The organism is Streptomyces sp. NPDC088766, from assembly GCF_044750845.1.
GTDB lineage: Bacteria > Actinomycetota > Actinomycetes > Streptomycetales > Streptomycetaceae > Streptomyces.
Genome location: NZ_JBIVKQ010000011.1, coordinates 1 through 56,225, shown reverse-complemented (window position 1 = coordinate 56,225; position 56,225 = coordinate 1). Strand labels below are relative to the sequence as shown.

Genomic DNA, 56,225 nt, shown 5'->3' with positions numbered 1-56,225 from the left:
GCTCCAGGCTCTCGTTCCTGCTGGAGGCGAGCCAGGACACGAGGGACAGGCCGATCGAGGCGGTGGCCGCCAGGTAGGCGTGCTCGCTCGTGACGCCGGCCTCGTGCAGCTTCTTGACGATCATGAATTCTCCTCGGGCGGTCGGAAGAGTCGTATCCCGTCCGGCTGGAACAAAAGCCGCATAAAGGGATGTAGTTCACGACCATTTCTATCCGAGGACGCCACTCGGATGCGTCTGCTCACCGGCCCTCGGGGTGCGCGGAACCCCCGGACGCCAAGAGTGCCGGGCCCGGCCCGTCCGACGCCGCCGTACCGCCGAACGGGTGAATTCGGCCGGGGCGCATCCGTTCCCGGAACTCCCGGCGAAGTGTTCTGTGCAGGGGACAAGGGCTCTCGTTCCGAACCCCGAGCCGGAACGAGAGCCCGCCTTCCCCCGCCCCGCCCCTGTCCCGGGTGTCCTCGTGCCCGGAGCCTCTCCCCGCCCCCGTTTGCCGGATCCCCTGGCGGGGACCCGGACGCCGGCAGCCGTACGGCGACCGCCTGATGTCCGCGTTCTCGGGCCCGGCCCCTCGGGCGACCCGGAACCGGAACGGCGAGCGCACACGGACACGGACACGGGTGACGGAACCGACCCGCGAACACGGCGGGACAGGAACGGGCGCGAACCATGGGCACAGCAGCCGGCAGCCGCCTCACCGGACGCCTGGAGGGACTTCTCCGGGGCGTGCAGCGCGACTACTCGGCCGGGCACGACCGGCCGCTGGGCGGCTATCTCGCGGCCATGGCGGGATTCGGGGCGTACACGGCGGCCTGGGCGACGGCGGTACGGCTGCGGCGGAGCCCCCCGCCCGACCGGCCGGAGCCCTGGGACGTGATCCTGACCGCGCTGGCCGCCTTCCGGCTCGGCCGGCTGCTGAGCAAGGCGTCGGTGACCAGTCCGCTCAGGGCTCCCTTCACGCGGTACGTCGGTCCGCAGGGCCCGGCCGAACTGCACGAGGAAGCGCGCGCCGACGACGGCAAGGACGCCGTCGGCGAGCTGATGACCTGCCCGTTCTGCACGAGCGTCTGGGGGGCCTCGACCCTGACCGCAGGCCGGCTGCTCTGGCCGCGTGCCACGCGGACGGCCATGGGGGCGCTCACCGCACTGGCCGGGGCGGACGCGCTGCAACCGGCCTACGGCGCCCTGACGGACAAGGTCACCGGCGGCGAGTAGCCCCCGCCGCGCCTTTCGGCACCCTCGCTTCCGGTCACACCGGCGTCCCGGTCACGGGTTCCACGGGGGTGCGCGTCGTGACCGACGCGGTGTCCCGCCCCGTCAGTCGGACAGGTGCCGTACCAGTTCCCGGACGAACGTCCCGGCCGCCGGTGACGTCCACCGTCTGCGGTGACGGGCCAGCCGCACAGGACCGCCCGCGTGCGGTACCGCGCGGTCCGGCGAGCCGGCCAGGACCGGCCCGGGCACCGCGGGGAGACCCCGGCAGCACGTCCTCCGCCTGCCGGATCGCGGCACGAGTGCACTGGTGAAGACTAAGCGGCCCATGTGCCGGGAACTCGGCGTGGGCACTGATCGCCGCGGGTCTCCGACCGGGCGGCCGATCGTCCGGTGGAAATCCGGTGGAAAAGGGAGAGCCGTGGCCGTTCGCATAGGGGTAGAGGAAGAATTCCATGTCCTGGACATCGAGAGCGGGCTGCTCGTGCCGCGTGCGGGCGAGGTCCTTGGCCGGCTGCGCCGCAGACCTGATTTCACCGCGGAGCTGCAGCAGTCGGCCGTCGAATGGAACAGCCGGGTGCACTCCTCGCTGGACTCCCTGCACGCCGACATCGTCAAGGCGCGGCTGCGGCTCGACGCGGCGGCCTCCCCCCTCGGACTGGCCGTCGTGGCGGCCGGGACCGTGCCGCTCGCGCGGGTGAGCACCGGCGACACGACCGCCGACCCCCGCTACCGGCACATGGCCGACGAGTACCGGCAGGTCGCCGACGAGCACCTGGTCTGCAGCGCACAGGTCCACGTCGACGTGCCCGATCGCGACACGGCCGTACGGATCATGTGTGCCGTCTCGCCCTGGCTGCCCCCGCTGCTCGCCCTGTCCGCCAGCTCGCCCTTCTGGCTGGGGGCGGACACCGGATACGCCGGCTGGCGCACGATGCTGTGGCAGCGGTGGCCCACCGCGGGACCGGCCGGCTGCTTCACCCGGGCCGAGGACTACGACGCCGCCGTCTCGGACCTCGTCCGCTCCGGGGTGATCAGCGATCCGGGGATGGTGTACTACGACGTACGGCCGTCCGACCACCAGCGGACGCTGGAGCTGCGCATCTGCGACGCCTGCCCGCGTGCCGAGACGGTCGTCCTCGTGGCCGGGCTGTTCCGCGCCCTGGTCGAGGACGCGCGTGCCCGGCTGGAGCAGCCGGGCGCCCAGGACTGCGACGGCCGGCACGAAGGGCTGCGGGCCGCGAACTGGCGGGCGGCCCGGACTGCTCTGGAGGGCCCCCTGGTCGACCCCGTCACCGGCCTCGCCGCGCCCGCTCCCGCCGTGCTCCGCGCCATGCTCCGGCGACTGCGCCCGGCCCTGGAGGCCGCCGGCGACTGGGACACCGTATGCGTCCTCATGGAAGAAGCCCTGGCCCGCGGAAGCGCCGCGCACCGTCTGCGCGGGGTCGTCGAGGAGGAAGGTCTCCTCGCCGGCGTCGAGACCCTGGTCGAGGAGACCCGCGGCGGGCGCAGGCAGCGGCCCGCAGCGGCGGCCGCAGGCCGGCCCGTCGCGACGACCGGTGCCGCTCGGGCAGAGGGCCCGGTGCCGGACCGGCAGGCGACCCTGCGCGGCTGACACCCCGCGGCCGCGCCGACGGAACGAACAGAGGAGACCAGTTCACCATGCCCAGCAGCAGTACCACCCCGCACCGAACCGGCTCGTCCACGTACTCGTGCTCGCCCGGGGACCCGCCTGCGACCACGTCGCGCCGGGCCGACGGCGCCCGGCGAGGGGGTGGGATCTGATGTGCGGCCTCAGCGGAGAGGTCCGCTTCGACGGCGGACGACCCGACCTGGCGGCGGTCGAGCGCATGACCGACCGGCTCGCCGCCAGGGGACCGGACGGCAGAGGGCTGTGGTCGCAGGGCGCCGTCGCGCTGGGCCACCGCCGGTTGAAGATCATCGACCTGTCGGAGTGCGGGGCGCAGCCGATGACCGACCCCGCGGCGCGGATCGCCGGTGTCTTCAACGGCTGCATCTACAACTACCGGGAACTGCGTGACGAACTGCGCGGTCTGGGCCACAGCTTCTTCTCCGGCTCCGACACCGAGGTGGTGCTCAAGGCGTACCAGCAGTGGGGGACCGCCTGCGTCGACCGCCTGTACGGCATGTTCGCCTTCGTCATCGTCGAACAGGCCACCGGACGAATCGTCCTGGTACGTGACCGGCTGGGCATCAAGCCGCTCTACCTCACCCAGGACCCGGGACGGCTGCGCTTCGCGTCCTCGCTGCCGGCGCTCCTCGCCGGGGGCGGCGTCGACACCTCGCTCGACCCCGTCGCGCTGCACCAGTACATGAGCTGGCACGCCACGGTGGCCGCACCCCGCACCGTCCTCGCGGGCGTGCGCAAGCTGCCCCCGGCCACCGTGCGCGTCGTGGAGCCCGACGGCCGCCACCGCGACATCCGCTACTGGCAGCCGTCGTACACCCGCCGGGACGAGTACGCGCACCTGGGCCCGGACGACTGGCGGGACGCGGTGCTCGACGCGCTGCGCACCGCGGTACGGCGTCGGATGGTCGCCGACGTGCCCGTGGGCGTTCTCCTGTCGGGCGGCCTCGACTCCAGCCTGATCGTGGCGCTGCTGGCCGACGAAGGACAGCGCGACCTCGCGACGTTCAGCGTGGGCTTCGAGTCGGAGGGCGGCGAGGAGGGCGACGAGTTCCCGTACTCGGACCTGGTCGCCCGGCACTTCGGGACGGACCACCACCAGCTGATGGTGCCCTCGGACCGCGTGTCGACCGCCCTGGACGCGGCGATCGAGGCGATGAGCGAGCCGATGACCAGCCACGACGTGGTGGCCTTCCACCTGCTGTCGGAGCAGGTGGCGAAGGAGGTGAAGGTCGTCCAGAGCGGTCAGGGCGCGGACGAGGTCTTCGCCGGCTACCACTGGTACCCGGACCTGGCCGCGGTCCCGAGGCAGAGTGAACCCCAGAGGTACGCCGACACGTACTTCGACCGCTCGCACGCCGACCTCGCCGGCGTCCTTCAGCCGCATCTGCTGCCCGATCACGACGTGTCCCACCGCTTCGTGACCGAGCACATGGCGGAGCCGGGCGCCGAGACCGCCCTCGACGCGGCGCTGCGGCTCGACACCCATGTGATGCTGGTCGACGACCCCGTCAAGCGGGTCGACAACATGACCATGGACTGGGGGCTGGAGGCCAGGGTCCCCTTCCTCGACCACGAGCTGGTGGAGCTCGCCGCCGCCTGCCCGCCGGAGCTGAAACTCGCCGACGGCGGCAAGGGAGTCCTCAAGGCCGCCGGCCGCGAGGTCCTGCCCGCGCAGGTCGTCGACCGGCCCAAGGGCTACTTCCCGGTCCCGGCCGTCAAGCACATGGCGGGCCCCGTCCTGGAGCGGGTCCGCGAGGCGCTGGCCGCCCCCGCGGCCAGGTCACGGGGTGTCTTCCAGGACGCCTACCTGAACAGGCTTCTGTCGGCTCCCGACGATCACCGGACCAGGCGTGGGGCGAACGCGCTGTGGCAGGTGGCTTTGCTGGAGACATGGCTGCAGACGCACGGAATCACATGACCGGGGCGCCGGGGCCGCATCATCCCCCGTCCCCGACGACGGGAACCCCGCCGCACCCGCACGGGAGCCCGCCCTGCGGCACCTTTGAGGGCACCGACCCCGCCGGGGGGACGCCGCGGCTGTCCCGCAACGATGGCCCGCCGCCCCGGGCGGGCACCGCGACGACCGGTGGCCACACCGATCCGGCCGCCGCCGGGCCGGCACCGGCCGCCACGAGTCCGGTGCTCGTGCCCCTGCCCGACACCGCCGGGCCGCGGGACACCCCGCAACGGCTGACGTCCCACGGCTGCTGGTACCCCTCGGTCGACCCGAGCGGCAGGTTCGTCGCGTTCATCTGCGACCGGGGCGGCGTGCCGCAGCTGTGGACGGGACCCGTCGACGGACACGAGGTGCACCTGCTCGACTCCGACCCCCACCCGGTCAAGGAGGTGGCCTGGTCGCCGGACGGCCGCTGGATCGCCTACACCACGGCCCCCGGAGGCGGCGAACACACCCGTGTGCTGTGCGTGCGCCCCGACGGAACCGGGCGGCGCCTCCTCGCCGGTGCCGAACCGGGCAGCTCGGCGCACCTCGGCTGCTGGCAGCACGACGGCTCGGCGCTGGCCGTCACCGTCGCCGAGCCGGTCGCCGCGCGGGGCGCGGGCGGCCCGGAGGAGCGGCCCGCCCGCGAAGACCTCGCCGATCCCGGCACGTACACCGCCCCGCGGGCCGCCGGCTGGGCCTCCCGGGACGGCCGGGCCGTCCTGCTGGGCAGCCCGCACCACACGGCCGCCGGTCCCGCCCCCCGCCCCGGGGAAAGGGACGAGGGCGACAGCGCCCCGGGGCCGCCGCGGCAGGACGTGCCCTCCGGGCCGCCGCGGCACGGGACTCCCCGGACCGTTCCCTCCCGCGCCCCGGACGCCGTACCCGCCGCGTGGGTGCGTACGGACGCCGAGCCCGGCGGCGTCGCGACGGGCCGTGGCGCGGGAGCCCCCGGCCCGCACGGCGCGGGCGGTCCGGACGGCGGGGGACTGGCCGCCTACCTCGTCGACCCCGAGGGGGTGGCGGCCCCCGCCCTGCTGGCGGTCGAGCGCGCCGCCGCCACGCTGCGCGTCTGCGACATCAGCCAGGACGGACGGCTCGCACTGGTGCGGCGCGGCCCTCGCGGCCGACGCGAAGCCCTCGTCGTCCGCACCGCCGACCTGCAGACCACCTACGCGCTGCCGGTCGCCGACGGTGATCCGTGGGTCGGCCGTTTCTCGCCGGACGGCAGGACCCTGTGGCTGCGCAGCGACGCGGCACGCGAGTTCGCCGCGCTGTTCGCCGTCCGCCTCTCCTCCGAGGGGGAGGGGCGGGCACTGGTCGTCGCCGCCGAGCGCGCGGACTGCGGACTGGAACTGCTGGCCCTCGGCCGTGACGGTTACACCGCGACCCTGGCCTGGAACGTCCGCGGCGCGAGCGAGCTGGAGGTCCTCGCCCTCACACCGGCCGCGGGCACCGGGGACGCCCTGGTGGGCCCGCCGCGGGCGGTGCCGCTGCCGCACGAAGTGGTGACACGCATCGTGCCGGCCGACAGCCGGGCGGGACCGGTGCTGGCGCTGTCCGGGTCACAGCGCCGCCCCGGCGTGTGGTGGCTCTCCGACGGCGCCGCGCTGCGCACCCCGTGGTCGTCCCGGGACGAGGACGCCGTCCCGCCCGGTCGTCCCCCCGTACGTCCCGTGCCGGTGCGGCTGACGGCACGCGACGGACTGCCGCTGAGCGGCTGGTACTACCGCGCTCCGGGCCGGGGGCCCGGAGAACCGGCGCCCTGCGTGATCCATCTCCACGGCGGGCCGGAGGAGCAGGAGAGGCCGGTGTTCAACCCGCTGTACCACGAGCTGCTGGGCCGGGGCCTGGACGTCTTCGCCCCCGACGTGCGCGGCTCCTCGGGCCACGGCCGGTCGTTCGTCGACGCCGACCTCGGCACGGGACGCTTCGCCGCGATCCAGGACGTGGCCGACTGCGCCGCCCACGCCGTGGTGGCCCGTCTCGCCGACCCCCGGCGGCTGGCCGTGATGGGACGCTCGTACGGCGGCTACCTGGTCATGGCCTCCCTGGTCCGGCACCCGGACCTCTTCCGCACCGGCGTCGCGGCCTGCGGGATGTCCGACTTCGCGACCTTCTACGCCGGTACCGAGCCGTGGATCGCGGAATCGGCGGCGCACAAGTACGGCCACCCGGAACACGACCGCGAACTGCTCCGCGCGCTGTCCCCGATGACCGCGGTCGACGCGCTCCGGGTGCCGCTTCTGGCCGTGCACGGCGAACACGACACCAACGTGCCGCCCGGCGAATCCGAACAGTTCGTGCGCGCGGCCCGCGAGCGCGGAGTGGCGGCCGAACTGCTGACACTGCGCAACGAGGGCCACGACTTCCTGCGCGCGGACAGCCGGCGTATCTACCGCCGGGCCGCGGCCGACTGGATCGAGCGCCACCTCGCGAGGTGACCCCGCCGACAGGTGTCCCGGGGCGCGTCGGCCGTGCACCGCCGGCCCGCCTGCGCACCGGCCGGGACCGTCTCCGGCCCCGGCCGCGCCGGTGACGCCCGTGCCGGGGCCGTCGGACGCCTCCGGCGGGTCGACGCCCCCGCGGTCACCGGGCGGGCCCGGTCCCGGAACGTTCCGGACGGCGGCCCGCCCCTGGGACGGCGCCCGGCCCGCGAGGCCCGCCGCCGGAACGATGTGCTCACCCCGCTCAAGCTCTCGTCGGCACATGCGCCGGGTTAGTGTGGAAGCGATCGCGGCACTCGGAGGCGGCCCGGATCCCTGTCTCGTTCCCAGGCGGTCGACGCCGCCGGACGGGCGTGGGCGCGTCGCGAGCCCGGCCACGACAGTGCCCCAGGGGAACAGAGGGCGGTCGATGACGACGATCGGCGTGGAAGAGGAATACCTGCTGGTTGACCCCGCCGTGGGCCTTCCGGTGCCGTACTCGGAGAAGGTGCGTCTGGCGGCGGACCTGGCCGACCTCGCGCGCGGCAAGGAGGTGCAGTCCGAACTGCTCCAGGTCCAGGTCGAGGTGGGCACCCCGGTGTGCGACACGCTGGAGGAGGTCGGCGGACATCTGCTGCGTCTGCGGCACGCGGTCGGCGCGGCCGCCGAGGAGCACGGCTGCCGGATGGTGGCCGCGGGGACGCCGCCGCTGCGGGACGGCCGGCCCGTGGGCGTCACCGACGAGGCGCGTTACCGCGCCATGGTGGTGCAGGCACCTCAGCTGGTGGCGGAGCAGCTGGTCAACGGCATGCACGTACACGTCGCCGTGCCCGGCCGGGAGGCGGGCGTGCAGGTGCTGAACCGGATCCGGGTCTGGCTGCCGGTGCTGACGGCGATGTCGGCCAACTCCCCGCTGTGGGACGGCCACGACACCGGGTTCGCCAGCTGGCGCACGGTGATCTTCAGCCGCTGGCCGGTCACCGGCGTCACCCCCTCGTTCCGCGACGCGGCGGACTACGACCGCCGGTTGCAGCGCCTGGTGGAGAGCGGTCTGATCTCGGACACCGGGCAGGTGTACTGGCAGGCCCGTCTCTCGGAGCGCTACCCCACGGTCGAGGTGCGCTGTCCGGACGTCCAGCTCCACGCGGACGACGCCGTCATGCTCGCCGGGATCGTCCGGGCTCTGGTGGAGACGGCCCTGGCCGAGGCGACCGCCGGCCAGGCACCGCCGCCGGACCGGGCGCCGGAACTGCTGCAGGCCGCCATGTGGCACGCTGCCCGGCACGGCCTCGACGACACCCTGATCGGCCCGGACGGCGACCTGCGCCGCGCCGGCGACGTGCTGTGCGGGCTGCTGCGGCACATCGCCCCCGCTCTCGACGCCGCCGGCGACACCCGGCAGGTCACGGCCCTCGTCCACCGCCTCCTGCAGTACGGGACCGGTGCCGACCGGCAACGGGCCGCCCTCGCGCAGGGCGGTATGCGCGCGGTCGTCGACCTGCTCACCGGTGAGAGCACCGCGTCGTGAGCGCTGGGGCGGGTCGGTGACCTCGCCGTCGACAGGGGTGACTCCCGCCGGCTCGGCCCGCCGCCGGAACCCCCGAGTCGGCCTCGCACCCAGGCTGCCGCATACCGGCGCCGGAGCATTCCGTCCAGTTGGTTCACCGTCTTTCACTCCATCGAGCAGCTGCGGGTGAAACCTTCCCAGCCGCATCACGGCGGCAGTACTTTTGCCGTCGCAACCCTCGCGACACGGGAGTGACCGGCGGCCGTCCTTGTCACCCCGTGAGGCGTCGTCCGCGGGGGGTTCGGCCGCCTGCCGGGGCGGCCGGAGCGACCGGTGGGGCCGATGCGGGCCGACATGCCCCGAGTTGCCCGACGGCATGCTGCGACAGGTAGTTGACGGACCATCAGGGGGAGCGACGTGTCTGGCGTGAGCCTTCCGGAACACCGCTACAGCCGTACGGAGGCCACCCGCCTGCTGTGCGCCGGCGTCTATCAGGACGCGGGCTTCCGACGACGCGTCATCGAGGAACTGCTCGACCACCGCGAGCGGCCGGTCGCCGCACCCAACGGGGTCGACGTCCTGCCCGTGCTGTCCCACGCCCTGCGGGTGACCCGGCAGGAGGCGCGCGCCGCACTGCTGATGCTCGGGGCCTGGGCGGGCTTCTTCCTCTCCGACGTGATCATGTTCTGGGACAGCCTCTCCGACCGCCGGGGAGACGGCGCCGACGTCGGCTTCAGTGACGTGATCGCCGCGTTCTTCGAAGGCGACGACCGGCTCACCGGCGGGATGCCGCTGCCCTGGTCCGTGCTGTACGCGATGGTCTGCCTGGCGCTGTGGTTCGCCCGGACCGCCCGCGGCAGTGGCAGCGCCGCCCGTTCCGCGGGATTACCGGACCCGGTCGCCAAGGCCGCCGACGGCGCCGGTTCCCTGCTCTCCCTGGGAGCCGGGGCGCTCACCCTCTTCTACTGGTTCTGGTACGTCCGCGGCGTACTCGGCGGCGACGTCCAGACGCCGTACCCGCTCCTGTTCCCCCTCGCGATGGCGCTCATCGTCTGGTGGTACCAGACCTGGCAGCGCAAGGCCCTGTGCCTGCGACTGGCCCGCTGGACCTTCCCCACCGCCGCTCAGCCGGAGCTGCCCGCCGGGCACCTGTACGAGACGGTGCGCGACGACGTCCGGCGAGAGCAGGAGGCCGCGCTCACGCTGTACGGGGACAGCAGCCCGTTCGTCGGCCTCGGTGTGCAGGGAACTCCCTGGTCGTTCGCGATGGAACTGCGCAAGCGGGACCCGGGGGCCGGCGGCGCCGGCACCGCGGACGCCGCTCCCGACAGGACCGACGGCACTGTGGTGCCCCACCAGATCAGCGGCCCCCTGACCGCCGATTCCGCGCTCTCCATGATCGAACCGCAGCTGACCCGGCTGCGCGAGTCCGCCGCCCTGAGCGGCCGTGACCGGCTTCGCGACCTGGAGGTCGAGCGGTTCGTCTACCTGCCGGGAGGCGTGGCGCGCGACGAGGAACTGGCGGTCGGCGGAGTCCCCGACCCGGCCGCCCTCCCGCACGGAGCCGGCCGGGACCGGGGCCTGTCCGTCTACGACCCCGCCCAGGTCGCCGCCCACCTCCGCGAAGCCGTCGACGAGGGAGGCGAAGGGCGGCGCGTGTTCCTGCGCGTCCGTGTCGGCGCCTGGCACGAACAGGTCGTCGTCACCGTCCTCGTCCGCGTGCACACCCAGGGCCGCATGCTCATGCTCGAAGTGCTCCCCTTCGTCCTCGGCCCCGTCCGCAAGGACTTCCGCTCCGTCGACACCTTCGTGGACAAGCTTCCCGAGACCTGGATCCGCGCCGCCCTGCGCGCCCTGCGACGGGCGCCGGAGATCGCTGTCGACACCGGCATCGGAGGGCTCGCCACCCTGCGCAACGCCCTCACGGCCGGCTGGAAGGACGGCGAGGTGCTCCCGGACGTGCCGCGCGTCTCCCTCCGCGAACTGGTGAGCACCGACGGGCTGTCGGCCTTCCAGCGGATGGACAGCACCCGCTACGTGAAGACGATCCAGGAACGCATCGTCAACGGGGTCCGCGAGGCCCTCAAGGCGCACGGCTACCGCACCGAGGAGTTCGAGCAGCACGTCTACCAGCTCAGCGGCGGCAGCGTCTTCATCAAGGACATGTCCGGCGGCGCGGTGGCCACCGGCAGCCACGGCAGCGCCGCCCACCACGCCACCACACCGCCCGCGTCGGCGACCCGCGCCGGTCACACCCCCTGAGACGCGAACACGGCCCCGCCGGGCCGATCACCCGCCCCGAGAAGCGCACCACCCGCCCCGAGAAGCGCACCACACGCCCTGAGAAAGGGGACGCCCCCATGTCGAGCAGCGGACACAGCGGTCCGGAGCAGCCGTCGAGCAGCGGCGGCAGCGTGAACATCGGCTCGATGACCGGAGGATCGGTCGCCACCGGCAGCCACGGCACGGCGACGTCGTACAACACCACCGGCGCGGGACCGGATCCCCGTCACGCCGAACTCCTGGCAGCCATCCGCGACTTGCGCGGCGCACTGCCGCCGGTGGCGGACCGCAGCGCCGAGGACGCGACGCTCGACGGCGAACTCGCCGAGGCCGAGGCCGAGATCGCCGGGGCCGGCACCGCCGGTACCGGCCGGCTCACCCGGCTGCTGGGCGGAGTGCGGAGCTGGCTCGGGTCCCAGGGCGCCGCCGTCGGCGCGGTCGCCTCGGCCACCGCCGTCGTCCAGGGTGTCGCCCAACTGCTCGGCTGACGAGCCGGCCCCACCCGATGACGGACCCGCCACCGTGGCACGGAGGACAGCAGCGATGAGAGTGTTCGACACCGAGCGGCAGGAGTGGGGCGGATCACGACGTGAACGCCTCTTCCACGTCGAGCAGTATCTCGACCTGCCGCGCCAGCGAAACGCCCTCCAGCGCACCGCGGTCGTCCTCGCCGTGTGCGGGGTCGCCTTCGGCACGTGGGCCCTGGCCTGGAAGGACGAGCCGGAACCCTACCGTCCGCCGTCCCAGGAAGCGCCCGTCGATCCGGGCGCGACCGACGACGGTGCCGCGGGGGAGGGGACGACGGCCGACCCGAGCGTCACGGCATCGCCGTCGCCGCCGTCGGGCTACGAGGCCCTGGACGACTCCGAGGGGTTCCGTATCGCCCTGCCCGAGGGATGGTCCCGCGACAGCGGCCCGTCGCAGTACGGCATCGACATCGTCGAGTACCGCGCGCCCGACGGCGTCCGCAGGATCCAGGTCTTCCAGCTCATGGAGGACTCCCCGTACGCCTCGGTGGTCGAGGCCCGGGCGACGGCGAGCAAACTCGACGGGTACCAGGAGATCCACGTGCAGTACGTGCCGGACCCGTCCGGGAACGAGGCGGCCGAGCACGAGTACACCGCGGACGAACTGAGCGGTGAACCCGCCGCCGGCTCCGCGTACCACGTCATCGACCACCGCTTCGAGGCCGTCGACGGAGAGCGCTACGCCCTCATCGCCTACGGCGCACAGGACGACGGAGCCGAGGACGAACGCGAACTGCTCGACACGGCGCGCGCGTGGTTCTGCCCGCCGTCCACGCAGTGCCCGGCGCCGGAGCCGTCCTGAACACGCCATGATGCAGCCATGATCACGATTCATCTGAAGTACTAGATCGACCCCGACAAGCTCGGGGCCTCCAGCCTCCTCCCGGTCCGAACAGGGGTTCCGCGCGACCGGCCACCAGGGCCGTGGCGAACCGCGGCAGGATGCGGCGCAGCACGGCCGCGTGATCGGTCCAGTCGGCTGGGCGTCCGCAAGGCCCCGGCCGGCGGCGTTGTCTCAGACTCGAGGGGACGCCAAAGCCGTGGGCGGCGTCGGCGGTGCCGGTGCCGGTGCGATGAGGAAGTCGTACTCGGGGCGCTCCCACCCCACCGCGGGCGGGTTCGCGGGCGCGGTTCCGGTGCGCACCGCGCCCATGCTCCGGTAGAAGCCCTCGGCCGGGGGATGCGACACCACCCGGACGCGGTCGATCCCTGCGGCGCGAGCCTCGGTCCGCAGGTGGGCGACGAGCAGCCGTCCGATGCCGCGGCCCTGCGCCTCGTCCGCGACGAACAGCAGGTCGAGTTCCTGCGGGCCGAGGAGCAGCGAGTAGAAACCGAGGACGCGGCCCGCGTGCCCGTCATCGGCGACGGCCGCGAAAACGCGGTGGGCCTCGATGTAGCCGGGCCCGACCCGGTAGTCCGCGACCATGGCCGCGTACTGCCCCTCGTAGGCCCGCGAGCCACGCACCAGCCGCGTGAGCCGCTTGGCGTCCTTCGCGACGGCCCGCCGTACGGTGACCGGTCCGCTCCGCGGTGTAACACCTGACGTCATACGGAGAGTATTACGCATCGGGAGGGTCCCTCGCGCGGGTGTTACGGCCGCCTCCTCGACCTCGTCGACGCAAGGGCATGATCCGGAAAACGGGGTGGTGCAGTCGTATCCGGCGGGACCACGGGTACTCGTCGCCACGGGCCCGACCACCTGTCGGGCCGATCTGTCCGGTGGGTGACCGTCCGGTGGCCGACGGCCCCGGGATCGCCGGTGAGAAAGGAGCGCGCAGATGAGCAGGGTCAAGGAAACGGTCGAGGTGGACGTCCCCGTCCGCACCGCCTACAACCAGTGGACACAGTTCGAGCAGTTCCCCCGGTTCATGGAGGGCGTGGAGGAGGTCAGGCAGCTGGACGACCGCCACAACCACTGGACGACCAAGATCGGCGGAACCCGGCGCGAGTTCGACACCGAGATCGTCGACCAGCTCGCGGACGAACGCATCACCTGGCGCACCACCAGCGGCGACACCCAGCAGAAGGGCACGGTCCGGTTCGAGCGCCTGGACGACACGCACACCCGGGTGGAGCTCGTGATGGACATCGAACCGAGCGGAATGGCGGAGAAGGCCGCCGATGCGCTCGGCACGATCGACCGGCGCGTCAAGGGCGACATGAAGCGCTTCAAGCAGTACGTCGAGGAGCACGGGAGCGAGTCCGGAGCCTGGCGCGGCCGTGTCAGGCCGGGCGACGCCGGCCCCGCGCTCTGACACGGCCACCCCGCTCCCGGTCCGCGGCAGCCGCCGCACAGGCCGCACCAGGCCGCCCGACCGACCGCGGCGATCGACAAGGGGCGGGATGCGGGAAGACGCCTCGACCCGTACCCGTGGATCCGGGGGAGGGCGGGACCCCCCGCCCTCGGATCCGGGGGCGGGGGGACGACGGAGCCGAGGCGCGGTGATCTCCTTCCCGAGATGGGCGACACGCGGCAGCAGGTTCAGGTCGGTGGTCACCCGTGCAGATCGACCAAGCCCGCCGATCGCCCGCGCCGGCGCCGGTTCTCCGGAGCCGGGATGGGTAGGGGTCTCTCCGTAAGAGAGCGTGAAGCAGTCGCCCGGGCAGCAGCGAGGTGTGTGAGCACTCCTCGCGCGTGTCTGTCCGGGTGACGCGCAGGCCGTACCGTGACCACGGACGGTGTGTCCCCTTTCACGCGCTCGCGTCCTCGGAAGGGGGCCCTGTGGAGCCGTGGCTGATCTGGGTGATCGTCGCGGGGGTCTTCGCCCTGGCGGAGATCTTCACGCTCACCGCAGCACTGGGCATGCTCGGTGGGGCCGCGTTGATCACGGCCGGAACCGCTGCCCTGGGGCTGCCCGAGCCCTTCCAATTCCTGGTGTTCACCGTCGTCGCCACACTCAGCCTGGTGTTCCTGCGTCCGGTCGCGCTGCGACACGTGCTGCAGCCCCAGACGGAGCGGTTCGGCGTCGACGCACTGGTCGGGAAGTCCGCCTACGTCGTCTCCGAAGTGACCGGAGTCGGTGGCAGAGTCCGGATCGAGGGCGAGGAGTGGACGGCGCGCGCCTATGACGAGACGTTGGTGATTCCCCCTGGAACGGCCGTGGACGTCATGGAGATCAGCGGCTCCACCGCACTCGTCTACCCCCGGGAGTGAACCATGCAAGCTTCGGCGTTCCTCATCGCCGGCCTGATCGTCGCACTGCTGGCGGTCCTCGTCGTGGTACGGGCGGTGCGCATCGTGCCCCAGGCGCGTGCCCGCAACGTCGAACGACTCGGCCGTTACCACCGGACGCTGAAACCCGGTCTCAACCTCGTGATCCCCTTCATCGACCGCGTGTATCCGGTGATCGACCTGCGGGAACAGGTCGTCTCCTTCAAACCGCAGCCGGTGATCACCGAGGACAACCTGGTCGTCGAGATCGACACCGTGCTGTACTTCCAGGTCACCGATCCGCGCGCGGCCTTCTACGAGATCGCCAACTTCCTCCAGGCGGTGGAGCAGCTCACCGTCACCACCCTGCGCAACGTGGTGGGGTCCATGGACCTGGAGAAGACCCTCACCTCCCGCGACACCATCAACAGCCAGCTCCGCGGTGTGCTGGACGAGGCCACCGGCAAATGGGGTCTCAGGGTCAACCGGGTGGAGATCAAGGCCATCGACCCTCCTCAGTCCATCAAGGACGCCATGCAGAAGCAGATGCGGGCCGAGCGGGACAAGCGGGCCGCGATCCTCGGTGCCGAAGGGCAACGCCAGTCGCAGATCCTCACCGCCGAAGGTGACAAGCAGGCCGCCGTCCTGCGCGCGGAGGGCAACCGCACGGCCGCGATCCTCCAGGCCGAAGGGCAGTCCCGGGCCATCGACGAGGTGTTCCAGGCGGTGCACCGCAACGATCCCGACCCCAAGCTGCTCGCCTACCAGTACCTCCAGACGCTGCCCCACCTCGCGCAGGGGCCGGGCAACAACTTCTGGGTGATCCCCAGCGAGATCACCTCCGCGCTCAGCGACGTGTCACGGGCGTTCAGCGAGGTCCTGCCCCAGTCGCCGGCCACCCGGGAGAAGCGCTCGGACGGCGGGGCGGCCCAGGCGGCCAGCGACGCCGCGCAGGCCGCGGAGGCGGCCGCCGAGGCCCTCGCCGACGCTGCCAGGGCCGACAGCGTCGCTCCCCGCGCCCTCCCCGACGACCGGAGCCCCGGAAACGGGTGACCGGCGTCAGGTTGCCGTCGCCCGGGCGGGTGCACGGGTAGGCCGTTGCCGTTGCTGCGCCGACTCCCCGGCGACGGGAGCCATCGCCGCGGAGCCGGGGCGGTCGTGCGGCGAGGCGGCAGCTGTTGCCGGGCCGGCTGTGCGGTGGTGGGATGGAGGTGCTCTCGCGCCGGATCGCGCGAGGGGACGACCGTCGGGCCGGGAGCGCCGGCCCGGCACCCCACCGGTGACTCGAGGTCGGCGGCCGGCGCGGAAGGCCCCGCCGTCTCCCTCCCGCGTGCGGCCGGCCGTCGCCGTCCCGTGCGCCGAGCGCCGTCTTCCGATCCCGGAGACTCACATGGACACTTATCGAGCCGCGCAGGTCGACACCGCTAACGGGCCGTTCTCGATCGTCGAGCGGGAGGTCCCCGGCCCCGGCCCGGGGCACGTACGGCTGGCCGTCGAGGCCTGCGGAATCTGCCACAGCGACGACTTCTTCGTGAGCGGGGGCATGCCCGGCGTGCGGTTCCCGCTGGTTCCGGGACACGAGGTCGCCGGGCGTGTCGAGGAACTCGGCGAAGGGGCCGGGAGCCACGGCTGGAACGTCGGGGACCGCGTGACGGTGGGCTGGTTCGGAGGCAGCTGCGGTCACTGCACCCCCTGCCGGCAGGGTGACTTCGTCGTCTGCGACACCCTCAAGGTTCCCGGTTGGGCCTACGACGGGGGCTTCGCCGAGACGATGATCGCTCCGGTCGACGCGCTGGCCCGGATCCCGGACGCCCTGACGGCCGTCGACGCAGGACCCATGGCCTGCGCCGGTGTGACGACCTACAACGGGCTGCGGCGCAGTTCGGCCCGGCCGGGCGACCTGGTGGCCGTCCTGGGCCTCGGCGGTCTCGGTCACCTGGGGGTGCAGTACGCGGCGGCCATGGGCTTCGAGACCGTGGCCATCGCGCGGGGTGCCGAAAAGGCCGAGTTCGCCGAGCGGCTCGGCGCCCACCACTACGTCGACAGCACGGGAGCCGTCCCGGTCGCGGAAGCCCTGCAGTCACTGGGCGGCGCCAAGGTCGTCCTGGCCACCGTCGGCAACTCCGACGCCATCGCGGCGACGGTCGACGGCATGACGCACCGAGGTGAGCTGGTGGTCATCGGCGCAACACCCGAGCCCCTGGGGATCAGCCCGTTCCAGCTGATCCTGCGCGGCAGGACGGTGCGCGGCCATCCGTCGGGCACGGCACAGGACGTACAGGACACCATGGCGTTCAGCGTCCTGCACGGGATCCGGCCCGTGGCCGAGACCGTGCCGTTGAGCGAGGCGGACGCCGCCTACCGGAAGATGCTGGCCGGCACCGCCCGCTTCCGCATGGTGCTCACCACGGCATGACGGGCCGGGCTCACCGAGACCTGCGGAACTCCCGCTCGTTAGGTGGGGCATGGGCCTGCTCCGGTGCACGGGGCGGGGGCGGCACGGAGTGAGGAGTGGGCGTGGGGGACGTGGCGGGCGAGGCCACCAGGACTGCGGGGTCCGAGGACCAGGGGCGGGGTGAGACGGCCCCGGGGCCGAAGAAGCGGCGATCCCTGTGGACGGAGCTGCCCGTCCTGGTCGGTATCGCGCTCGTGCTGGCCCTGCTGATCAAGACCTTCCTGGTGCAGGCGTTCCTCATCCCGTCGGGATCGATGCAGAACACGCTCCAGGTGGGCGACCGTGTCATGGTCGACAAGCTCACCCCGTGGTTCGGCTCCGAGCCGGAGCGCGGCGAGGTCGTCGTCTTCCACGACCCGGACGGGTGGCTCAGGGGCAGGGCGACACCCGAACCGAACGCCGTGCAGACCTTCCTCAGCTGGATCGGCCTGATGCCGTCGGCGGGGGAGAAGGACCTGATCAAGCGGGTGATCGGGGTCGGCGGAGACACGGTCGAGTGCAGCGGGACCGGTCCGCTGAAGGTCAACGGCAAGGCGCTGGACGAGCCGTACGTGTACGCGGGCAACACGCCGTGCACCGACGACGACGGAGGCGGTCGGTTCAGGGTCGTGGTTCCCCGCGGCCATCTCTGGGTCATGGGCGACCACCGTCAGGCGTCGAGCGACTCGCGCTACAACCAGGACGACAAGTACCACGGCATGGTTCCGGTCGGTGACGTCGTGGGGCGGGCCGTGGTGAAGGCCTGGCCGCTCGGCCGCTGGGGCACGCTGCCGGTTCCCGATGCCTTCGACCAGGACGGCTGAACCGCTGGGCCCTGTCGTCACCTTCCCGCCTGCCCCGCGACGCCGTGCACGCACTCTCGCCGCACCGGGCCCTGACCCGGGTACGGTCCGGTACGAGGATCAGGGCCCGGCACGCCGGAGCACGCATCCGACGCCGCAGGGCCCGTCCTCCGGGCGGACGGCGGGAAGGTGACGACAGGGCCCAGCGTGCCCGTCTCGGTTCTCGTGCCGGGGCCGACGGGCCGATGCGCGCCCCGGCCGGCCCGGCGGCCGGGTCAGATCGGCCGGCGTAGTCCCGCGACGAGGACTTCGACCAGTCGGCGGGCGTCGTAGCGGGGGTCGTCCTCCGCGCCGATGCAGAGGTTGCCGACGCCCCGCATCAGCGGGTAGGCCTCCAGGCCGGAGCGGATCTCCCCGGCGGCGGCCGCGGCTTCGAGCAGTTGGCCGCACACGGGCACGAGGCGGTCGAGGAAGTAGGCGTGCAGCGTCTCGAAGCCTGCGTCGCCGGACTGGAGCACGGCGGCGAGGCCGTGCTTGGTGACCAGGAAATCGACGAAGAGGCCGATCCATTGCCGCAGGGCGGCGTACGGGGTCGGGCTCGTCGCCAGCAGCGCCGGACCGGCCTCGGCGCAGGCTTCGACCTGGTGCCGGTAGACGGCGATGATGAGGTCCGCCCGCGTCGGGAAGTGGCGGTAGATCGTGCCCACCCCGACGCCGGCCCGGGCCGCGATGTCGCGGACCGGCGCGTCCACGCCCGAGATGACGAAGACGGCGGCGGCCGCGTCGAGAAGGCTCTCCTTGTTGCGCCGGGCGTCCTTCCGCCTGGGCTCCGCCGCCTGTTTCCCGTGCTCGTCGCTGTCGCCCACGTCCGGCTCCTCCTCCTGCTCGCCTTGCAAAGCGGAACGTCGTTCCGTATCGTCTTTTCCGGAACGAGGTTCCGTTTGCTCATGATGTCAGAGCCCGGACCGACGGCCAAGCCACCCACACGCACTCCCACCACGCTTCACCCGCTGACGGAGGAGACACGTTCATGCAGTACCGCACCCTGGGCCGAACCGGTGTACAGGTCAGCTCGCTCGCGCTCGGCGCGATGAACTTCGGCGCGCTCGGACGCACCACCCAGGACGAGGTCACCGCCATCGTCGACGCCGCCCTCGAGGCCGGCATCAACCTCATCGACACCGCCGACGTGTACAGCGGCGGCGAGTCGGAGGAGATGATCGGCAAGGCCGTCGCCGGCCGCCGCGACGACATCGTCCTGGCCACCAAGGCCGGCATGCCGATGGGCGACGAGCGCAACCACCGGGGCGGTTCCCGCCGTTGGCTGTTCAGCGCGCTCGACGACAGCCTGCGCCGCCTCGGCGTCGACCACGTCGATCTGTACCAGATCCACCGGTGGGACCCCAGCACCAGCGACGAGGAGACCCTGTCGGCCCTGACCGACCTCCAACGCGCGGGCAAGATCCGCCACTTCGGCTCCTCGACCTTCCCCGCCCACCGCATCGTGCAGGCACAGTGGGCCGCCCGCGAACACCACCTCGGCCGTTACGTCACCGAACAGCCGAGCTACTCCATCCTCCAGCGGGGGATCGAGACCCACGTGCTTCCCGTGACCGAGCAGTACGGGCTCGGCGTCCTGGTGTGGAGCCCGCTGGCCTCGGGCTGGCTGTCGGGCGCCGTCCGCGCGGGCCGCGACATCACCACCAGCCGCTCGACGTTCATGCCGCAGCGCTTCGACACCGCCCTCCCCGCCAACCGGGTCAGGCTCGACGCCGTCGAGCAGCTGGCCGGGGTCGCCGACGAGGCCGGCCTGACCATGATCCAGCTCGCCCTCGGATTCGTGACCGCGCATCCCGCCGTGACCGGCGCGCTCATCGGTCCCCGCACGCTGGACCACCTGCACGCGCAGCTCGCCGCCGCCGACACCGTGCTCTCCGCCGACGTGCTCGACGCGATCGACGCCGTCGTGGCCCCCGGCACCGACCTGGCCGCACACGAGAAGCACGACACCCCGCCGGCGCTGCTCGACCCGTCCCTGCGGCGCCGCTGACCCCCGAGGGGCGGCGCACGAAGGGCGGTGTCCGAGGAACGGCGTCCACCGTCCGCCTCGGCCCGCCGTCCGCCTCGGCCCGCCGTCCGCCTCGGCCCACCGTCCCGGGGCGGCCGTGAGGGCCGGGCGGGGTCGCCACCCGCCGGCGAGCGGGAGAGCGGCCCGTCACCTCCGGGGCGGCACGAGCAGGGTGTGGACGTCCTGTCCGGCGAAGATCAGGCCGTCGGGATGGCCGAGGTCGATGGCGAGCGCCAACTCCTCGTCGGTGGGCCAGTTGGCCGCCAGCAGACCGAGCTGCACCTGATGCCCGATGTGCACCTCGGGGAGCGTGTGGAGCATGCGCTCCACGGAGGTGAAGACGGGAACCGTGTGCGGCTGCGGCGGGTCGTCGATCACCGGGAGGGTCAGCCTGCCGTCCTGCGGGAAATGGCGGGCGACGAACTCGTCCGGTTCCGGAACCAGGATGTCGCAGGCGACCAGGGTGTCCAGCACCGTCCGGTCGTCGGGCGTGCGGTTGAGGTCGCGCAGCGCCTCCTGGGCGGCCGCCACGAGCAGTTCCTCGGGGATGCTGTCGTCGCGCATGGCTTCACCCCGTCGTGGCCCCAGCCGGACCGCCCGGTGCGGGGTGCGCCGGGCGGCGCGCGGCTTCACCTTCCCGGTACCCGGGGCAGGTCGGGCCATGCGGGGTACCCGGGCGCGGACGCCCGCCCGTCCCTCCCGCTCCCGGCACGAGCCGCAGGCCGCCGGCCCGGCATCCTCGACGGCGCCGTGGATCACCAGGACGACAGGGCTGCTCGTGCGACAGGCTCCGGCGCGCAGGCGATCCGCCGCCACGGCGCCGACGCCCTCATGAGCGCCCGACGCGACATCGCCGCCGTCGACGTGTCCGCGCCGCCGGTACGAGCGCACGGACCACCCGCCTCCCCTCCCCGTCGAGAACGGAGGGCCGTGGGACAGCCGTCGGATAAATGCCGTGCCGGGACATCGACGGTGGTGCAGACTCGCCCCATGGCCGACATGGGGGCGTTCCGGGACGAGGTGAGTGCCTGGGCCGCCGGCGGTCCCGGTGGACCGGCGAGGGATCTGGCGGCGTGCCTGGGAGTACGGACCGCGGTGCTGCTCGAAGGGCCGAGCGACCTCGCCGCCGTCGAGGCGCTGGCCGCACGGCGCGGCCGGGACCTGGCCGTCGAAGGGGTGTGCGTCGTGTCCATGGGCGGGGCGATGAGCGTCGCCCGCCACGCCGACGTCCTCGGCCCGCCCGGCCTCGGCCTGCGCCTGGCCGGACTCTGCGACGAACGCGAACAGCCCTTCTACGACCGGGGCCTGGAGCGGGCCGGGGCGCCGCGCCGGGACTTCTTCGTGTGCGTGACGGACCTGGAGGACGAACTCATCCGCGCGCTGGGTCCGGCGAAGGTCGAGGAGGTCGTCCGCGCCGGGGGCGACCTCCGCGCCTGGCAGACCTTCCTGCACCAGCCCGCCCAGCACGGCCGGCCCCGACCGCAGCAGTTGCGGCGCTTCCTCGGCACGAAGAAGGGCCGCAAGATCCGCTACGGCCGCCTCCTGGTCGAGGCACTCACCCCCGACCGGGTACCGGCCCCGCTCGACGACCTCCTCCGGAGCCTGTGACCGACAGCCCCGCGACGCGAAGGACCAAAGGGCTGCCGGCGCGACGGCGATCGGGCGCCGTCACGAGGGAGCCGACCCGATGACGCCGCCCGAGCAGGGCCGGCAGCCTCCCGCCACGACCTGATGACAGCAGCCTTCCCGCTGTCTCACCGCCCGTGGGGGCGCCCCCCCCCCCCCGGGGGGCCCCCGGGGGGGGGGGGCCCCCCCCCCCCCCGCGCGGGCCCCCCCCCCCCCCCCCCCCCCCGCCCCGCCGCCCCCCCCCCCCCCCCCCCCCCCCCCCGCGCCCCCGCGGGGGGCCGGCCCCCCCCCCCCCCCCCCCTTGCCCCCCCCCCCCCCGCCGCCGCCCCCCCCGGGGGGCCCCCCCCCCCCGCGGGGGCGCCCCCACGGGCGGTGAGACAGCGAGCCGACAGATCGGAGAACCCGAGCAATGACCTCTCACCTGCACGCGCTCACCTTCGACGCGAACGACCCCACCCGTCTCGCCCGTTTCTGGGGCGACTTCCTGGGATGGGAGAGGACCGACGACTCCCCCGGCGGCATCCAGCTCCTGCCCGGCGACGACACGGGGTTCCGGATGCGGTTCCTGCCGACCCGGGAGCGGAAGACGAGCCCGAACCAGATGCACTTCGACCTGACGAGCACCTCCCTCGACGACCAGCGGCAGGTCGTGGCCAAGGCGGTCGAACTCGGCGCCCGGCACATCGACATCGGCCAACGCCCGGAGGAGGGGCACGTGGTGCTCGCCGACCCCGAAGGCAACGAGTTCTGCGTCGTCGGGCCGGGCAACGACTTCCTCGCGGACTGCGGATTCATCGGGGCGCTCGCGTGCGACGGTTCGCAGGACGTCGGGTACTTCTGGAGCCGGGCGCTGGACTGGCCGCTGGTCTGGGACCAGGACGAGGAGACCGCGATCCGCTCCCCGCACGGCGGCCCCAAGGTCACGTGGGGCGGCCCGCCGCTGAGGACGAAGACCGGTAAGAACCGGCTCCACTTCGACATCGCACCGCCCGCCGACGGCGACCAGCAGGCGGAGGTCGACCGACTCGTCTCCCTCGGAGCGAAGCGCATCGACATCGGCCAGGGCCGGACCGACCAGGTGGTCATGGCCGACCCGGACGGCCACGAGTTCTGCGTGCTGCCCCCTCGATGACGAGGACGCCCGGAGGGGGCGTCAGCCGCGGTGGCCTTCCGAACAGGTCGGCACGGTGGGTGGATCCGTACCCGGGACGAGGCGGCCCCGCCGTCCGTCACCTCGCGGCACCGGCTGGTGATCGTCTTCCTCGGCCCGTCACCAGCGTGTACGTTCGAACGGACTCGGCGCAGGGTGATCTTCGCCCCGCCGCATCCGCCGCATCCGTCACATCCACCACATTCGCGCGAAAAGAACACCTCATCCATGGACCTGGCCACGCGTCGCCGCAGAACGGCGCTGTTTCTCCTGTTCCTCGTACCCGGTCTGTCGATCTCCTCCTGGGTGACGCGGACGCCCGACATCAGGGACCTGCTCGGCGCGTCGACCGCGCAGATGGGGATCATCCTGTTCGGGCTCTCCGTCGGCTCCATGATCGGCATCCTCGGTTCCGGAGCGCTGGTGGCCAGGTTCGGCACCCGGCCCGTCATGGGCGCGGGGACGCTGCTGGTCATCCTCAGCATGACGGTCATCGGCGCCGGGACGATGCTCACCTCCGCTCCCGTCGTCACCGCCGGTCTGTTCCTCTTTGGCGCCGGCATGGGCGGTGGAGAGGTGGCGGTCAACGTCGACGGTGCCGAAGTCGAACGGCTGGCGGGGCGGACGGTGCTGCCCACGCTCCACGGCTTCTTCAGCCTGGGCACCGTCGTGGGAGCCGCGTGCGGCATCCTGTGCACCGCGGCCGCCGTTCCGGTGCAGTGGCACCTGGCCGCCGTCGTCGCCGTCACGGCCGGCATGTTCGCCCACGCCCTGCGCGCCGTCCCCGGCGGGGTCGGAAAGTCCCGGGACCGGGACCGGGACCGGGACCGGCGGTCCGACAGCGGTACCGCGTCGACCCGGGCGCAGGCCCGGAAGGACCGGCGGCTGCTCCTGATCGGCGGTGTCATCCTGGCCATGGCCCTGGCCGAGGGCGCCGCGAACGACTGGCTGCCCCTCCTCATGGTCGACGGTCACGGCGTGGACCCCGCCCTGGGGTCCGCCGTCTACACGGGGTTCGCCGCCGCCATGACGATCGGCCGCTTCGGCGGCGGCTTCCTCATCGACCGCGTCGGCCGCGCGCCCGTCGTGCGGGCCAGCGCCGTCTCGGCGACTCTCGGGATCGCCGTCGTCGCCTTCGCCGACTCCGCCCCCCTGGCGGGCGCCGCCGTGCTGCTCTGGGGCATGGGAGCCTCGCTCGGCTTCCCCGTCGCGCTCTCGGCGGCCGGCGACTCCGGCCCGGACGCGGCGGCCCGGGTCAGCCTCGTCGCCATGATCGGTTACGTCGCGTTCCTCGTCGGCCCGCCCGGCCTCGGTTTCCTCGGTGACCACTACGGCCTGCGCACCGCCATGATCGTCGTCCTCGTCTTCACCGCCGTGGCCATCGCCCTGGCCCCTGCCGTCGGCACCCGCTCCACCGAGACCCCGCGCACCCCTGACCCCGCGGCGCACCCCTGACGTCGGCGCCCTCCGCGGGCGGTCCTCCGGCACGCGGTGCCGGGCGGCCGCCTGCCGCCCGGAGGGGATCCGCGAACACGTGGGGCGCGTGGGGAAGGCCGGTGCCCGGCGTGACGGCGTCGTGCACGCGACGGTTATATCCGTTGCCCGAACAGCCGCGGATTGGTCCGAAAAAGAAATTCCCTCGATCGGATGAGTGACCAATCCGCGAGGCCGTCGGGGCCGGATTCCCCACGTGACGGACGACGAGAAGAAACCGCGGAAACCCCGCTCGCCGATGCGGACGGGGCTCGGTGCGCTCAGCGGCGTACTGGCGGGCGGCACGGCGCTGGCCGTGGCCGAGCTGGTCTCGGCGTGGGTGCGCCCGCAGGCCGGTCCGGTCATCGCCGTGGGCGGCGCCGCGATCGACCGTACGCCCGCCGCCGTGAAGGACTGGGCGATCCGTAATTTCGGCACCGACGACAAATTGGTGCTCCAGCTCGGAATTCTCGCGGTATTGGCCCTCTGCGCGACAGCGCTGGGCGTTCTCGCCCTGCGATATCGGCTTTTCGGCGCCGGGGGAGTTCTTCTCTTCGGGGTGGCCGGAGCGGCCGCGGCGCTCGGCCGGCCCGACTCCGACGGCTTCACCGACGCGCTGCCCTCCGCGGTGGGCGCGGTCGTCGGAGCGGCGCTGCTGTACTTCCTCGCCGGCCGACTGGAGCCACGCGATCTTGCGCCGGACCTCCCGGACGGGACTTCCCCGGAGCGCGACGCCTCCGAGGTCCCGGGCTGGGACCGCCGCGGCTTCGTGATCGCGGCCTCCGCCGCAGCCGTCGCCTCGGCCGGAGCGGGCGCCCTCGGCCGTGCCCTGAACGGATCGAGCGGCCGCGACGCGGTCGCCTCCCGCGAGGACGTCGTCCTGCCGTCCCCCGGATCGGCCGCTCCGCCGCTTCCCCGCGGCACCCGGCTGAGGATCCCGGGGATCACCCCCTTCGTCACCCCGAACAAGGACTTCTACCGGGTGGACACCGCTCTGGTGGTGCCCAAGGTGGACGCCACGTCCTGGCGGCTGCGCCTCCACGGCAAAGGAGTCACCAGGCCGGTCACGCTCACCTTCGACGACCTGCTGCGGCGGGAGCTGATCGAGCGCGACATCACGCTCACCTGCGTGTCCAACGAGGTCGGCGGCCCCTACGCCGGCAACGCCCGCTGGACCGGCGTACGTCTGGCCGATCTCCTCGCCGAGTGCGGCGTCCTGCCTCCCTCGAAGGGCGGACCCGCCGACCAGCTCGTGGCGCGTTCCGTCGACGGCATGACCCTCGGAACGCCGGTGGAGGACGTCATGGACGGCCGGGACGCCCTCCTCGCCGTCGGGATGAACGGCGAGCCGCTGCCCTTCGCCCACGGGTTCCCGGTCCGCATGGTGGTGCCCGGCCTGTACGGCTACGTCTCCGCCTGCAAGTGGATCGAGGACATCGAACTGACCACGTTCGACGCCTACGACACCTACTGGGTCAAACGCAAGTGGGCCCGCCGGGCACCGATCAAGACCCAGTCCCGGATCGACACCCCGAAACCGTTCGCCCGCCCGCGGGCCGGCACCGTCATGGTCGCCGGGGTCGCCTGGGCCCAGCACCGCGGCATCGACAAGGTCGAGGTGCGTGTCGACGACGGGCCCTGGCAGGAGGCGCGCCTGGCGGCCGAGGGCTCGCGCGACACCTGGCGCCAGTGGTCCTTCCCCTGGCAGGCCACGAAGGGCGGCCACACCCTCACGGTGCGCGCCACCGACCGTACCGGTGCGGTGCAGACCGACAGGCGCACCCGCACCATCCCCGACGGTGCCAGCGGCCGGCACTCCGTGGTGGTCACCGTCGAGTGACCCCCACATGACCACACAAGCCACCTTTCCCCCCATGAACGCAGCGTTCGCTGCATCCATCCATCAGGAGAGAACCATGATGAACACCCGTGTCCGTCGTATCGCCATGACCGTTGCCGCTGCCGCCGTACTGCCCCTGGCCCTGACCGCCTGTTCCGACGACGGCGGTGACTCCGCCTCCTCGGACTCCTCCAGCAAGGCGGCGGCCCCGGCGACGGCGTCCGACGAGGGCATGGACGGTTCGACGAACACCTCCGCCATGGACGAGCCGTTCGGCCCGGCCTGCGCCTCGGTGCCGAAGGACGGCGCCGGCTCCTTCGACGGCATGGCCAAGGACCCGGTGGCCACCGCCGCGTCCAACAACCCCGCCCTGTCCACCCTGGTGACGGCGGTGAAGAAGGCCGGCCTCGTCGACACCCTCAACAACGCCCAGAACATCACCGTGTTCGCCCCGACCAACGACGCCTTCGCCAAGATCCCGAAGGCCGACCTGGACAAGGTCCTCAACGACAAGGCCACGCTGACGAAGATCCTCACCTACCACGTCGTCGGTCAGAAGCTGGCCCCGGCGGACCTGGAGAACGGCTCCTTCGACACCCTGGAGAAGTCGAAGCTGACCACCTCCGGCTCGGACGAGTCGTACACGGTCAACGACTCCGCCAAGGTGGTCTGCGGCAACGTCAAGACCGCCAACGCCAACGTGTACATCATCGACACCGTCCTGATGCCCAGCAGCAGCTGACGGCGGGGCGGGGCCGCGGGCCGGGGACGACGGCCCGCGGCCCCCGCGCGCCCCCGGCCCCGCGCCGACCCCGACAGGGGGGGGCGGGGGGGGGGGCCCCGCCCCCCCCCCCCGCGGCCCCCGGGACCCCCGACCTGCTCGTCCCGCTGACCCGTTGTCAGGCGGAGGGTTCCGGTGCCGGGGAGTCGGCCCGGCCGCCCGCTCCCAGAAGGCCTGTGGCCTCGAAGGGATGCGCGGCGGCCAGCCGGGGCAGTTCCCTGCGGGAGAGCACGGTGACCACCGGCGGCATGGCCGCCCGGACGAGTTGCGTGGCCCGCAGCCAGGACGGCACGTAGACGGTGGGGCGGCGCCGCTCGACCGCACGGACCAGCCGTTCCGCCACGAAGGGCGCGGGATACACCTTGCGGGCCGGCGGGGGCATGTGGCCGCGCAGCTCCCGCAGCACCGCGTGGGCGTCGACGTCGCGGATCATGTCGGTGTCGGTCCAGTTGATGTAGGCGATGCCCACGCCCACCCGCCGGTGGGCGACTTCGGCGCGCAGGGAGTGGCAGAACGACTCGACACCCGCCTTGGAAGCGCAGTAGGCGCTCATCATCGGCGCGGCTCCGATGGAGGCGAGCGACGCCACCTGGAGGAAGTAGCCGCAGGTGTCGAACAGTGCCGGCAGATGGGCACGGGCGGTGACGGCGCTGCCGACCAGGTTCACTTCCACCACCCGGCGCCAGACCGCGGGGTCCGACTGCGCGAAGGGCCCTCCCTCCGCCAGGCCGGCATTGGCGACCACCACGGACGGTGCCCCCAGGCGCTCCCTCACCTCGTCGGCCACCTCTGCCATACGGTCGTCGTCGGTGACGTCCACCTCCCAGCACAGCGACCCGGTCGGCAGCCGTTCCCGGACTCTGGCCAGCGTGTCCTCCTCGCGGCCCAGCAGCGCCACCCGGACGCCACGGTCGGCCAGCCGCACGGCGATCGCCTCTCCCAGTCCCCGTGCCGCTCCCGTCACCACCGCCGTACGGCCACGCAGCGGGCTCGCGTTCCTCGTCACGCGGCGACGCCCCCGGCTCCGAAGTCCTCGGCGTGGCGCGAGACGACCGACGGCGAACCGCCGTCCGGGTCCGCCGCCACCGTCGGGTTCGCACGGCCACGGGGCCGGCGACCACCGCCCACTGCCTCACTCCGGCGGCCCGCCGTCGTCTTGGTGGTTGTCCTGGTCACTCGCGCCTTGCCCATGTGAGAGTCCGTTCCGATCCAGCAGGAAGCGCCGTTGACGGCCCGGTCCCAGCCTGACCGCCCGGCCCGCCGACCGCACCCGCACAGCCGGCTTCCGCGCCCCGGTGGCTCTCGATCCAGCCGTACGGCTCAGCGGACGCGTCTCCCGGCCGGACGGGGCCCCGGCTCGGGGCCGGATGCCGTCGACCCCGTGGTCGACGGACCGGTCGGGGCACGGTCCGCCCGAGCGGGACTCGGCCGACTCTCCTTCCGCGGGACCCGCCCGACGGGGTGAACGGTCCGCCGGGTGCACGTCAGGCCCGACGGGGCCGGTCCGCCGCTCGTGGCGGTCAGGCGTGGGAGAGGGCGAAGGAGACGAGGAAGCCGCTCACGGTGATCAGTCCGATGGCCAGGTGGGCGTCCTCGAACGCCTCGGGGATCATCGTGTCGGCGATCATCGCGAGGATCGCTCCGGCTGCCACCGCGGTCACGGCGGCGATCACCGTCGCGGAGAAGTGGCCGACCACCGTGTAGCCGAGGACGGACGAGACGGTGCTCGCCGCCGCGATCGCGCCCCACACCCCGAAGACGTAGGCCTTGCCGCGCCCGGCCTTCCTCATGCCCGCCGAACTGGACAGTCCCTCGGGGACGTTGCTGATGAAGACCGCGGCAACGGTCACCAGGCTGACCGACCCGCCGTCGAGCAGACCCACACCGATGACGGCGGACTCCGGGATGCCGTCGAGCAGCGCGCCGAGGGCGAGTGCCAGGCCCGAACCGCTCTGCTGAGCCTCCGTGGGCTGGGCCTGCGCCTGCCGGTGACCGGAGCGTTTGCGGTGCCGGGCGCCCCGGCCGGCCAGCCACGCGTTGCCCGCGGTGTAGGCGGCGGCGCCCGCCAGGGTGCCGACCGCGGCAGGGGCGAGCCCCGCCTCGTCGTACGCCTCCGAGAGCAGTTCGAAACTGACGGCCGACAGCAGTACTCCCGCGCCGAAGGCCATGACCGTGGCGATCACCTTCTGCGGTACCCGCAGGCCGAACCCCACCGCCGCCCCGAGCAGCAACGCCGAACCCGCCACCAGACCCCACAGACCCGCCAGTACCACTTCCGTCATGACCTCCGGGTACCCGGCGCGGGCGTCGCCGTTCCGCGGGTGTGCGGTCGTGTGACCGGAAGCACGGCCGCGGCCTTCGGCGGCCGTCTCTCCGCAGCCCGTCGGCGCTCTCGTGGCGGCACGGTCCGGCCCGCGGACCCGGGAGGCCGCCCCGCCTCGTCGGGCGGGGCGGCCCCGGTCACCTGACGGAGCGGGTTCAGACCGCGTCGCGCTTGGGCAGGCGCCAGTTCGGGCGGGGGAAGTGGCAGGTGTAGCCCTCCGGATAGCGTTCCAGGTAGTCCTGGTGCTCGGGTTCGGCTTCCCAGAACTCGTCGGCCGGGACCACCTCGGTCACGACCGGGCCGGGCCACAGGCCCGACATGTCGACGTCGGCGATCGTGTCCTCGGCGATGCGTCGCTGTTCGTCGTCCAGGTAGAAGACGGCGGAACGGTAGCTGGCGCCGATGTCGTTGCCCTGCCGGTTCTTCGTGGTCGGGTCGTGGATCTGGAAGAAGTACTCGAGGATGGTGCGGTAGTCGGTGGCGGCGGGGTCGAAGACGATCTCGATCGACTCGGCGTGGCTGCCGTGATCACGGTAGGTCGGGTGCGGCGTGCCGCCGCCGCTGTAGCCGACCCGCGTGCTCAGCACGCCGGGCAGCTTGCGGATCAGCTCCTGCATGCCCCAGAAGCAACCGCCGGCCAGCCACGCCTTCTGCTGGTCGTCACTCATCACGGGATCTCCCTTCCTCGTTCGTGAGCGAGGTGCTCACATGCGGTCGGACCGGTAACCCGTACGTCGACGAACTTCGGCGGAGCGGGCGGTGAGCCAATGATCTCACCTTCAACCGTCACCAGTCAAGGTGGTGACGATGTGGAGGGGGGTGTTCCATGCATCCCCCGACCCTGAGGGCGGCAGGGGGCGCCGAGGCGATGGTGGTCGCGAGGGCCGCGGCGCACCGGTCTCGTCAACGCGGCCCGGGCCGTCCACGAGGCGGGAGCACGTCGGCCGGACGGCCGGGCCGGACGGCGCCAGGGCCCGGCGAGAGCCTTCCGGTGTGCGCCCGGAGTCCCGATTGCCCACACTGGGCTTGAGGAGATACAGGCAGGCGTCGGCCGACTCCCGGCGTCGGACGTACCCGGGCGACCCGTGCCCGGGACACCCCGACGCCGGACCTGCTTCACGGGCCGGACCTGCGCCACACGATCATCACGGACCGTGGCGTCCCGGTGCAGCGTCGACGGATCTCCGCCCCGGCCCCGAACCGGTTCAGGAGGCCATGAATGGGAGTGCTCGACGAACGGGTGGCGATCGTCACCGGAGGAGCCAGAGGGATCGGTGCCGCGACGGCTCGGCTGTTCGCCGCCGAAGGCGCGGCCGTGGTCGTGGCCGACGTCGCCGACGCCGAGGGGGAGGAACTGGCCGCAGAGCTCGGCCCTCCCGCCCGCTACGCGCACCTGGACGTCAGCGACGGGGACGACTGGCGGACCGTCGTCACGCGGACCGAACGGGAAGCGGGCCCCGTGTCGGTACTGGTCAACAACGCCGGGATCCTGGCGTGGGGCACCATCGAGGAGCAGTCCCCCGAGTCCTTCCGCAGGGTCGTCGACGTCAACCTCCAGGGCGCCTGGCTGGGCATGCGGACGACGGCGCCCTCCCTGCGCCGGGCCGGGGGAGGGGTGATCGTGAACATCTCCTCCACCGCCGGCCTGACCGGGTACACGGGGATCGGGGCGTACGTGGCCAGCAAGTGGGGGCTGCGCGGCCTGACCAAGACCGCGGCGCTGGAACTGGCCGCGGACGGGATCCGGGTCTGCTCGGTCCATCCGGGGGCCGTACGCACCGCGATGACGGCCGACTTCGACGACTCCTTCACGGCCGCGCAGCCGCTCCCGCGGTTCGGCGAGCCCGAGGAGGTCGCCCGCATGGTGCTCTTCATCGCCACCGGCGCCACCTATTCGACCGGCGTCGAGTTCGTCCTGGACGGCGGCGCCACCGCCGGGCCGTCGACCGACCTGCCCGCTGCCGACTGAAGCCGGACCTGTCCGAGCCGTCCGCCCCCGGCAGGAGATCTCCCGTGCTCCACCGCCTGCCCCTGCGACTGCGCCTGCGGGCAGGACCGATCCACCAGGAGCGCGACGGCTGCCGGGGTGAGTACGCGCCCCCGCGGTCACCGCGGGGGCGGCGCTGAGGAGCGGACCCTCCCGCGGGAGCCGGGCAGCGGCCGTGGCCCGCTCGTTGCCGTGGCCCGCTCGTCGCCGTGGCCGGTGTACGGCGGCGGGGAGTACGCCGGTGCCCCGGTCGCCGCCGACGCACTCGCCGCCGACGCACTCGCCGCCGACGCACTCGTCGGCGGCGTGCCGGGACGGGCGGGTCAGGGGCTGCTCAGGGGCTGCTGAGGGCCTGCTCGACGGTGGCATGGCAGGGGATGATCTCGTCGATCCCCACGATGTGCAGGACATGCAGGACCGGCGCCTGCGCACCGGCGATGCGCAGCCACCCCGCGGTGGCACTGACGGCCCGGTGGGCGACGACGAGGACGTTGATGCCGCTGGAGTCCATGAAGGTGACGCCACTGAGGTCCACCACGACCCGTGACGGCGGCACCGCCCCGCGTGGCGGCAGCAGGGCTTCGCTCAGCACGTCCTTGACGTCGTGGTCGATCTCGCCGCGCACGACCACGACGCGTACGCCGTCGACCACGCTCTGCTCGACGACGAGCCCGTCCGGCCGGTCTGCTTTCGGGATGTCGGTCACCGTCTCCTCGACTGCGTTTACGCTTGCTCCGGGTCGGGATCATGCGTGGACGATTCTGCCTCACCGCCCGGGCCGGGTGCACGCGATCGGCTGTTCCGGACGGTGCATCCGGGGCAGACGTAGTCACCTGGTGGGATATCCGTGCTCGGGTGGACGGGGAGTGGGGCTGTGCTGGTGGGATCCGAGGCCGACGACGGCGACTGCAGGGCGTCCGGCGACCGCCTGTTGCGCGCCGCCTTCGCTCTGGGCGGGAACGACGGCTGCATCGCCGAGGCCCGCCACCATGCCACCGCCTTCCTCGAACAGGTCCGCGACGGTCATCGGCTGGCCGTGTCCGCCCGCGCGACGGACCTGACCCAGTTGGTGGTCAGCGAGCTGGTCACCAACGCCCGCAAGTACGCCCCCGGGCCCGTCCTGATGGAACTGCGGATCATCGCCGACAGCGTGGAGGTGACCGTGTGGGACAGCGATCCCACGGTCCCCGCCGCGCGGGCCGCGGATCCGGCGAGGATCGGCCAGCACGGCCTGGAGATCGTCAAGGCGGTGACCGAGGACCTCTCGGTCCACCAGGAGCCGGTCGGCAAACGGATCACGGCCCGCATCGCCCTGTCCGACGCGGCCGACAGCGGTGTCGCCGCCCGCGGCCCGGTGTGACGGACGTTCCCGTCCGGAGTAGGACTGTGGGCCCCGGGTGTTCCCGGGGCCCACAGTCACGCTGTCGTCCAGCGGGTCACCAGCGGTACCAGCGGCCCTTGCGGCCGCCGGTGTCCGCGCTGCGCATGACGAAGCCGAGCAGCCAGACCACCAGCACGATCACGGCGATCCACCACAGTGCCTTCAGCGCGAAGCCCGCGCCGAAGAGGATCAGAGCCAGCAGGAGAACAAGAAGCAGGGGAACCATGGTTATCAACCTCCGCCGCTCCTGGTGCCCGGCGAACGGAAGAACATACGGCCGGATCACCTGGTTTCTTCACCGTACTTCCGGGCACCCCCCTCACTTTCTCCACCGATGCTCGCCTCGTCCCGGAACGCGAGGGATTCCGGAGGCTCCCGCCGTGCGCCCGGCGGAGAGCGACGCCTCTCACGACGACTCGCGCACCACCAACTCGGTCGGCAGCGTCAACTGCTGCCGGTCGGCGCCGTGCCGGGTGATGTCGGTCAGGATCCGGGCCATCGTCCGGCCCAGTTCCTCCACCGGCTGACGCACCGTGGTCAGTGGCGGGGCGGTGTGGCGGGCGAGCACGGAGTCCTCGAATCCGACGACGGCGACATCGCCCGGCACCTGCCGTTCCTGGCGGCGCAGTTCGGCCATGGCGCCGACTGCCATGAGGTCCGACGCGGCGAACACGGCGTCCAGATCCGGCGCACGTTCAAGAAGTGAACGCATCGCCCGGCGCCCGCCCTCCTCGGTGAAGTCGCCGCCCTCGACCAGGGATTCGTCGGCTTGCACTCCCGCCTCGCGGTGGGCGTCGCGCCAGCCGGCCAGCCTGCTGCGGCCGACGTCCATGTCGAGCGTCCCGGTGATGGTGGCGATGCGGCGGCGGCCCCGGTCCAGCAGGTGCCGGACGGCCGCCGCGGCGCCTCCGGCGTTGTCGGAGTCGACGTAGCTGAGCCGCTCCCGCTCGTCCCTGCGGCCGGCCAGCACGGTGGGCAGCCCCATCTCCTCCAGCATGCCGGGCAGCCGGTCGTGCGCGTGGACCGAGACCAGGAGTACGCCGTCGACCCGGCGGGTCGCCACCGACGTGGTGAGCTGGTCCCGCTCGAGCTGGTCGCGGACGAGCGTGAGCTGCAGCTGGGTCCGGGTCTCGGCGAGCGCCGCGCTCACGCCGCGGATCAGGGCGGCGAAGAACGGCTCCGATCCGAGCCGGCTCTCGGACTCCGGGATCACCAGCGCCACCGAGTCGGTGCGGCTGGTCACCAGGCCCCGGGCCACGGAGTTGGGGATGTAGTTCAGTTCCTTGATCGCCGCCAGGACCCGTTCCCGGGCATCCGCGCTGACGAGGTCCGAGCCGTTGATGACGCGGGACACCGTGGTCCGCCCTACCCCGGCGCGGGCGGCGACGGTTTTGATCGTGGGCTGACGGTTCCCTGTCATGTGCTCCTCCGGGCGGCTACCGCGGCGGCGCCGCGGACGTGACCAGCGGCAATTGTGGCAGACACCACGGTGACGGCAGCACCCTCGCCGAGTCGTGGAACGAACGCCGGACGTCCGGTTCGGCAACGAATTGTTTTCAAGTCATTGACATAGCCGTTCGCTGCCACGAGTCTTCCATCCGCCGGTGGGAACGTGCCCACCATCTGGTGGGCACGTTCCCACCGCTTGTCGTACCGCCGTAGCCCCCACCTGCAACCCGCCACTCCGGTGCGTCAGCGCCGTCGCTAGGAGGACATTCATGAGCACTCACAGGACCCCGCGCACGCGAGCGGCCGCGGTCGTCGCGGCCGCCGGTGCGCTCGCGCTCGTCGTCGGCTGTGGAGGCAGTGACGACTCGGCGACGGGTGGCGGCAAGAAGGACGGCAAGGTCACCATCACCATGGGCATGTACGGGGTGATGGGCTTCAAGGAGACGGGCCTGCTCGAGCAGTACGAGAAGGAAAACCCGAACGTCGACATCAAGGCCGAGGTGGCCGGTGACGAGCAGACGTACTACACCGCCCTGCAGACCCGGCTGGCCGGGGGCAAAGGGCTGAAGGACATCCAGGGCATCGAGATCGGCCGGGCCAAGGAGATCGTCGACACCCAGGCCGACAAGTTCGCGGACTTCTCCGACGTGACCGGCACCGACCACTTCCTGCCGTGGAAGCAGTCCCAGATCACCACCGCGGACGGCAAGGTGCTCGGACTCGGCACCGACATCGGCCCCATGGCCGTCTGTTACCGCAAGGACTACTTCGAGAAGGCCGGTCTGCCCACCGACCGCGAGGAGGTCGCCAAGCTCTGGCAGGGGGACTGGAAGAAGTACGTCGAGGTCGGCCGCACCTTCAAGAAGGACTTCAAGGGTGACAAAGTGGCGTACATGGACGCGGCGAGCGGCCTGTTCAACGCCATGGTCTACGGCTACTCCGAGCAGTACTACAACGCCAAGGGCGACCTGATCTACGACGAGAACCCCGCCGTCAAGGAGGCCTGGAACCTCGCCGCCGACGCCGCGGAGGCCGGCCTGACCGCCAAGCTCCGCCAGTTCCAGCCCGGTTGGGACCCCGGCCTGGCCAACGGCACCTTCGCCACGGCCGTCTGCCCGGCCTGGATGCTCGGCCACATCGGCGAGAAGGCGGGCGCGGCCAACAAGGGCAAGTGGGACGTCGCCAAGGCACCCAAGGGCGCCAACTGGGGCGGTTCCTTCCTCGGGGTGGTCGAGCAGAGCCCGGTGCAGGAGGAGGCCAAGAAGCTCGTCGCCTGGCTGACCGCTCCCGAACAGCAGGCGCACATCTTCGAGAAGCAGGGCAGCGTCCCGTCCTCGCAGAAGGCGCTGGAGATGCCCGAGGTGCAGAACGTCACCTCCGAGTACTTCAACAACGCCCCGATCGGCCAGATCTTCGGCGCGGCCGCCCGGGAGATCCCCGACAAGCAGGTCCTCGGACGCAAGGACGGCACGATCAAGGACACCTTCTCGCAGGGCCTGACCCTCATCGAGCAGCAGGGCACCTCGCGCGACGAGGCCTGGAAGACCACCGCGGAGCGCATCGAGAAGGCGGTCGGCTGACCCGTCGCCCTCGCCGGCCACCCGGGTCCGCGCGCACCTCGCCCGCGGGCCCGGGCGGCCGGCTCACACCCCCCCGCTCTCAGAAAGGAACTCCGGTGGCCACCTCCATCTCCAAGGCCCAGGCCGGCGAGGGGCGTCGAGGACCGTCCCGGCCGGACGGCGACGGCGCCGTCCGGCGGCGCGGTGCGCTGCTGCACCGGCTGGACGTCAAGGGCGCACCGTACGCGTTCGTCGCCCCGTTCTTCGTCGTGTTCGCCGCGTTCAGCTTCTACCCCCTCGTCTACACGTCCTGGATCTCCCTGCACCGGGTGGAACTGGCCACCCTCGACGTCATGGAGTGGGTGGCGTTCGACAACTACGTCGACCTCTGGAACGACTCCCGGTTCTGGAACGCGACGGCGAACACCATCACCATCGGCGTCATCTCCACCGTGCCGCAGCTGCTGATGGCGCTCGGCCTGGCCCACCTGCTCAACTACAGGATGCGCGGCTCGCTCTTCTTCCGCATCGCCTCGCTCGTCCCCTACGCCACCTCGGTCGGCGCCGCCGCCCTCGTGTTCACCATGCTGTTCGAACGCGACTTCGGCATGATCAACTGGACGCTCGGTCTGGTCGGCCTGGACCCGGTCGACTGGGAGGCGGACAAGTGGCCCGCCCAGGCCGCGATCTCCACCATCGTCATCTGGCGCTGGACCGGATACAACGCGCTGCTGTACCTGGCCGCCATGCAGGCCATCCCGGCCGACCGCTACGAGGCCGCCGCCATCGACGGCGCCTCCCGCTGGAGGCAGTTCACCAACGTCACCGTGCCCGGGATCCGCTCCACCATCGTCTTCACCATCGTGCTCTCCACCATCGGCGCGACCCAGCTGTTCGGCGAACCGCTGATCTTCGGCCAGGGGCCCAACGGCGTGACGGGCGGCGCGGACAACCAGTACCAGACGCTGGGCCTGCTGCTGTACGAGGAGGGCTGGAAGAACTACCAGATGGGCCGCTCGGCGACCGTCGCCTGGGCGATGTTCCTGCTGCTCGTCCTCGTCTTCGTCACGCAGCGCCTGATCAAGCGCCTGCGCTCCCGCACGTCCTGACCAGGAGTCCCCATGACCACAGAAAGCCTCCCGGTCCGGGCGGACGCTCCGGCCCGGACCGCCCCGAAGAAGCCCGCCGCCGGCGGCGGCCGCCGGATGCTCGGCCAGCGCGCCGGCCGCCAGCACCACGCGGGCCCGCTCGCCTACGTCCTGCTCGCGATCACGGCCGTCGTGTCGATCTTTCCGCTGTACTGGACCATGGTGGCCGCCTCGACCGACAACACCCGCGTCAGCCAGACGCCGCCGCCGTTCCTGCCCGGCCCGAACCTTTTCAGCAACCTCGCCCGCGCCTGGGACGAGGCGGCGATGGGCAAGGCCATGGTCAACAGCCTGATCGTGGCCGGTGTCATCGCCCTGTCCACCGTCATGTTCGCGACGCTGGCCGGCTTCGCCTTCGCCAAGCTGCGGTTCAAGGGCCGCAACGTGCTGCTCATGCTGGTGATCGGCACCATGATGGTGCCGCCGCAACTCGGCGTCGTACCGCTGTTCATGATGATGTCCGAGCTGGGCTGGTCGCAGGAGCTGCCCGCCGTCATCTTCCCCACCCTGGTGAGCGCGGTCGGCGTCTTCTTCATGCGGCAGTACCTGTCGGAGGCCCTGCCGGACGAGCTGGTCGAGGCCGCCCGCGTGGACGGCGCGCACTCCCTGCGGATCTTCTGGAGCATCGTGCTGCCCGTGGCGCGCCCCGCGATGGCCGTCCTGTTCATGATCACGTTCGTGCACGCCTGGAACGACTTCTTCTGGCCCTTCGTGGTGCTCGACATGACCAACCCGACGGTCCCCGTCGCCCTCACCCAGCTCAGCGCCGGATACATCCGGGACCAGTCCCTGATCATGGCGGGCGCGCTGCTCGGCACACTGCCGCTGCTGGCGATGTTCGTCGTCTTCGGCCGTCAGATCGTCAGCGGCATCATGGCGGGCGCCGTCAAGGGCTGACCCGGCACACCGGCCGGCCACCGGCCCCGCCCCCGGACCCGTACTCCCGCCCACGCCACGCCACCCGCTCACCCCCTCATCAACCACTCACTCACCCACCTGGAAAGGACCCACGTGGTCACCGCAGCACAACAGCACACCGCTCCCGGCCCGCAGGCCCCCCGCACCTTCCCCGAGGGCTTCCTCTGGGGTTCCGCGACCGCCTCCTACCAGATCGAGGGGGCCGCCGCGGAGGACGGCCGCACGCCGTCCATCTGGGACACCTACGCCCGCACCCCGGGCCGGGTCCGCAACGGCGACACCGGTGACATCGCCACCGACCACTACCACCGTTGGCGCGAGGACGTCGCCCTGATGGCCGAACTCGGCATCGGCGCCTACCGCTTCTCCCTCGCCTGGCCCCGGATCCAGCCCACCGGCAGCGGTCCGGCCGCACAGAAGGGCCTGGACTTCTACCGGCGTCTCGTCGACGAACTGCTGGACAAGGGCATCCAGCCCGTCGCCACCCTCTACCACTGGGACCTGCCGCAGGAGCTGGAGGACGCCGGTGGCTGGCCGGAGCGCGCCACCGCCGAGCGGTTCGCCGAGTACGCGGCCCTGGCCGCCGACGCGCTCGGGGACCGGGTGAAGACCTGGACCACTCTCAACGAACCCTGGTGCAGCGCCTTCCTCGGCTACGGCTCCGGCGTGCACGCCCCCGGCCGCACCGACCCGGTCGACGCCCTGCGCGCCGCCCACCACCTCAACCTGGCCCACGGCCTGGCCGTCCAGGCACTGCGCGACCGCATCCCCGCCGACGCCCAGTGCTCGGTCACGCTCAACCTCCACCATCTCCGCCCGCTCACCGGCGACGCCGCCGACGCCGACGCCGTCCGCCGCATCGACGCGCTGGCCAACCGGGTCTTCACCGGACCGATGCTGCGGGGCGCCTACCCGGAGGACCTCCTCAAGGAAACCGCGCCGCTGACCGACTGGTCCTTCGTCCGCGACGGCGACCTGCGGCAGATCCACCAGCCGCTGGACTTCCTCGGCGTCAACTACTACACGCCCACCGTGGTCTCCCGGGCGGACGGCAGCGGCACCCACACCTCGGACGGGCACGGCCAGAGCTCCCACAGCCCGTGGCCGACCGCCGACGACGTCGCCTTCCACCAGCCCCCGGGCGAGACCACCGCCATGGGCTGGGCCGTCGACCCGAGCGGCCTGCACGAACTGCTGGGCCGACTGGCGTCCGACTTCCCCGGGCTGCCGCTGGTCATCACCGAGAACGGCGCCGCGTTCGACGACTACGCCGACCCCTCCGGCAACGTCAACGACCCCGCCCGCATCTCCTACCTGCGGGGCCACCTGGCCGCCGTCCACCAGGCCATCGCGGACGGCGCGGACGTGCGCGGCTACTTCCTCTGGTCGCTGCTCGACAACTTCGAGTGGGGATACGGCTACAGCAAGCGTTTCGGCGCCGTCTACGTCGACTATCCGACCGGTACCCGCATTCCCAAGGCCAGTGCCCGCTGGTACTCCGAAGTGGCCCGCACCGGCGTGCTCCCCGGCGCCTGACCCCGCCGCCCGGCAGGCGCCGCGTCACGACGTCTTCGGGCCCCGGTCCGCGGGGTCCGGAGACGGATCCGTCCTCCTCGTGGAGCCCGGCCCCTCCCGGCGGGCGGACCCCGGCCGGCACCGCGGCCCGTGCCGGGCCGGCCGATGGACATCGCCGCCGCCGGTGAATTTCGACGACGTGCCGGGTCCAAGGCGGCAGATCCTTCGCCGAGATGACCGGTCATGGTGGCAGCGGACACCCCGCGGAGCGAGGCCACCGTGCCCGGCACGTCACGGCAGGGCGCCGGGGGCAAGGTGCTCCGGCACTTCACGATGTCGCTGGACGGGTTCGTGGCGGGGCCGGATCACGCGATGGACCGGATGACGGGGCTCTCGTTTTGTCCCGGCCTCGTCGAGGAGTACGCCGGGACGACCGGCGCCGCGCCGGGAGGGCGGGACGGCCGGGACGCCTCCCCCGACGCCGGCGGCATCTACGGAGGCCGGCGGCAGGGGCCGGTGTTCGTCCTCACGCACCGTCCCGAGGACACCCGTCCCACCGCGGACGCGACCTTCCTGACCTGCGATGCGGCCGAAGCGGTCCGCACCGGGCCCGCAGCGGGCCCGCAGCGGCCGACGGCGAGAACCTCGAGATCCTCTCGGCCTCGATCGGCCGGCAGCTCCTCGAACGCGGGCTGACCGACGAGATCGCCCCGCACATCGCTCAGGTGCTCCTCGGAGACGGGATCCCGCTGTTCGACGATCCCGGTGGTGTCCCCGTCCGGGGTGTCCCCGTCCGGCTGGAGCGGCGCACCGGCGACGATCCCCCGGCCGTGGCGGACGTGCGGTACCGCCCGGTCCCACGGCGGTGGGAGCCGGCTCGACCGGTCGGCCCCGTCGCACGGGAACGGGGCCGACCGCCGCGCGACGGGAGGCCCGCGCGCAGCAGGAGGTCAGCAGGCGTCGTACTTCCAGCCGCCGTCCTCCAGCGCCCACGGCTGCGCCTGCTGGTCGAACCCGGGCAGGCCCTGGACCTTGTAGCTGACGCGGCCGAGTGCGCCGGACACCTCGGCCCGCACGTCGGTCGCCGGGTGGTCCGGCCCGTGGGCGGCCTTCGCCTGCTTCACGACGGCGGCGTACGCGTCCGCGCCGATCTCCTCGCGGCAGCGTGCGGAGAGCATGGCGTACGCGGTGTCGGTGTCGGCCGCGAAGTAGGCCGAGGTGTAGACGGCAGCGGCGGCCTCCAGGTCGTCTCCCTCGTGCTCCTTCGGGACGGCGACGGTCTGCTCGGCGTCGGCCGGACCGGAGTCGCTCGCGGACCCGCCGTCGTCCTTGCCGGACGAGCAGGCCGTGAGGGCGAGAAGCCCCGCGGCGACGATGATCGAGGCGCGAGTGCGCATGATGTCCCCCCAAAACGGTGTGGCTGAGGGGAAATCGTGCCACAGCGCCGTCAGTCCGTCGCCGGGCCGGTGCCGCACACCGGCAGTGTCGGGCGCGGTCCGCCGTTCAGGGCCTGCAGGGCTCGCAGCTGGTCCTCCAGCCGGTCGGGTGCGGCGAGGAAGTGCAGGACCGCCTGGTGGAAGGCGTTGCGCAGGGCGGGGGGCATGGTGTCGGAGGCGTCCCAGCACAAATGGCGCTCGGAGCCGCGCAGGATCGAGCCGACCTTCCGCTTCAGGGGATCTTGCCGGCCGTCCGGCGCCGCGGCCTTCCTGTTGGCCGAGAAGTCGGGCAGCGCGGTGCCGGGGTCGGCCAGGAAGCGGATCAGCTGCCGGGCCTCGTCGGTCGCGTTCAGCATGGCCGCGAGGTCGCCGGAGACCTCCCACCCGCCCGCATCGCCCGCCGCGCCGGGGATCACCTCGGCGGAGTGGACGAAGTCGCCCGCGACACGCTTCCAGTGGGTGTCCCGGAACGACCCCTGGTGCTCCAGGCGCTGCCGCGGGCAGTCCTGGGCGAAGTCGTCCTGGAGCACCCGGTCGACGCGGGTCCTGTCGCCCGCGCCCACCATGTCGCCCCACGTCCGCCAGGCCCCGCGTACCCGCGGGTCCGTCCACGCGATGCGGCCGGTCGCCCACTGCTCGTAGACCCGCGGGCCGGACTGCTGGAGCAGGACGTCCTCCACCCAGTCGGTGCCCGGCCAGCCGGAGGTCGCGCCGGACCCCATGGCGAGGCACCAGCCCCCGGGGTCGGCGGCGACCCGGGCGATCCGCTCCGCCGACATGTCGCCCGCGTGCCAGACCATGCTCTTGAGGCCGGTCTTGACCGGCAGCCAGTAGGTGCGTTCCCGGCCGTCCTCGCCCGCCACCTTCGGCATCCACACACGGTCGTAGGCACCGGCCTCGAACAGGCCGTCCAGCGGCTCCAGCCGGCCCTCGGCCGCGTAGGCCATCAGCTCGCCCGGTCCGGGCAGCACGGCCACGTCGGGCTGGGTCCCGGCAGCCAGGTCGGCGGCCAGCACCTGGCTCAGGGCGGAGCTGCCCTGGTAGACGACGTCGATGCGGTACTCGTCCTCGAACCGCCGCATGGCCCGCTCGAACTGGTCCTTCTCCTCGCCGCCCCAGTTGGCGAGCACGGTCACCGAACCCGTCCAGCCGCGCGCCCACCGCACTCCCGTGATCACCCCGGCCGCGAGCAGGACCAGACAGACGCAGACGATGCCGAGCGTCCGGGGCCGAAGGCGTCTCATCGCGGCGCCCGGAACCGGTACTCGGCGATGCGCGGCCACAGCCCCACCCAGATCAGCGCCATCAGCAACGCCCCTCCCACGATGATCCATTCGGACAGGGACGCCCAGAGACCGGCATCCGCCAGGTACCGCCCCACGTCCGCACCGGCCTCGGGGATCTCGTCCGGGGACCGGGTCGTGCGCAGCTCCGCGAGGGAGTCACGCATCGCCGCGTGCGCCCGTACGGTGAACCAGCCGAGGACCGCCACCCCGCCCGCGCACAGCACCGTGGCGGCGAGCAGGGGCGGGTGCACCGCGCTGCGGAAGCGGAGCCGCGCGAACCGCTGCGCCTCCACCAGAGCCGCGCACAGAACGAGGCACAGCACCAGGACCGCTCCCCAGCCCAGCCACAACGGCCAGGGGAAGGAGGCCTGTTCCCGGGCGACCCGCACCTGTCCGGCGCGCAGCTCGTCGAGGCGGTCGACTATGTCGTTCCGCCCTTGCCCGGCGTAGTGCAGGTAGGCCGCGCGCAGCGACGGGTCCGTCTCCTTGCCGGCTCGCTCCACCCAGGCCGAGTAGACGGTGATCAGCCCGGTGACGGTCTGCAGGGTGTGCCGGTCCGCCGGGCCGGTGACGTTCTCCGAGGCCGCGACGGCGATGCTCTGATGGGCGACCGACAGCTGCGTGTGGAACTCACCGGTCGTGTCGCCCGCCGCCCCGCGCCCGTCGACGGCCGCGTGCGCCCGTTGCAGCGCGGTCTTCGCGGTGTCCACGGCCAGGATCCCCGGCGTGCTCGACGACGCCAGCGGCACCGTGTCGTCGTGCACGCCCCGGTAGGCGGCGAACAGGGCGAGGGTGGTGACGGCACCGAGGGCCAGCAGCAGCCGGAGCCTGCGGGTCAGGTCCCGCCCGGTGGTGCTCACGGCCGCCCCTGGAGTCCGTGCCCGCACAGCGGACAGAAACGTGCCGCCGCGGGCACCTCCCCCTCGCAGGCCGGGCACCGCAGCATCGCCGCTCCCGGCCCGCCGGCGACCACCGGGTCGGCGGTGCCCGACGCGGGGCCGTACGTGCTGTGACTGCTGGCGGTGATCAGATGCTCGAAGTCGACGGCCGCCACGCCGGGACGCAGCCGGACCCGGCCCGCCGCCGGGTCGTCGATCTCCACGAGCCGTTCCAGCCGGCCGAGCGACTGGTCGGCGCCGATGGCGTGGGCGAGCTGCACGGCCCTGCCCAGGTGGTGCTGTGCCGCGTCACGCTCACCGTTGCGGTGGGCGTCGGTGGCGGCCGCGACGGCCTCGCCGAGCCGCTGGTGCTGCTCGAAGTGCTCGACGTGGACGTCGCTGTGCCCGGACAGCGCCGCGTCGTCGGTCCAGTGCACCAGGCACGGCCGGGGCGGTGCCAGCTCCACCCCGTCACCGCCGGGAACGTCGAGGGACACCACCGCGAGCTGGAGGTCCTCCCCGCGGGGCCGCCCGGTGGGGTCGGCGGACAGGCAGAGCTGGTAGCGGCGGGTCTCGTCGCCCCACGCCCGCGTGACGAACCGCCGCGTCCCGTCGGCGTCCGTGCCGACGGGATCGAGTTCCACCTCGGTGGGGAAGACCTGCTTGAGATAGCGCACCCCGGCCCCGGCCATGGGGGTCACCGAGACCACCAGCTCGGGAAGCCTCTTGGCAAGCAGCCGGTGCATCAGCTGCTCGTACTCGTGCGCGAGCGCCGCCTCGTCCTGCACGGAGGAGGTCCGGCCGTGCAGACGGCTGGTGATGCGCAGCAGCTCCCGGCCGTCCCAGCCGTCGCCGATGCCCCAGGCGTCGCACACGAAGCGCCCCGCGCAGGCCTCCAGGACGTCCGCCAGCGGCATCAGGTCGTCGTGCTGGTTCTTGCCGTCGGTCAGCAGCAGGACGTGTCCGATGGGCGCGTCCGCCTCCGTCAGCAGCCGGCGCGACAGGTCGAGCCAGCTGCCGATGCAGGTGCCGCCGCCCGCGACCAGGCGGTGCACGGCCCGTTCCGCCTCCGCACGGTGCCGGGCGTCCGCCCGGGCCATGGTCTCCGTCGGCGGATACACCATGCTCGCCGACTGGGTGCCCCGGACCACGGCGAAGGGGGTGCCGTCGGGGAGCAGCCGCAGCGCCGCCACGGCGGCCTGGTGGGCCGCGCGCAGCTTCTCCTGCGGATAGGCCATCGAACCGGAGCAGTCCACCGCCAGCACCTGTGCCAGCACGGGACCCGCGGCGCCGCCGTTCCCGGTGCCGTCCGCCCGGACGGTCACGATGGCGTGCATCTGCGGTTCGCGCGCCCGGCCGGACAGGTACTTCCACTGGCTGATGTCGAGGCCGGCCGAGGTGCTCCCGGCCGCCCCCGCGCCGGCCGAGGTGCTCCCGGCCGCCCCCGCGCCGGCCGAGGTGCTCCCCGCCGCGCCCGCGCCGGCCGCGGCCATGCCGTCCGGGTCTTCGTTCGCGGCTGCCCCTGTGTTCACGGTGTCCGTGCTCCTCGCCCTCGTCGGCGGGCCGTCGGCCCGTTCCGGGCCCGTCGGCGTGCCGCCCGCGGGCCTGGTGCGCGTTGCGAAAGTTCTTCCCCCGGAGGGGGTGCCCCCGGCTCGGCGGGCTGACGACGCTGCTTTCGCGGCACGTCCTTGTCCCTTCACGGCGTCCGCCGCCATCCGTGCAGCAGCTCCCGCAGGCCGGTGGCCCGCGGCAGGACCGCGTACGCCCGGTCGAGCAGGTCGCCGCGCTCGGCGGCGTCGCCCGCCTGGTCCGCGAGTCTCTTCAGCGAGCGGGAGAGCAGCGCGCTCAGAGCCCGCGGCGTGTCCTCCGGACCGAACCGGTCACCGGCCGGGAAGCGGGGCCCCCAGCCGTCGGGCGGCCGGCAGGCGAAGGCGCTGCCGCGGACCTCGGCGAGCAGCCGGTCCCATGTCCCGCTGCCGGACAGGTGCTCCTCGAGCCGGGCCAGCCGCCGGTCCGCGTCGCCCAACTGGTCCACCGTGGGACCGGAGGAGTCCAGCCGGCCGGCGAGCACCCTGATCGCCGCGACGCGCGCGGCGTCGTAGTGCCGTGAGGTGGTCGGCACCTCGTCGAGGACGGCGACGGCCCGAGCCCGGTCCCCGCGGCGCAGATGGAGCCGGGCGAGCCCGAACGCCGCGCTGCCCTGCGTGCGGTCCCGTCGCCACACGGCCTCGTAGTAGGCCTCGGTCTGACGTTCCGCGGCCGAGAGGTGCTCCGCGCAGAAACCGAGGGCCAGTTTCGGCGCCGACTCACCGGGCAGTGAGGCGTAGACGGCGGCGAACTCGCCCTCCGCCTGCTGGACCTGACCGTCCGTCAGCCATCGCAGGCCCCGGTGCCAGTAGATCCGCCAGTCGTAGGCACCGCTCTGCCGGCCGGCCCTGTCGAGCCACTGCCCCGCCCGGCCCGTGTCCCCGGCGCCGAGATAGGCACGGCACAGCCACAGCGAGGCCTCCACCGTGTCGAGCGCCGGGTCCCGTTCGGCCCGTTCCGCGATGCGCTCCGGGCTGCCGGACACGAGACCGCCGAGCAGCACCGCGGCCGCGTCGTGCGGATCGGGGATCGGCACGGGCAGGGCCCGCGCGGTGTCCGCGGGATCCGGCGCGCCGACCGGCAGCCCCGGCACCCCGGGGCCGGAGCGCCCGGTCCAGTGGGCCGGCGCGGGGACCGTGCCGAGCGCCGCGCCGAAGACCGCCGCCGTCGGCTCGAACCGGGTGGAGCGTTCCGGATACGGCTCGTGCCCGCTGAGCGCCTGGTGTTCGCGCAGTACCTCCCACAACTGGCGGGACATCTCGGCGGCGGAGCCGAACCGGGCCGCCCATTCGGCGTGGGTGGCGCGTCTGATCAGCGCGTCGAACGAGCGGGCGGCCAGCCCGGCGGCCGGCTCGGCGCGGGCGGCGAGGGTCTCCAGCGTCTTGCCGACGGTGTACAGGTCGGTGTCGATGTGGAAGCCGCGCTCGTCGCGTTCCGGCTTCGCCGGCGCGTACCCCGACGTGTAGACGAGGCTGGAGGTGCGGTCGTCGGTCCGCCGGATGGCGCCGAGGTCGATGACCTTGATGTCGCGCCCGTAGTGGATGACGTTGTCGGGCTTCATGTCGCAGTACAGCAGCCCTTGGGCGTGCAGGTACTCCAGGGCGCCGAGGATCTTGCAGCCGTAGGTGATGACGTGGCCGATGCCGAAGGAGCCGCCGAACAGGTGCGCCAGTTCCTCCTCGGAGGCGCGCCGGATCCAGTCGAGCGAGCGGCCGCCCACGTACTCCATCACCAGGTAACCGGTGGGTTCCGTCCCGCCGGGCTCCTGGTGCTGCACGTACGTCACGATGCGCACGATGTCCCGGTGGTGGAGCGTGGTGAGCGAGCGGCGCTCCTCGACGGCCGACCGCCGGGCGACGGCGTCGCCGGTGTTGATCAGCCCTTTGAGGACGACGTGCAGGTCCGGCACCCTGGTGTCCTCCGCCAGGTAGACCCAGCCGATGCCGCCCACGTCGAGATAGCCGAGCACCCGGTAGTGGCCGCCGACCCGGTCGCCGGGCTTCAGCCTCGGTTCGAAGGAGTACTCCCGTCCGCACTGGGGGCAGTAGCCGCGGGTGAGGGCGGGGCCGCCGGCGTAGGTGACGCCGATGGTGCCGGCGCAGTTGTCGACGCCGCAGCGCCGGCCCCCGGTGGGCGGGCTGGCGGTGGTGGGCGCGGCCTCGGACGGATCCGGGGAGGGGACGTACGGCAGGATCAGCAGGCCGTCGTTGTCGAGCGCGTCGGCGGCCGGATCGGCCGGCCGGCGCGCGGGCGCCTCGTGGGCGGTGGCGGGCCGCGCCGGGGCCACCCGGGCCCTGCCGGGCGGCCGGCGGTGGCAGGTGTCGCAGAAGCCGGTCACCATGATGACGCCGCCCGTGCAGTCGGGTCTCGGGCACGGCGCCGGTGGGGATGTCATGACGCGGAGGCGCCTTCCTGTCCCTGTGCCCGGCCCGGTCTGCGAGGGGTTCCGCGGTCGACGTGGCGGGTGTAGGCCGCCACGGCGGCCTCGGCGGCCCGCACGTCGCACGGCCTGGCCTGCAGCAGTTCGTGCGCGCGGAGGCGGAGGGCGTCCAGCGCCAGGTCCTCCTCCTCGCCCTGCACGGAGTCCAGGTGCAGGACGTGGTAGCCGCGCAGCCTGCCGTCGAGTTCCGCCCGCCGCTCGCGGAGCCGGTCGAGGGTGTTGACGGCCGTGGTCATCCGCGCAGCCACCCGGTCGGCGAGCCGCTCGTAGCGGGCCAGGTCCTGGTGCGGCCCGGCGTCGCCGTCCTGCGCGCGCCTGAGTGCCGCCAGTGCGGCATGGGCTCTCACCAGGTCCGCGTCGGCGGGCCGGACGCCCTCGCCCCGTACGGCCGCCAGGCGCCGGCGCAGGGTCTGCGCCAGGGGGCCGGTGATGTGCTCCAGCCGCTCGACGAGACGCGCGCGGCGTTCCCGTTCCGGTCCGACGACCAGTTCGCGCCGGGCCCGGTGGTAGGTCGCGCCGGCGGTGCGGAAGACCAGCAGCAGGCGGCTGCCCCTGGCCCGCAGCGTCTCGAGGAGGTCCAGCAGGGCCGGCGGGTCGGCGGCCTCGTCTACTCCGACGACGACCAGGGTGAGGGTGACGTCCGCGGCTCTGATGCGCTCGGCCACCGGGTCGGCCGGATGCTGCCAGAGCCCCATGCGCTCGGCGATCCGCTCCCCGATCCGGGCCGAGGTGAGCCCCGCCGCGTCCACCGCCAGGTCGTGACCGCCGGCCGACGGGACGGTGCCGGGCGGGTCGAGGGAAGCCCGGTTCACGGAGGCGGCGGTGCGCAGCTCCCGGTCGGCCAGGGTGATGGCGCGGCGCAGGGTGGCGGCCCGCACGGCGTCGTCGGCCGCCACGAGACTGATCTTCACCTGCTGTCCGTCGTTCTGGAGCCAGTCGGCGAGTCGCTGGGCGAACGGCTCGTCGAGCAGGGCCTCCGCCGCGTCCTTGCGCGTGGACCTGAGCCGGTCGTCGACGGCTGTCCTTCCCCGGATCCACCGGTCGGTCTGGGGCAGGTGCCGGACGATGGTCTCGGCCGGGCTCATGAAGGAGAACAGGTTCCCGTGCCGGTCGCCGATCCCGCTGAGGAGCATCCCGATGACCTTTCCGGTCAGGGTGTCCATCACGCCCGAGCCGCTGCATCCCGGACTGGCGAGCTCGCCGGGGCTCGTCGGACTCAGCTGGACCTGCCCGTCGCGGCCGCAACCACCGACGATGCTGGCCCGGAACCAGATGCCGCCGTTGTGGTCGTAGGGGAAGCCGTACATCTGCACCGCGCGGTCGGGCGCGGAGAGCCGGTACAGCGGTGTCGTCTCGGCGGCGGGCCTCGGACTCTCGAGCCGCAGCAGTGCCACGTCACCGCTGGGATCCCCGTCGGCGTCGCGGGTGTTCGGCACGTACGCGTCCCCGTCGACCCACGCCGTCACCGAGGGCACGGCGCGGCCGGGCGCCGCTCCGACGAACTCCGCGGTGTACCGCGCACTCCTGTCCTCGACCACGTGCGCACAGGTGAGGACCCGGTCCGGGCTCAGCAGGATGCCGGCGCCCGCGATCCTCCCGTCCGCCCGCCGGATACGCACCGCCCAGCAAGGCGTCTCAAGTGACGAACCATCATCGACACCCCCGTCGGCCGTCATACCACGACTATACGAGCGCTTGGTCCTGTCGCATACTGGGGCGACATGAGATCAACGAGCTGATGGGGGTGGCGAGTTGACGGACGGGCCGGGATTCGTGGGGCTGACCGAGGTGATCCGCCAGATCCGGGGTGAACTGGAGCGGGCCCGCGACGAGGCACAGGGCCGGGCCCTGGGATTCACCGTGGAGAAGGTGAGCCTGACGTTCACCGTGCAGGTCCACCACTCCGGAACAGGCCGCGGCGGAGTGCGCATCGGCGTGGTGACGGCCGAACTCGGCGGATCCGTGGACCGTCAGACGACCCATCAGGTGCAGGTCGAGCTGAAGCCCGAGACCAGCACGGGAGGACGGGTCTCGGTCAGCCGCGACGAGGGCCGGCCGGCCCCGGAGCGGAACGACAAAAGCGCCCGCTGACTACCTCGGTGGGGGCACATCGCCGACGGCCCGCTTGAAGTCGGGGCGGTCGACGATCGGCTCGTGGTCGCAGACGGCCGCGTGCCGCAGGCTGTCGCGCAGTCGCGTGAGCCGGCCGATCTGTTCGTCGAGGTCGCGGGCCCTGGCCGCCATGCCCGTGCGCAGATCCGCGTCGGACGGCCGCGCCACGAGGAACCGGCCGATCTCGGCCACCGAGAAGCCGGCGCCGCGCGCACACACGATCAGCGGCAGGCGCTCCAGCACGTCCGGGTGGTAGGTGCGGCGCAGGCCGTTGCGTCCCGTGGCGGCGATCAGGCCCTTCTTCTCGTAGAACCGCAACGCCGAGGGTGCCAACCCGGTCCGCCCCGCGACCTCGGCGATGTCCAGCGGTGAATCGGTCACCGGCTCCTCCTCGACTTGAACCGCGGTTCAAGTCGCAGCCTGGCCCTCATGAAGATCCGTCACCTCAACTGCGGTCTCCGTGCGCACCGTCGAGGCCACCTACGACGGCCCCACCGCCTCGGGGCGGCCGGAGACCGCCGCGGCAGGAGCGATCCGGTTGCAGGACCATGGCAACAAGGTCCGGTTCCGCGACATCCGGATCCAGCCGCTGATGTGACCCGACGGCGGCCCCCTGCGGGACCGCGGTCGGCGGCGGCAGGAACCGCCGCCGACCGCGGTGGCCCGCGGGGACGGGGAAGCCCGGCGTCACCGCACCGGGTGCGCCGGTCGTCGCGACGCCGTCCCGGCCGCCCTCCCCGGCCGGTGGATTCCTGGCTCCGGCCACGCGAGAATGCAGGCCTGCCGCAAGCTGTTTCCGGCGGGCCGCCGTACCGCGGTCCGGCGGTGGCCGCCTTCCTCATGCTCCATGAATACGAGGCCCCGATGACCGCTCCCCGCCGTCCCCTCGCCGCTCGCGCGGCCGCGTTCCGCGAGATGGCCGACCAGACCCGCATCGGGCGGCGCTCGGTACGCCGGCGTGCGGAGGGGATGACCGCGGTGGACGTCGCGCAGGCCCTCGAGGACGCCCGGTTCCTCGCGCGCCAGGAGTCCGGGCACGAGCCCGTGGCCGACGACGAGCGCGGCCGGGCGGAGCTGGCGGAGTGGGAACGCATCGAGCGGCTGCTCGCCGCCGCCGCTCCGAACGCGGTCTACGACCCGGACCTCGACGACGTCGTCCAGGCGGAACGCGCCGCCGAAACCACGGCCACGGCCGCCCGCGACGCCGCGTTGCGCGAAACCGCCCGGAGCGCGCCCGGTGCCGGTGAACTCCGGGCGCCGGGCGAGGACGGCACGTCGGAGCAGACCGGGCAGACCCCGCGAGGGCGACGAAGCCGCCCCTGACGGGCCGGCCCGCCACGCGGCGGACCTGGCCCGCCCCCGGGGCCGACGCCGCGTCACCGCCTCCCGCACACCGGACCGGCGGGCCGGCCGGCGGCCCAGGTCACACCGGCCGGGCCTCAGCCGTCCGCCGCCGGACGGGTCCGGACGACGGCCTGATCGCCGTGCCGAAGCCGCGAAGCTGCGCACGCCGTGAAGCTGCGCACGCCGTGAAGCTGCGCACGCCGTGAAGCTGCGCACGCCGTGAAGCTGCGCACGCCGTGAAGCTGCGCACGCCGCGAAGCCGCGCACGCCGCCTCGTGGCAGGATCCCTCAACGCAGACCGTAGAAGTGCAGGGGCGAGTTCGGTTCGAAGCCGATGCGCGGGTACACGGGGGCGCCGGCGGCCGTCGCGTGCAGGGTGGCGCGGGTCAGTCCGGTGGCCCGGGCGCCTTCGTGGAGCGCCTTGCGCGTCACGGCTTCCCCGTAGCCCCTGCGCTCCCACCGCGGGTCCGTCGCGACGAGGACGACGAAGAGGCGGCCGTCGGCCTCCACCGCCCCGGCGCACGTGACCGGGACGTCGCCGCGCAGACCCAGGTAGGCGTGCACCTTCTCCTTCCACAGCACGGAGCCGGCGAGCCCGTCGCGGCCGTCTTCCAGGGGGAAGCCGTAGGCGCGCGAGTTGAGGTCCGCGTACGAGCGCAGTTGTCCGTCGGTGCGGACACGGACGAACGTGAGTTCCGGATGGGCCGGCTCGGGAAGGGGGAGCAGGTCTCCGGCCATGCCGGTGCCGGGGAAGGCGTGGGCGAGCCCCGCCCGCTCGGCCGCGGCCGTGAGGCCTGCGCGCGCCCCGGCGTCTAGGAGGTCCTCGAAGAGCCACAGAAAGCCCGGGTGTTCCTTCGAGCGCATGATGTCCGCCGCCTCGGCCAGGCGCTGTTCCAGGAGCGCGGCACCGACCCCCACCTCGGTCAACGTGACGCAGTTCCAGAACGCGAAGCGGCAGTCGGCCCAGCGAACGGCGATCCCCGGGAGATCCCGGACGTCGGCGTCCGCGTCCCGGTCGAGCACCATGGTCCGCCAGACCGTGGTGAGTTGCTCCATCGATTCGACAGAGGCAGCAGCGCGAGATGTCATCTTGGCTCCTTCGGTCGTCGAGCGTTCTGTACACCGTCACGCAGGACAACGACCGTGGCCCGCCCGCCGGAACGGGCCGGGTGTCCCGGCACAGCCGCGCCGGGACACCCCGCGGCTCCTCGGACGCCCGGCACCCGCCGGTCCTCCGCCCGGGCACCGGCCGCCCCGCCGCCCGCCCGACGGCAGGAGTCAGCGCCGGCCGCGGGCCTCCCGCGCCCACTTCTCGACGACGGGCACACAGGCGTCGGCGAAGTGCTCGTAGTCGCCCGGGGTGTTGTAGACGTGGGCGGACAGACGCAGGTAACCGATTCCCCCGAAGCTGGTGAAGGCGGCCTCGACGCCCAGCTCCGCGGTCGCCCGGTCACGCAGGGCGTCGGCCTCGATCCGGCTGGTTCCCAACCCCTCCGGAAGCCGCACCAGACGCATCCCCGGCACGGGCATCCCGACGTCGACCGGCCCCGCCGGGCCGCCCGACGCCTCGAACGCGTCCGCCACCACCCGGGCGCCGTACTCCGCCAGTTCGTCCATGTACCCGCGGGCGGCGTCCCAGCCCCAGGTGCCGTCGATGAAGTCCAGTGCCGCCGGAGCCGCGAGGCAGCCGGTCGCGTCGAGCGTGCCCTGCTGGTCGAAACGGTCCGGGAAGGCTTCGGCGGCGCTCCAGGAGTCGATCAGCGGATGCAGTTCCTCGCGCAGCGGACCGCGGGCCACGAGAGCGGCGGTGCCCCGCGGCGCGCACCCCCACTTGTGCAGGTTGCCGACCCAGGCGTCGCAGACCAGGCCCTCCAGGGGCGCGGCGAGCAGGCCGGGGGCGTGCGCGCCGTCCACGAGCAGCGGGATGCCGCGCCGGGCCGCCTCCTCGCCGACACGGTCGGCCGGCAGCAGCCGTGCCGTGGCCGAGGTGATCTGGTCCAGGACGATGAGCGCGACCCGCTCGTCCACCTCGGACAGCACCGCCGTGCACGCCTGCCGGGCGTCGGCGTCGAGCGGTACGCGGGCGGTGCGCACGCGTCCGCCCCAGCGCCGGGCGAGCCGCGCGGCGCCCATGGTGACGGCGCCGTAGCCGTGGTCGGTGACCACGATGTCGCCGCCCGGACGCGCGGTGAGGGCGGCGTACACGACGCTCGCGCCGGCGCTCGCGTTGGGCACGATCGCCAGGTCCCGCGCCGATACCCGGAGATGGTCGGCGAGCGCTGCGCGCGCGGCGGCGATCCGGCCGGGCAGCCGCGGGAACCAGACGACCGGGGCCCGCTCCATCTCGTCCCGCAGCGCGCTCTGCCGTTCCTGCGCCACGCGGGGGACCGCCCCGAACGAGCCGTGGTTGAGGTGCCGCATCCCGGGGTCGAGGGTCCAGGCCGACGCGGCGTCCCGGCCGTCGGCCAGCAGCAGGGGACGGGGCGGGACGGGTGCGCGGGTCTCGGTCACGTGGATCCTGACGTCGGAGGCCGGACGGCCGTACGGCCGGGACGCGCGTCACGATACCCACGCCTCGCAGTCGTCCGGCGGTGGGGGAGACGGTGATCGCAGGCCCCGCCGGAGTGCCGGGGGCGCCGACGGCGACGCGGCGGGGATCCGGTTCGCTCCGTCGGGCTCCGGACGGCCTCGGGGACGGCCACCGGCCGCCGGTGACGGTGCCGCACCGACGGCCGTTGGCCGGTCGGCGGCCTCGCGGGCGCTCACCGGGCCACTGGTGATTCAGCCGATGGCGCCCGCCTCCCGCCCCGTGACTCTGGTCGGGTCAGGCACCCGCAACCCCGCACCCCTGTCAGGAGACCCTCATGCGTCGTCGTTCCCCACGTCGGCTTCTCGGCGTTCTCGCCGCCGCCACGGCCGCACTCACCCTGTTCTCCTCGGCGTCGACGGCCGGCGCGGCCGATTCCGCGACCACGGCGGCCCGCACCGCCGCGGCGCAGTCGTCGGACACGGCCGCCGGAGCGCTGTCGACCAGCACGCCCGTCGTCTTCGTGCACGGCTACACCGGCGACGCGTCCAACTGGGTCACCGCCATGAGCGTCTTCCGGCTCAACGGCTGGGCCGGCTCCGACCTCTTCGCCTACGAGTACAACTCCTACGGCAACAACATCACCAACGCCCAGGGCCTTGCCGCCTTCGTCGACGACGTGAAGGCGCGAACCGGAGCGAGCAAGGTCGCGATCGTCAACCACTCGATGGGCGGCCTGGTCAGCCAGTACTACCTGAAGGTGCTGGGCGGCAACACCAGCGTCAGTCACCTCGCCTCGATCGCCGGCGCCAACCACGGGACCACGTACGCCGGCGCCTGCCTGATCTACACGACGTGCCGGCAGATGTACCCGGGCTCCTCGTTCATCTCCGAGATCACCTCGGGCGACGAGACGCCGGGCACCACCAGGTACGCCACGTGGTACTCGGCGTGCGACGGCATCATCCTGCCGTACACCAGCACCAGGCTGGACGGTGCGACCAACAACAACGTGCTCTGCCAGACCCACATCGGGTTCCTCGCGGACACGGTCGTGCTCGGCCAGATCGCCCGCTTCGTCGCGTCCTGACGCACCGCGCAACACGGACCCCGGCCGTCGGCGGCCGCCCGTGAAGCGGACCGCGCTCGACACGCCTCGTCCCCGGCACCCGCCGGGGACGAGGCGTTCGCGGGTGTCCCTCCGGCTCGGTGACCGACCCGGAAGGCCGCGTCCTGCCGGTCCGTGGCCGTGGCGGGCGGGTCGACGCGCTGACGCCGCCCCCGGCCCCCGTCGTGCTGGCTCCGGGACACCACCGTTCACCGGCCGAGCGCCCTGCACGCCGGAGCAGCGGGGTGTGATCGCCACGCCGACCGCGTACACATCCGGCCCACGACGTCCTGTGACGGCGTCATTGCCGCACACCGGCGCCGGCCGGCCCGGCGCCGCCGCCGGGGGGATGCGGGCGGCAGCGTACGGCGAGGGCTGCGACGTCGTCGTCGAGTCTGCCGCCGCCGTAGCGGAGCAGGTCCGCGTGCAGTTCGTCCAGCAGTTCACGGGGCGGGGCCGCGTCGTGCCGGCGCACCCAGTCCGGCAGCGGGAAGAACTCGCCGGTGCGGTCACGGGTTTCCGTGACCCCGTCGGTGTAGAGCAGCATCTGATCGCCGGGGGAGAAGGCCACGGTGTCCACGTGATAGTGGTCCCCGAGGAGCCCCGAGAGGTTGAGGGGCGTGGAGGGGCGGGTGGGCTCGAGGACGTCGATCTGCCCGCTGCGGACGAACACCGGCGGTGGATGCCCGCAGTTGAGGATCCTGACGTGCCCGCCGCCGTTCGGGATCTCGGCGATCAGGGCGGTGGCGAAGTGCTCCGGTTCGTCGGCGGCGGGGATCGCGGCACTGTAGCGGGACATGGTGATCTGCAGGCGGCGCACCAGGCTTCTCAGGTCGGGCTGGTCGTGCGCGTTCTCCCGGAAGCAGTTGATCACCGCCGCGGCCGCCCCCACCGCTGACAGACCCTTGCCGCGTACGTCGCCGATGAGCAGGCGGACCCCGTACGGAGTGTCGGCGACCTCGTAGAAGTCGCCCCCGATCCGGGCCTGCTCCTGGGCCGCCCGGTACAGCGACTCGATCTCGATGTCGTGGAGGCGGTGCGGCAGCGGGCGCAGCAGCACTTTCTGCGCCGCGTCGGCGACGAGCCGGACCTGGAAGAGCGTCTCCTCCCGCTGGAGTCGCAGATGGCTCGCGTAGGCGGCGGCGAGGGTGACGGCGGCGATCGCGGCAACCGTGTACGGCGTCCCCAGATCGGGATAGACGAAGCTGAGGCCGATCATGATCAGAAGGCATGACGCCCCCAGCAGGACCGTCGGGAGAACCGGCCACACCGCGGCCGCGAGGGCGGGTGCCGCGGGCAGGAGGCGGCTGAAGGCGATCTCCCGGGGGGTGGAGAACGCGATACCGCTGATCAGGACGGTGACGAGGACCGGGGACAGCAGTACGGCCTGCCGCTGCCCGCCGCGGGGAGGACGGTGGCGGCGTCGGGGCCGTACTGATCTGATCACGAATTCTATCGTATCGGGACATATTGGACGGGGATCGGTTCGTCACCCGTCCGCTGCTCCCGCGCGCACCCGGCCGGACGCGGTGGCCGCGGTCGAGGCCCGGCCGTCGTGTCCGGCCGATGTGATGTGACGGGGGCACGTCACGGCCTGTCGTCGCGGAGGCGCCCGGTCAGACCCGCCCCAGGGGCCGGTGCGGCCCGGTGGGAAGTTCCGCCGTGATCACGTCGCCCGGCCGCACCGCACCACCGTCCTTCACGACGCTCATGATGCCGGCCTTGCGCACGACGGCCCCGGCCCCGTCGCGGCCGACGACCTGCTTGAGCAGCCCTTCCTCGAAGTTGTCGATCTGCAGGCAGGGATTGCGCAGCCCGGTCACCTCCAGCACCGCCTCGCCGATGCGCAGCAGCGTGCCGACCGGCAGGCCGAGCAGATCGATGCCACGGGTGGTGATGTTCTCGCCGAGGTCACCGGGTGCCACCGTGAAACCCGCCGCACCGACCTCGGCGAAGAGCTCCTCGTGGATGAGGTGGACCTGGCGCAGGTTCGGCTGTGTGGGGTCCTGCGCGACCCGCGACCGGTGCTTGACGGTCACGCCGGCGTGCACGTCACCCTCCACACCGAGCCCGGCGAGCAGGGTGATGCTGTCCCGGTTGGGCTTGGTGAACGAGTGCTCGCCGTTGCTGCTGACTGCCGTAACCGTGCCGTTCATCCTCGGAGCCCCCTCCTCGACCTTCTCGACGACCATGACCGGCCACGACCTTAACCGTCGGGCATCCGATGCGCACCGGCCCGGTCCGTCGCGGCCGGACCCGTGAGCCGTCCCGCGAAAAATTCGGGGAATGGTCGTCGGGGTCGGGGGTAGACGGGGGTTTGCGGGGAGGACGGGCCGGCGACGACGGACCGGTGGTGTC

The 56,225-nt window shown here is 73.0% G+C and carries 50 protein-coding genes and 2 pseudogenes (1 of these 52 running past the window's edge); 31 read left to right on the top strand and 21 right to left on the bottom strand.

From position 1 onward, the window contains the following. On the bottom strand, positions 1-124 hold the 5' portion of the coding sequence (locus tag ACIP5W_RS17355; protein WP_401473485.1) for a hypothetical protein. Its footprint begins 137 nt before the window's first position; 124 of the gene's 261 nt are visible here — the first part of the coding sequence; the start codon lies at positions 122-124; the stop codon falls past the left edge of the window. Positions 125-667: 543 nt separating this feature from the next. Here ACIP5W_RS17355 and ACIP5W_RS17350 point away from each other — a divergent pair. The 8 genes from ACIP5W_RS17350 to ACIP5W_RS17315 all read left to right on the top strand — a co-directional run bounded on the left by ACIP5W_RS17350 (position 668) and on the right by ACIP5W_RS17315 (position 12,345). Then, a complete protein-coding gene (locus ACIP5W_RS17350) occupies positions 668-1,213 on the top strand; it encodes a DUF1360 domain-containing protein (protein WP_401473482.1) in 546 nt (181 codons plus the stop codon). A 418-nt stretch (positions 1,214-1,631) separates the two neighbouring features. Continuing rightward, complete coding sequence (locus tag ACIP5W_RS17345; protein ID WP_401473479.1) at positions 1,632-2,825, top strand: glutamate--cysteine ligase; 1,194 nt, start codon at positions 1,632-1,634, stop codon at positions 2,823-2,825. 169 nt (positions 2,826-2,994) lie between these two features. Next, complete coding sequence (locus ACIP5W_RS17340) at positions 2,995-4,779, top strand: N-acetylglutaminylglutamine amidotransferase (RefSeq protein WP_401473476.1); 1,785 nt, start codon at positions 2,995-2,997, stop codon at positions 4,777-4,779. Beyond that, positions 4,752-7,244 (top strand): alpha/beta fold hydrolase, encoded by a 2,493-nt coding sequence (locus tag ACIP5W_RS17335; protein WP_401473473.1) that lies wholly within the window; start codon positions 4,752-4,754, stop codon positions 7,242-7,244. The genes ACIP5W_RS17340 and ACIP5W_RS17335 overlap by 28 nt, the downstream gene beginning before the upstream one ends. 412 nt (positions 7,245-7,656) lie before the next feature. Continuing rightward, positions 7,657-8,754, top strand: coding sequence for a glutamate--cysteine ligase (locus ACIP5W_RS17330; protein WP_401473470.1), 1,098 nt, complete (start codon positions 7,657-7,659; stop codon positions 8,752-8,754). A gap of 405 nt (positions 8,755-9,159) precedes the next feature. Next, positions 9,160-10,995 carry a hypothetical protein gene (locus ACIP5W_RS17325; protein WP_401473467.1) on the top strand — a complete coding sequence of 612 codons (1,836 nt, stop codon included), beginning with the start codon at positions 9,160-9,162 and terminating at the stop codon, positions 10,993-10,995. Positions 10,996-11,093: 98 nt separating this feature from the next. Next, complete coding sequence (locus ACIP5W_RS17320) at positions 11,094-11,504, top strand: hypothetical protein (protein ID WP_401473464.1); 411 nt, start codon at positions 11,094-11,096, stop codon at positions 11,502-11,504. A gap of 55 nt (positions 11,505-11,559) precedes the next feature. Further along, a complete protein-coding gene (locus tag ACIP5W_RS17315) occupies positions 11,560-12,345 on the top strand; it encodes a hypothetical protein (RefSeq protein ID WP_401473461.1) in 786 nt (261 codons plus the stop codon). A 213-nt stretch (positions 12,346-12,558) separates the two neighbouring features. Here the strand turns inward: ACIP5W_RS17315 and ACIP5W_RS17310 are convergent, their stop codons facing one another. Further along, positions 12,559-13,092: a GNAT family N-acetyltransferase gene (locus ACIP5W_RS17310; RefSeq protein WP_401473458.1), complete on the bottom strand. Its 534-nt coding sequence runs from the start codon at positions 13,090-13,092 to the stop codon at positions 12,559-12,561. Between the two features lie 229 nt (positions 13,093-13,321). Here ACIP5W_RS17310 and ACIP5W_RS17305 point away from each other — a divergent pair, with 229 nt between their 5' ends. The 5 genes and pseudogenes from ACIP5W_RS17305 to lepB form a co-directional block, all read left to right on the top strand. Continuing rightward, positions 13,322-13,798: an SRPBCC family protein gene (locus ACIP5W_RS17305; RefSeq protein WP_401473455.1), complete on the top strand. Its 477-nt coding sequence runs from the start codon at positions 13,322-13,324 to the stop codon at positions 13,796-13,798. Positions 13,799-14,265: 467 nt separating this feature from the next. Beyond that, positions 14,266-14,697: an NfeD family protein gene (locus ACIP5W_RS17300; protein ID WP_401473452.1), complete on the top strand. Its 432-nt coding sequence runs from the start codon at positions 14,266-14,268 to the stop codon at positions 14,695-14,697. 3 nt (positions 14,698-14,700) lie between these two features. Continuing rightward, the gene (locus ACIP5W_RS17295; RefSeq protein ID WP_401473449.1) at positions 14,701-15,747 is read left to right on the top strand and encodes an SPFH domain-containing protein; all 1,047 of its coding nucleotides are present in this window, start codon (positions 14,701-14,703) and stop codon (positions 15,745-15,747) included. 337 nt (positions 15,748-16,084) lie between these two features. Continuing rightward, positions 16,085-17,110 carry an alcohol dehydrogenase catalytic domain-containing protein gene (locus ACIP5W_RS17290; protein ID WP_401473446.1) on the top strand — a complete coding sequence of 342 codons (1,026 nt, stop codon included), beginning with the start codon at positions 16,085-16,087 and terminating at the stop codon, positions 17,108-17,110. 101 nt (positions 17,111-17,211) lie between these two features. Beyond that, positions 17,212-17,949: pseudogene (gene lepB, locus ACIP5W_RS17285) on the top strand (signal peptidase I); the annotation flags it as partial. Positions 17,950-18,206: 257 nt separating this feature from the next. Here the strand turns inward: lepB and ACIP5W_RS17280 are convergent. Beyond that, positions 18,207-18,797: a TetR/AcrR family transcriptional regulator gene (locus ACIP5W_RS17280; protein WP_401473443.1), complete on the bottom strand. Its 591-nt coding sequence runs from the start codon at positions 18,795-18,797 to the stop codon at positions 18,207-18,209. 164 nt (positions 18,798-18,961) lie between these two features. Here ACIP5W_RS17280 and ACIP5W_RS17275 point away from each other — a divergent pair, with 164 nt between their 5' ends. Next, positions 18,962-19,981, top strand: coding sequence for an aldo/keto reductase (locus ACIP5W_RS17275; RefSeq protein ID WP_401473440.1), 1,020 nt, complete (start codon positions 18,962-18,964; stop codon positions 19,979-19,981). A gap of 165 nt (positions 19,982-20,146) precedes the next feature. Here ACIP5W_RS17275 and ACIP5W_RS17270 read toward each other — a convergent pair whose 3' ends face one another. Beyond that, positions 20,147-20,563: an SseB family protein gene (locus ACIP5W_RS17270; RefSeq protein WP_401473437.1), complete on the bottom strand. Its 417-nt coding sequence runs from the start codon at positions 20,561-20,563 to the stop codon at positions 20,147-20,149. A 426-nt stretch (positions 20,564-20,989) separates the two neighbouring features. On the opposite strand from ACIP5W_RS17270, the gene ACIP5W_RS17265 reads away from it, so the two are divergent. From ACIP5W_RS17265 to ACIP5W_RS17245, 5 genes are all read left to right on the top strand, one after another. Beyond that, positions 20,990-21,607, top strand: a complete 618-nt coding sequence (locus tag ACIP5W_RS17265; RefSeq protein WP_401473434.1) for a TOPRIM nucleotidyl transferase/hydrolase domain-containing protein — start codon at positions 20,990-20,992, stop codon at positions 21,605-21,607. Between the two features lie 427 nt (positions 21,608-22,034). Further along, complete coding sequence (locus ACIP5W_RS17260; RefSeq protein WP_401473431.1) at positions 22,035-22,757, top strand: VOC family protein; 723 nt, start codon at positions 22,035-22,037, stop codon at positions 22,755-22,757. A gap of 246 nt (positions 22,758-23,003) precedes the next feature. Next, complete coding sequence (locus ACIP5W_RS17255; RefSeq protein ID WP_401473428.1) at positions 23,004-24,230, top strand: MFS transporter; 1,227 nt, start codon at positions 23,004-23,006, stop codon at positions 24,228-24,230. A gap of 277 nt (positions 24,231-24,507) precedes the next feature. After that, positions 24,508-26,088, top strand: coding sequence for a sulfite oxidase (locus tag ACIP5W_RS17250; RefSeq protein WP_401473952.1), 1,581 nt, complete (start codon positions 24,508-24,510; stop codon positions 26,086-26,088). A 79-nt stretch (positions 26,089-26,167) separates the two neighbouring features. Continuing rightward, the gene (locus tag ACIP5W_RS17245; RefSeq protein ID WP_401473949.1) at positions 26,168-26,830 is read left to right on the top strand and encodes a fasciclin domain-containing protein; all 663 of its coding nucleotides are present in this window, start codon (positions 26,168-26,170) and stop codon (positions 26,828-26,830) included. 157 nt (positions 26,831-26,987) lie between these two features. On the opposite strand, the gene ACIP5W_RS17240 is transcribed toward ACIP5W_RS17245, so the two are convergent. The 3 genes from ACIP5W_RS17240 to msrA all read right to left on the bottom strand — a co-directional run bounded on the left by ACIP5W_RS17240 (position 26,988) and on the right by msrA (position 29,860). Further along, the gene (locus ACIP5W_RS17240; protein ID WP_401473425.1) at positions 26,988-27,875 is read right to left on the bottom strand and encodes an SDR family oxidoreductase; all 888 of its coding nucleotides are present in this window, start codon (positions 27,873-27,875) and stop codon (positions 26,988-26,990) included. Between the two features lie 514 nt (positions 27,876-28,389). Then, a complete protein-coding gene (locus tag ACIP5W_RS17235; RefSeq protein ID WP_401473422.1) occupies positions 28,390-29,151 on the bottom strand; it encodes a ZIP family metal transporter in 762 nt (253 codons plus the stop codon). 196 nt (positions 29,152-29,347) lie between these two features. Next, a complete protein-coding gene (msrA, locus tag ACIP5W_RS17230; RefSeq protein WP_401473419.1) occupies positions 29,348-29,860 on the bottom strand; it encodes a peptide-methionine (S)-S-oxide reductase MsrA in 513 nt (170 codons plus the stop codon). A 551-nt stretch (positions 29,861-30,411) separates the two neighbouring features. Between msrA and ACIP5W_RS17225 the strand changes: the two genes are divergently transcribed. Beyond that, positions 30,412-31,161, top strand: coding sequence for an SDR family NAD(P)-dependent oxidoreductase (locus ACIP5W_RS17225; RefSeq protein ID WP_401473416.1), 750 nt, complete (start codon positions 30,412-30,414; stop codon positions 31,159-31,161). Positions 31,162-31,371: 210 nt separating this feature from the next. Then, positions 31,372-31,527 (top strand): hypothetical protein, encoded by a 156-nt coding sequence (locus tag ACIP5W_RS17220; RefSeq protein WP_401473413.1) that lies wholly within the window; start codon positions 31,372-31,374, stop codon positions 31,525-31,527. On the opposite strand, the gene ACIP5W_RS17215 is transcribed toward ACIP5W_RS17220, so the two are convergent. Beyond that, on the bottom strand, positions 31,514-31,885 hold the full coding sequence (locus tag ACIP5W_RS17215; RefSeq protein WP_401473410.1) for an STAS domain-containing protein: 372 nt from the start codon (positions 31,883-31,885) through the stop codon (positions 31,514-31,516). The two genes, ACIP5W_RS17220 and ACIP5W_RS17215, sit on opposite strands and share 14 nt — an antisense overlap. A 174-nt stretch (positions 31,886-32,059) precedes the next feature. On the opposite strand from ACIP5W_RS17215, the gene ACIP5W_RS17210 reads away from it, so the two are divergent. Beyond that, a complete protein-coding gene (locus ACIP5W_RS17210; RefSeq protein ID WP_401473946.1) occupies positions 32,060-32,539 on the top strand; it encodes an ATP-binding protein in 480 nt (159 codons plus the stop codon). Between the two features lie 76 nt (positions 32,540-32,615). Here the strand turns inward: ACIP5W_RS17210 and ACIP5W_RS17205 are convergent, their stop codons facing one another. Both ACIP5W_RS17205 and ACIP5W_RS17200 read right to left on the bottom strand, forming a co-directional pair. Beyond that, positions 32,616-32,786, bottom strand: coding sequence for a DUF5670 family protein (locus ACIP5W_RS17205; protein WP_030933194.1), 171 nt, complete (start codon positions 32,784-32,786; stop codon positions 32,616-32,618). A gap of 180 nt (positions 32,787-32,966) precedes the next feature. Then, on the bottom strand, positions 32,967-33,980 hold the full coding sequence (locus ACIP5W_RS17200; RefSeq protein WP_401473407.1) for a LacI family DNA-binding transcriptional regulator: 1,014 nt from the start codon (positions 33,978-33,980) through the stop codon (positions 32,967-32,969). A 298-nt stretch (positions 33,981-34,278) separates the two neighbouring features. On the opposite strand from ACIP5W_RS17200, the gene ACIP5W_RS17195 reads away from it, so the two are divergent. From ACIP5W_RS17195 to ACIP5W_RS17175, 5 genes are all read left to right on the top strand, one after another. Next, complete coding sequence (locus ACIP5W_RS17195) at positions 34,279-35,589, top strand: ABC transporter substrate-binding protein (protein ID WP_401473404.1); 1,311 nt, start codon at positions 34,279-34,281, stop codon at positions 35,587-35,589. A gap of 95 nt (positions 35,590-35,684) precedes the next feature. Further along, positions 35,685-36,677 carry a carbohydrate ABC transporter permease gene (locus ACIP5W_RS17190; RefSeq protein ID WP_401473401.1) on the top strand — a complete coding sequence of 331 codons (993 nt, stop codon included), beginning with the start codon at positions 35,685-35,687 and terminating at the stop codon, positions 36,675-36,677. A 12-nt stretch (positions 36,678-36,689) separates the two neighbouring features. Then, positions 36,690-37,613, top strand: a complete 924-nt coding sequence (locus tag ACIP5W_RS17185; protein ID WP_401473398.1) for a carbohydrate ABC transporter permease — start codon at positions 36,690-36,692, stop codon at positions 37,611-37,613. Positions 37,614-37,727: 114 nt separating this feature from the next. Next, complete coding sequence (locus ACIP5W_RS17180) at positions 37,728-39,170, top strand: GH1 family beta-glucosidase (RefSeq protein ID WP_401473395.1); 1,443 nt, start codon at positions 37,728-37,730, stop codon at positions 39,168-39,170. Positions 39,171-39,392: 222 nt separating this feature from the next. Further along, a complete protein-coding gene (locus tag ACIP5W_RS17175; RefSeq protein WP_401473392.1) occupies positions 39,393-39,845 on the top strand; it encodes a hypothetical protein in 453 nt (150 codons plus the stop codon). Between the two features lie 254 nt (positions 39,846-40,099). Here ACIP5W_RS17175 and ACIP5W_RS17170 read toward each other — a convergent pair whose 3' ends face one another. From ACIP5W_RS17170 to ACIP5W_RS17145, 6 genes are all read right to left on the bottom strand, one after another. After that, positions 40,100-40,546: a hypothetical protein gene (locus ACIP5W_RS17170; RefSeq protein ID WP_401473389.1), complete on the bottom strand. Its 447-nt coding sequence runs from the start codon at positions 40,544-40,546 to the stop codon at positions 40,100-40,102. 50 nt (positions 40,547-40,596) lie between these two features. Beyond that, complete coding sequence (locus ACIP5W_RS17165; protein ID WP_401473386.1) at positions 40,597-41,829, bottom strand: ABC transporter substrate-binding protein; 1,233 nt, start codon at positions 41,827-41,829, stop codon at positions 40,597-40,599. Beyond that, on the bottom strand, positions 41,826-42,731 hold the full coding sequence (locus ACIP5W_RS17160; RefSeq protein WP_401473383.1) for a hypothetical protein: 906 nt from the start codon (positions 42,729-42,731) through the stop codon (positions 41,826-41,828). The genes ACIP5W_RS17165 and ACIP5W_RS17160 overlap by 4 nt, the downstream gene beginning before the upstream one ends. Then, the gene (locus ACIP5W_RS17155; protein ID WP_401473380.1) at positions 42,728-44,281 is read right to left on the bottom strand and encodes a VWA domain-containing protein; all 1,554 of its coding nucleotides are present in this window, start codon (positions 44,279-44,281) and stop codon (positions 42,728-42,730) included. The genes ACIP5W_RS17160 and ACIP5W_RS17155 overlap by 4 nt, the downstream gene beginning before the upstream one ends. Before the next feature lie 164 nt (positions 44,282-44,445). Continuing rightward, complete coding sequence (locus ACIP5W_RS17150; protein WP_401473377.1) at positions 44,446-46,731, bottom strand: tetratricopeptide repeat protein; 2,286 nt, start codon at positions 46,729-46,731, stop codon at positions 44,446-44,448. Beyond that, positions 46,728-48,452, bottom strand: coding sequence for a trypsin-like serine peptidase (locus tag ACIP5W_RS17145; RefSeq protein ID WP_401473374.1), 1,725 nt, complete (start codon positions 48,450-48,452; stop codon positions 46,728-46,730). Before ACIP5W_RS17145 ends, ACIP5W_RS17150 begins: the two co-directional genes overlap by 4 nt. Before the next feature lie 76 nt (positions 48,453-48,528). On the opposite strand from ACIP5W_RS17145, the gene ACIP5W_RS17140 reads away from it, so the two are divergent. Further along, complete coding sequence (locus ACIP5W_RS17140) at positions 48,529-48,867, top strand: trypco2 family protein (RefSeq protein ID WP_401473371.1); 339 nt, start codon at positions 48,529-48,531, stop codon at positions 48,865-48,867. On the opposite strand, the gene ACIP5W_RS17135 is transcribed toward ACIP5W_RS17140, so the two are convergent. Then, positions 48,868-49,269 (bottom strand): MerR family transcriptional regulator, encoded by a 402-nt coding sequence (locus ACIP5W_RS17135; protein ID WP_401473368.1) that lies wholly within the window; start codon positions 49,267-49,269, stop codon positions 48,868-48,870. A gap of 91 nt (positions 49,270-49,360) precedes the next feature. Between ACIP5W_RS17135 and ACIP5W_RS17130 the strand changes: the two are divergent. Then, positions 49,361-49,486, top strand: a pseudogene (locus ACIP5W_RS17130) (family 16 glycoside hydrolase); the annotation flags it as partial. Positions 49,487-49,752: 266 nt separating this feature from the next. After that, on the top strand, positions 49,753-50,211 hold the full coding sequence (locus tag ACIP5W_RS17125) for a hypothetical protein (protein WP_401473365.1): 459 nt from the start codon (positions 49,753-49,755) through the stop codon (positions 50,209-50,211). Positions 50,212-50,520: 309 nt separating this feature from the next. Here the strand turns inward: ACIP5W_RS17125 and ACIP5W_RS17120 are convergent, their stop codons facing one another. Together ACIP5W_RS17120 and ACIP5W_RS17115 are read right to left on the bottom strand one after the other, a co-directional pair. Beyond that, a complete protein-coding gene (locus ACIP5W_RS17120) occupies positions 50,521-51,321 on the bottom strand; it encodes a GNAT family N-acetyltransferase (protein ID WP_401473362.1) in 801 nt (266 codons plus the stop codon). Between the two features lie 189 nt (positions 51,322-51,510). After that, positions 51,511-52,743, bottom strand: a complete 1,233-nt coding sequence (locus ACIP5W_RS17115; protein WP_401473359.1) for an aminotransferase class V-fold PLP-dependent enzyme — start codon at positions 52,741-52,743, stop codon at positions 51,511-51,513. Positions 52,744-53,096: 353 nt separating this feature from the next. On the opposite strand from ACIP5W_RS17115, the gene ACIP5W_RS17110 reads away from it, so the two are divergent. Then, the gene (locus ACIP5W_RS17110; RefSeq protein WP_401473356.1) at positions 53,097-53,849 is read left to right on the top strand and encodes an esterase/lipase family protein; all 753 of its coding nucleotides are present in this window, start codon (positions 53,097-53,099) and stop codon (positions 53,847-53,849) included. Positions 53,850-54,168: 319 nt separating this feature from the next. Here ACIP5W_RS17110 and ACIP5W_RS17105 read toward each other — a convergent pair whose 3' ends face one another. Next, positions 54,169-55,314, bottom strand: coding sequence for a PP2C family protein-serine/threonine phosphatase (locus tag ACIP5W_RS17105; RefSeq protein ID WP_401473353.1), 1,146 nt, complete (start codon positions 55,312-55,314; stop codon positions 54,169-54,171). A gap of 169 nt (positions 55,315-55,483) precedes the next feature. After that, the gene (locus tag ACIP5W_RS17100) at positions 55,484-56,023 is read right to left on the bottom strand and encodes an MOSC domain-containing protein (RefSeq protein ID WP_401473350.1); all 540 of its coding nucleotides are present in this window, start codon (positions 56,021-56,023) and stop codon (positions 55,484-55,486) included. Positions 56,024-56,225 lie beyond the last annotated feature (202 nt).

Excerpts from the sequence above, each read along its gene's own strand:
- ACIP5W_RS17350 (WP_401473482.1), top strand. The coding sequence starts at position 668 with ATGGGCACAGCAGCCGGCAGCCGCCTCACCGGACGCCTGGAGGGACTT.
- ACIP5W_RS17340 (WP_401473476.1), top strand. The coding sequence starts at position 2,995 with ATGTGCGGCCTCAGCGGAGAGGTCCGCTTCGACGGCGGACGACCCGAC.
- ACIP5W_RS17335 (WP_401473473.1), top strand. The coding sequence starts at position 4,752 with ATGGCTGCAGACGCACGGAATCACATGACCGGGGCGCCGGGGCCGCAT.
- ACIP5W_RS17330 (WP_401473470.1), top strand. The coding sequence starts at position 7,657 with ATGACGACGATCGGCGTGGAAGAGGAATACCTGCTGGTTGACCCCGCC.
- ACIP5W_RS17320 (WP_401473464.1), top strand. The coding sequence starts at position 11,094 with ATGTCGAGCAGCGGACACAGCGGTCCGGAGCAGCCGTCGAGCAGCGGC.
- ACIP5W_RS17315 (WP_401473461.1), top strand. The coding sequence starts at position 11,560 with ATGAGAGTGTTCGACACCGAGCGGCAGGAGTGGGGCGGATCACGACGT.
- ACIP5W_RS17310 (WP_401473458.1), bottom strand. The coding sequence starts at position 13,092 with ATGACGTCAGGTGTTACACCGCGGAGCGGACCGGTCACCGTACGGCGG.
- ACIP5W_RS17305 (WP_401473455.1), top strand. The coding sequence starts at position 13,322 with ATGAGCAGGGTCAAGGAAACGGTCGAGGTGGACGTCCCCGTCCGCACC.
- ACIP5W_RS17295 (WP_401473449.1), top strand. The coding sequence starts at position 14,701 with ATGCAAGCTTCGGCGTTCCTCATCGCCGGCCTGATCGTCGCACTGCTG.
- ACIP5W_RS17290 (WP_401473446.1), top strand. The coding sequence starts at position 16,085 with ATGGACACTTATCGAGCCGCGCAGGTCGACACCGCTAACGGGCCGTTC.
- ACIP5W_RS17275 (WP_401473440.1), top strand. The coding sequence starts at position 18,962 with ATGCAGTACCGCACCCTGGGCCGAACCGGTGTACAGGTCAGCTCGCTC.
- ACIP5W_RS17270 (WP_401473437.1), bottom strand. The coding sequence starts at position 20,563 with ATGCGCGACGACAGCATCCCCGAGGAACTGCTCGTGGCGGCCGCCCAG.
- ACIP5W_RS17265 (WP_401473434.1), top strand. The coding sequence starts at position 20,990 with ATGGCCGACATGGGGGCGTTCCGGGACGAGGTGAGTGCCTGGGCCGCC.
- ACIP5W_RS17260 (WP_401473431.1), top strand. The coding sequence starts at position 22,035 with ATGACCTCTCACCTGCACGCGCTCACCTTCGACGCGAACGACCCCACC.
- ACIP5W_RS17255 (WP_401473428.1), top strand. The coding sequence starts at position 23,004 with ATGGACCTGGCCACGCGTCGCCGCAGAACGGCGCTGTTTCTCCTGTTC.
- ACIP5W_RS17250 (WP_401473952.1), top strand. The coding sequence starts at position 24,508 with ATGCGGACGGGGCTCGGTGCGCTCAGCGGCGTACTGGCGGGCGGCACG.
- ACIP5W_RS17245 (WP_401473949.1), top strand. The coding sequence starts at position 26,168 with ATGAACACCCGTGTCCGTCGTATCGCCATGACCGTTGCCGCTGCCGCC.
- ACIP5W_RS17235 (WP_401473422.1), bottom strand. The coding sequence starts at position 29,151 with ATGACGGAAGTGGTACTGGCGGGTCTGTGGGGTCTGGTGGCGGGTTCG.
- msrA (WP_401473419.1), bottom strand. The coding sequence starts at position 29,860 with ATGAGTGACGACCAGCAGAAGGCGTGGCTGGCCGGCGGTTGCTTCTGG.
- ACIP5W_RS17225 (WP_401473416.1), top strand. The coding sequence starts at position 30,412 with ATGGGAGTGCTCGACGAACGGGTGGCGATCGTCACCGGAGGAGCCAGA.
- ACIP5W_RS17205 (WP_030933194.1), bottom strand. The coding sequence starts at position 32,786 with ATGGTTCCCCTGCTTCTTGTTCTCCTGCTGGCTCTGATCCTCTTCGGC.
- ACIP5W_RS17200 (WP_401473407.1), bottom strand. The coding sequence starts at position 33,980 with ATGACAGGGAACCGTCAGCCCACGATCAAAACCGTCGCCGCCCGCGCC.
- ACIP5W_RS17195 (WP_401473404.1), top strand. The coding sequence starts at position 34,279 with ATGAGCACTCACAGGACCCCGCGCACGCGAGCGGCCGCGGTCGTCGCG.
- ACIP5W_RS17185 (WP_401473398.1), top strand. The coding sequence starts at position 36,690 with ATGACCACAGAAAGCCTCCCGGTCCGGGCGGACGCTCCGGCCCGGACC.
- ACIP5W_RS17175 (WP_401473392.1), top strand. The coding sequence starts at position 39,393 with ATGGTGGCAGCGGACACCCCGCGGAGCGAGGCCACCGTGCCCGGCACG.
- ACIP5W_RS17170 (WP_401473389.1), bottom strand. The coding sequence starts at position 40,546 with ATGCGCACTCGCGCCTCGATCATCGTCGCCGCGGGGCTTCTCGCCCTC.
- ACIP5W_RS17165 (WP_401473386.1), bottom strand. The coding sequence starts at position 41,829 with ATGAGACGCCTTCGGCCCCGGACGCTCGGCATCGTCTGCGTCTGTCTG.
- ACIP5W_RS17150 (WP_401473377.1), bottom strand. The coding sequence starts at position 46,731 with ATGACATCCCCACCGGCGCCGTGCCCGAGACCCGACTGCACGGGCGGC.
- ACIP5W_RS17145 (WP_401473374.1), bottom strand. The coding sequence starts at position 48,452 with ATGACGGCCGACGGGGGTGTCGATGATGGTTCGTCACTTGAGACGCCT.
- ACIP5W_RS17125 (WP_401473365.1), top strand. The coding sequence starts at position 49,753 with ATGACCGCTCCCCGCCGTCCCCTCGCCGCTCGCGCGGCCGCGTTCCGC.
- ACIP5W_RS17120 (WP_401473362.1), bottom strand. The coding sequence starts at position 51,321 with ATGACATCTCGCGCTGCTGCCTCTGTCGAATCGATGGAGCAACTCACC.
- ACIP5W_RS17110 (WP_401473356.1), top strand. The coding sequence starts at position 53,097 with ATGCGTCGTCGTTCCCCACGTCGGCTTCTCGGCGTTCTCGCCGCCGCC.
- ACIP5W_RS17100 (WP_401473350.1), bottom strand. The coding sequence starts at position 56,023 with ATGAACGGCACGGTTACGGCAGTCAGCAGCAACGGCGAGCACTCGTTC.